The sequence below is a fragment of the Peribacillus deserti genome, assembly GCF_002863585.1.
GTDB lineage: Bacteria > Bacillota > Bacilli > Bacillales > DSM-1321 > Paraperibacillus > Paraperibacillus deserti_A.
Genome location: NZ_PGUY01000002.1, coordinates 115,343 through 173,013 on the forward strand (window position 1 = coordinate 115,343; position 57,671 = coordinate 173,013).

General features: G+C 38.4%; 38 protein-coding genes and 3 pseudogenes (2 of these 41 running past the window's edge). 31 read left to right on the top strand and 10 right to left on the bottom strand.

The window, feature by feature from the left end; translation table 11 throughout:
* From CUU66_RS00870 to CUU66_RS00885, 4 genes are all read left to right on the top strand, one after another.
* A protein-coding gene (locus tag CUU66_RS00870) for an ABC transporter ATP-binding protein (RefSeq protein ID WP_101639796.1) crosses the window boundary here: on the top strand, nucleotides 1-427 show its 3' portion. 1,214 nt of this gene lie to the left of the window's left edge; 427 of the gene's 1,641 nt are visible here — the last part of the coding sequence; its start codon lies beyond the left edge, outside the window; its stop codon occupies nucleotides 425-427.
* Between the two features lie 717 nt (nucleotides 428-1,144).
* Nucleotides 1,145-2,335, top strand: a complete 1,191-nt coding sequence (locus CUU66_RS00875) for a glycosyltransferase (protein ID WP_180955102.1) — start codon at nucleotides 1,145-1,147, stop codon at nucleotides 2,333-2,335.
* Complete coding sequence (locus CUU66_RS00880; protein ID WP_180955103.1) at nucleotides 2,310-4,979, top strand: bifunctional glycosyltransferase/CDP-glycerol:glycerophosphate glycerophosphotransferase; 2,670 nt, start codon at nucleotides 2,310-2,312, stop codon at nucleotides 4,977-4,979. Before CUU66_RS00875 ends, CUU66_RS00880 begins: the two co-directional genes overlap by 26 nt.
* 68 nt (nucleotides 4,980-5,047) lie before the next feature.
* Entirely contained in the window at nucleotides 5,048-6,592 is a 1,545-nt protein-coding gene (locus CUU66_RS00885) for a glycosyltransferase family 2 protein (RefSeq protein WP_101639799.1), read from the top strand.
* Between the two features lie 337 nt (nucleotides 6,593-6,929).
* On the opposite strand, the gene CUU66_RS00890 is transcribed toward CUU66_RS00885, so the two are convergent.
* Nucleotides 6,930-7,610 carry an EcsC family protein gene (locus tag CUU66_RS00890; protein ID WP_101639800.1) on the bottom strand — a complete coding sequence of 227 codons (681 nt, stop codon included), beginning with the start codon at nucleotides 7,608-7,610 and terminating at the stop codon, nucleotides 6,930-6,932.
* 324 nt (nucleotides 7,611-7,934) lie between these two features.
* Here CUU66_RS00890 and CUU66_RS00895 point away from each other — a divergent pair, with 324 nt between their 5' ends.
* Nucleotides 7,935-8,303 carry a hypothetical protein gene (locus CUU66_RS00895; RefSeq protein ID WP_101639801.1) on the top strand — a complete coding sequence of 123 codons (369 nt, stop codon included), beginning with the start codon at nucleotides 7,935-7,937 and terminating at the stop codon, nucleotides 8,301-8,303.
* Between the two features lie 75 nt (nucleotides 8,304-8,378).
* Here the strand turns inward: CUU66_RS00895 and CUU66_RS23865 are convergent, their stop codons facing one another.
* Nucleotides 8,379-8,540 carry a hypothetical protein gene (locus CUU66_RS23865; protein ID WP_180955104.1) on the bottom strand — a complete coding sequence of 54 codons (162 nt, stop codon included), beginning with the start codon at nucleotides 8,538-8,540 and terminating at the stop codon, nucleotides 8,379-8,381.
* 222 nt (nucleotides 8,541-8,762) lie between these two features.
* Here CUU66_RS23865 and CUU66_RS00900 point away from each other — a divergent pair, with 222 nt between their 5' ends.
* The gene (locus CUU66_RS00900) at nucleotides 8,763-9,062 is read left to right on the top strand and encodes a hypothetical protein (RefSeq protein ID WP_101639802.1); all 300 of its coding nucleotides are present in this window, start codon (nucleotides 8,763-8,765) and stop codon (nucleotides 9,060-9,062) included.
* A 46-nt stretch (nucleotides 9,063-9,108) separates the two neighbouring features.
* Nucleotides 9,109-9,633, top strand: a complete 525-nt coding sequence (locus CUU66_RS00905) for an AAA family ATPase (protein ID WP_101639803.1) — start codon at nucleotides 9,109-9,111, stop codon at nucleotides 9,631-9,633.
* A 42-nt stretch (nucleotides 9,634-9,675) separates the two neighbouring features.
* Here CUU66_RS00905 and CUU66_RS00910 read toward each other — a convergent pair whose 3' ends face one another.
* The 4 genes from CUU66_RS00910 to CUU66_RS00925 form a co-directional block, all read right to left on the bottom strand.
* On the bottom strand, nucleotides 9,676-11,835 hold the full coding sequence (locus CUU66_RS00910; RefSeq protein ID WP_257967867.1) for an LTA synthase family protein: 2,160 nt from the start codon (nucleotides 11,833-11,835) through the stop codon (nucleotides 9,676-9,678).
* 209 nt (nucleotides 11,836-12,044) lie between these two features.
* Nucleotides 12,045-13,283: a serine hydrolase gene (locus CUU66_RS00915; protein WP_101639805.1), complete on the bottom strand. Its 1,239-nt coding sequence runs from the start codon at nucleotides 13,281-13,283 to the stop codon at nucleotides 12,045-12,047.
* A gap of 89 nt (nucleotides 13,284-13,372) precedes the next feature.
* Nucleotides 13,373-15,055 carry a transglycosylase SLT domain-containing protein gene (locus CUU66_RS00920; protein ID WP_101639806.1) on the bottom strand — a complete coding sequence of 561 codons (1,683 nt, stop codon included), beginning with the start codon at nucleotides 15,053-15,055 and terminating at the stop codon, nucleotides 13,373-13,375.
* A 154-nt stretch (nucleotides 15,056-15,209) separates the two neighbouring features.
* Entirely contained in the window at nucleotides 15,210-16,910 is a 1,701-nt protein-coding gene (locus tag CUU66_RS00925) for a M14 family zinc carboxypeptidase (RefSeq protein WP_180955105.1), read from the bottom strand.
* Nucleotides 16,911-17,076: 166 nt separating this feature from the next.
* Between CUU66_RS00925 and CUU66_RS00930 the strand changes: the two genes are divergently transcribed.
* From CUU66_RS00930 to CUU66_RS00940, 3 genes and pseudogenes are all read left to right on the top strand, one after another.
* Nucleotides 17,077-19,080: a penicillin-binding transpeptidase domain-containing protein gene (locus tag CUU66_RS00930; RefSeq protein WP_101639807.1), complete on the top strand. Its 2,004-nt coding sequence runs from the start codon at nucleotides 17,077-17,079 to the stop codon at nucleotides 19,078-19,080.
* 529 nt (nucleotides 19,081-19,609) lie between these two features.
* Nucleotides 19,610-22,444, top strand: a complete 2,835-nt coding sequence (locus tag CUU66_RS00935) for a hypothetical protein (RefSeq protein WP_101639808.1) — start codon at nucleotides 19,610-19,612, stop codon at nucleotides 22,442-22,444.
* Nucleotides 22,445-22,705: 261 nt separating this feature from the next.
* Nucleotides 22,706-23,214 (top strand): annotated as a pseudogene (locus CUU66_RS00940) (transposase); the annotation flags it as partial.
* Here CUU66_RS00940 and CUU66_RS00945 read toward each other — a convergent pair.
* Nucleotides 23,212-23,769: pseudogene (locus CUU66_RS00945) on the bottom strand (transposase); the annotation flags it as partial. The pseudogenes CUU66_RS00940 and CUU66_RS00945 overlap by 3 nt on opposite strands.
* A 99-nt stretch (nucleotides 23,770-23,868) precedes the next feature.
* Here CUU66_RS00945 and CUU66_RS00950 point away from each other — a divergent pair.
* The 3 genes from CUU66_RS00950 (at nucleotide 23,869) to CUU66_RS00960 (ending at nucleotide 32,224) form a co-directional block, all read left to right on the top strand.
* Nucleotides 23,869-24,192: a hypothetical protein gene (locus CUU66_RS00950; protein ID WP_101639809.1), complete on the top strand. Its 324-nt coding sequence runs from the start codon at nucleotides 23,869-23,871 to the stop codon at nucleotides 24,190-24,192.
* Nucleotides 24,193-24,454: 262 nt separating this feature from the next.
* The gene (locus CUU66_RS00955; protein WP_101639810.1) at nucleotides 24,455-28,531 is read left to right on the top strand and encodes a choice-of-anchor L domain-containing protein; all 4,077 of its coding nucleotides are present in this window, start codon (nucleotides 24,455-24,457) and stop codon (nucleotides 28,529-28,531) included.
* Between the two features lie 141 nt (nucleotides 28,532-28,672).
* Nucleotides 28,673-32,224 carry an S-layer homology domain-containing protein gene (locus CUU66_RS00960; protein ID WP_374702956.1) on the top strand — a complete coding sequence of 1,184 codons (3,552 nt, stop codon included), beginning with the start codon at nucleotides 28,673-28,675 and terminating at the stop codon, nucleotides 32,222-32,224.
* A gap of 192 nt (nucleotides 32,225-32,416) precedes the next feature.
* Here the strand turns inward: CUU66_RS00960 and CUU66_RS00965 are convergent, their stop codons facing one another.
* Nucleotides 32,417-32,686 (bottom strand): DUF7669 domain-containing protein, encoded by a 270-nt coding sequence (locus CUU66_RS00965; protein WP_101639812.1) that lies wholly within the window; start codon nucleotides 32,684-32,686, stop codon nucleotides 32,417-32,419.
* A gap of 408 nt (nucleotides 32,687-33,094) precedes the next feature.
* Between CUU66_RS00965 and CUU66_RS00970 the strand changes: the two genes are divergently transcribed.
* The 9 genes and pseudogenes from CUU66_RS00970 (at nucleotide 33,095) to CUU66_RS23870 (ending at nucleotide 46,888) form a co-directional block, all read left to right on the top strand.
* Nucleotides 33,095-36,949, top strand: coding sequence for a fibronectin type III domain-containing protein (locus CUU66_RS00970; RefSeq protein ID WP_101639813.1), 3,855 nt, complete (start codon nucleotides 33,095-33,097; stop codon nucleotides 36,947-36,949).
* Between the two features lie 365 nt (nucleotides 36,950-37,314).
* On the top strand, nucleotides 37,315-39,729 hold the full coding sequence (locus CUU66_RS00975; RefSeq protein WP_101639814.1) for a hypothetical protein: 2,415 nt from the start codon (nucleotides 37,315-37,317) through the stop codon (nucleotides 39,727-39,729).
* A gap of 557 nt (nucleotides 39,730-40,286) precedes the next feature.
* Nucleotides 40,287-40,439 (top strand): LytR family transcriptional regulator, encoded by a 153-nt coding sequence (locus CUU66_RS00980; protein WP_101639815.1) that lies wholly within the window; start codon nucleotides 40,287-40,289, stop codon nucleotides 40,437-40,439.
* A gap of 395 nt (nucleotides 40,440-40,834) precedes the next feature.
* Nucleotides 40,835-41,506 carry an EAL domain-containing protein gene (locus tag CUU66_RS00985; RefSeq protein WP_101639816.1) on the top strand — a complete coding sequence of 224 codons (672 nt, stop codon included), beginning with the start codon at nucleotides 40,835-40,837 and terminating at the stop codon, nucleotides 41,504-41,506.
* A 157-nt stretch (nucleotides 41,507-41,663) separates the two neighbouring features.
* Complete coding sequence (locus CUU66_RS00990) at nucleotides 41,664-42,443, top strand: hypothetical protein (protein WP_101639817.1); 780 nt, start codon at nucleotides 41,664-41,666, stop codon at nucleotides 42,441-42,443.
* Nucleotides 42,440-43,597, top strand: a complete 1,158-nt coding sequence (locus CUU66_RS00995) for a PEP/pyruvate-binding domain-containing protein (RefSeq protein ID WP_101639818.1) — start codon at nucleotides 42,440-42,442, stop codon at nucleotides 43,595-43,597. Before CUU66_RS00990 ends, CUU66_RS00995 begins: the two co-directional genes overlap by 4 nt.
* Nucleotides 43,590-44,708, top strand: coding sequence for an RtcB family protein (locus CUU66_RS01000; protein ID WP_180955106.1), 1,119 nt, complete (start codon nucleotides 43,590-43,592; stop codon nucleotides 44,706-44,708). Before CUU66_RS00995 ends, CUU66_RS01000 begins: the two co-directional genes overlap by 8 nt.
* Before the next feature lie 470 nt (nucleotides 44,709-45,178).
* Nucleotides 45,179-46,531, top strand: a pseudogene (locus tag CUU66_RS01005) (IS1182 family transposase).
* Nucleotides 46,532-46,714: 183 nt separating this feature from the next.
* Nucleotides 46,715-46,888, top strand: a complete 174-nt coding sequence (locus tag CUU66_RS23870; protein WP_180955107.1) for a hypothetical protein — start codon at nucleotides 46,715-46,717, stop codon at nucleotides 46,886-46,888.
* Nucleotides 46,889-47,007: 119 nt separating this feature from the next.
* Here CUU66_RS23870 and CUU66_RS23875 read toward each other — a convergent pair whose 3' ends face one another.
* A complete protein-coding gene (locus tag CUU66_RS23875) occupies nucleotides 47,008-47,145 on the bottom strand; it encodes a hypothetical protein (protein ID WP_180955108.1) in 138 nt (45 codons plus the stop codon).
* A gap of 920 nt (nucleotides 47,146-48,065) precedes the next feature.
* Here CUU66_RS23875 and CUU66_RS01020 point away from each other — a divergent pair.
* Nucleotides 48,066-48,836, top strand: coding sequence for a tyrosine-protein phosphatase (locus CUU66_RS01020; RefSeq protein ID WP_101639822.1), 771 nt, complete (start codon nucleotides 48,066-48,068; stop codon nucleotides 48,834-48,836).
* Nucleotides 48,837-48,856: 20 nt separating this feature from the next.
* Here the strand turns inward: CUU66_RS01020 and CUU66_RS01025 are convergent, their stop codons facing one another.
* Nucleotides 48,857-49,621: an SGNH/GDSL hydrolase family protein gene (locus CUU66_RS01025; protein WP_101639823.1), complete on the bottom strand. Its 765-nt coding sequence runs from the start codon at nucleotides 49,619-49,621 to the stop codon at nucleotides 48,857-48,859.
* Between the two features lie 230 nt (nucleotides 49,622-49,851).
* On the opposite strand from CUU66_RS01025, the gene CUU66_RS01030 reads away from it, so the two are divergent.
* From CUU66_RS01030 to CUU66_RS01065, 8 genes are all read left to right on the top strand, one after another.
* Nucleotides 49,852-50,583, top strand: a complete 732-nt coding sequence (locus tag CUU66_RS01030; RefSeq protein ID WP_101639824.1) for a YveK family protein — start codon at nucleotides 49,852-49,854, stop codon at nucleotides 50,581-50,583.
* Entirely contained in the window at nucleotides 50,573-51,271 is a 699-nt protein-coding gene (locus CUU66_RS01035) for a CpsD/CapB family tyrosine-protein kinase (RefSeq protein ID WP_101639825.1), read from the top strand. The genes CUU66_RS01030 and CUU66_RS01035 overlap by 11 nt, the downstream gene beginning before the upstream one ends.
* 81 nt (nucleotides 51,272-51,352) lie before the next feature.
* Nucleotides 51,353-52,123 carry a tyrosine-protein phosphatase gene (locus tag CUU66_RS01040; protein ID WP_101639826.1) on the top strand — a complete coding sequence of 257 codons (771 nt, stop codon included), beginning with the start codon at nucleotides 51,353-51,355 and terminating at the stop codon, nucleotides 52,121-52,123.
* A 256-nt stretch (nucleotides 52,124-52,379) separates the two neighbouring features.
* Nucleotides 52,380-54,200, top strand: coding sequence for a polysaccharide biosynthesis protein (locus tag CUU66_RS01045; RefSeq protein WP_101639827.1), 1,821 nt, complete (start codon nucleotides 52,380-52,382; stop codon nucleotides 54,198-54,200).
* A 15-nt stretch (nucleotides 54,201-54,215) separates the two neighbouring features.
* Nucleotides 54,216-55,103 carry a UTP--glucose-1-phosphate uridylyltransferase GalU gene (galU, locus tag CUU66_RS01050; RefSeq protein ID WP_101639828.1) on the top strand — a complete coding sequence of 296 codons (888 nt, stop codon included), beginning with the start codon at nucleotides 54,216-54,218 and terminating at the stop codon, nucleotides 55,101-55,103.
* 880 nt (nucleotides 55,104-55,983) lie between these two features.
* A complete protein-coding gene (locus tag CUU66_RS01055; RefSeq protein ID WP_101639829.1) occupies nucleotides 55,984-56,619 on the top strand; it encodes a sugar transferase in 636 nt (211 codons plus the stop codon).
* Complete coding sequence (locus tag CUU66_RS01060; RefSeq protein WP_101639830.1) at nucleotides 56,616-57,473, top strand: NAD-dependent epimerase/dehydratase family protein; 858 nt, start codon at nucleotides 56,616-56,618, stop codon at nucleotides 57,471-57,473. Before CUU66_RS01055 ends, CUU66_RS01060 begins: the two co-directional genes overlap by 4 nt.
* 18 nt (nucleotides 57,474-57,491) lie before the next feature.
* Nucleotides 57,492-57,671, top strand: partial view of a glycosyltransferase family 4 protein gene (locus tag CUU66_RS01065; RefSeq protein ID WP_101639831.1) — the beginning only. The gene runs 1,065 nt beyond the window's last position; 180 of the gene's 1,245 nt are visible here — the first part of the coding sequence; the start codon lies at nucleotides 57,492-57,494; its stop codon lies off the right edge, out of view.

The following is a 57,671-nucleotide window of genomic DNA, read 5'->3' on the forward strand; positions in this document are numbered from 1 at the left end:
GTTTAAAGACAGCTCTCTTCATATGGAAGGCGTAGCTTTTGTGAGAGGATATGAAGTGCCCGCTCCAGAAACAGCGACTGTCCAATTACATTTGATAAACCTCGGGACCTTTGAAGAAAGAATCTACCCTGCAGCTGTTGAATGGACAGACGAAATTACAGAGAATCCCTCTTTCAATCCACAGGGGAAAAACTACAATTACTCTCAATTTTCCGCAGTGATTCAGTTAGCTGACCTTGAAAATGGCGAGTATGAATACCGGTTGACATACAAAATGAATTCTCAGCCCCATCATGAATTAAACACACTGGTATGGGCTTCTAAAAGTAAAGAGTACCCTGCAGAGCCTCATGTAATGGGGAACCGTGCTGCGGTTGTTCATACAGAAACAAAATATCTCCGTATGGAAATAAAGGCTCTTTTCTAAAAAATGTTATTTTTTAATAAGTTCTGTGAACCTATTCTATTGTTAAACAGGTTGATTGGAACGTAAGGTGCGAGACTCTTTGATCCAGCTGCAAGCTGAGACCCTCGAGTCATAAGCCAATCCGTCTATGGGGAGAAAAGCACACCCCACAGCCTGCTCGTCTTATGCTTGGCTGACGCATAAGTGCGACTAAGCTTCTGTCTTCACTGTCGTTCGCCAATCAGCAAGTCTTCTTTATCGGGTCTCTGCCTGCTACTTTGTTTCCCATTTTATATCTATTGGGATTAACACCAAGCTTTAATATTTATATGGTGGGCAGGCACCGCTTTCCGCTTTTCTGGGCGGGAGCAGCGGGACAGGTGAGACCCCACAGGCGAAGCCGAGGAGGCTCAGCGCCCGCCCCGCGGAAAGCGAGCATCCTGAAGTGGAAATCACCCCCCCTTGTGCAATAACAACAAAGTTTACGAAAACAGCCGTATTAAAAGACGTTTAATCGCGTTTTTTACTCTGTTTTGTGAAAAACAGCATGAACGAGAAAGCGACAAACTAATGAAAAAGTTCGATTTGTGATTTGCCAGGAAAATCGGGGTATATTAAGCAGAGAATGAAGTGGATCAAGATTTTCCCTTTCCTATCGGTCTCTAAGCGGACTTAAGAGGTCCGGATCCAGCTGGATGTTTAAAGGGATCTCTAAATACGATAATGAGGAGTATAGGTATGCCAAAGAAAAACATCGTTTTTATGTTAAATGAATACAATGGCCACGGTGGTGCACAGCGGGTAGCCTCCATTTTAGCGGATGAGTTTATACAGGATGGACATTCTGTGGCAATTTTAAGTATAAATGAACAGCCCAATGAGCCGAGTTATTTTTCCAGTGATATTCCGGTACATGTGGTACACCAGAATGGATATCGAGCCACGCTTCCTAAAGCCATCTCAACGAATTTAAAAGCACTCAGATTTAAAACAGTCAATGCGGAATTAAAAAGGCGCCGGCAGCTTGTCAAAAGACGTAAGGAAGTGGAAGCATTCTTTGACGCCTACGGAAATGAAGAAGTCTTTGTCATAGCTGTACAGGTCTGGGGAATGCAGTGGATCGAGCCGCTTATGTATAGACCGAATATCAAAATAATCGGCCAGAGCCATGAAAGCTATCTTGCTTCCAAAGATTCTCATCGCTATAAGAGGATCCTCAAATATTATCGTCAAGTAGCGAAGTTTTTACTCCTTACACAAAAAGATGCGGCTCATTTTGAAAGCCAGGGCTTCTCAAACGCTGCTGTGATGTATAACCCAACACCATTCCGAAAACAAATCGAGCCGCAGGAGCTATATAGTCACAAGACGATTGTTTCTACGGGCAGACTTGTAGACGGAAAAGCATTCGATGTTCTGATCGAAGCCTTTGCACATGCCTCAAAGGAGCTTCCTGACTGGAAACTCCATATCTACGGAGATGGACCGGAAAAAAAGTCTCTTCAAACACTGATTAAGATTCTCGGAATGGAAGACCGGATCTCTCTTAAAGGACAGACCAAAGATATTCAAGGTGCTCTATCCGCATCCAGCTTCTTTGTTCTTTCATCAAAAGCGGAAGGGCTGCCAATGTCTCTGATTGAAGCCCAATCGTGCGGACTTCCATGTATCTCAACAGATTGTGCTCCTGGAATCCGTGAAATCGTAAGTGACTATAATAATGGGTATGTCACACCTGTTGATGATGTGCCGCTGCTATCACGCCAAATCAAGCGGCTGGCGCAGGATCAAGAAACATTCCTAAAATTCAGCGAGCATTCATTTGAAAGCAGTGCGAGATTCGATAAAGAATATATTAAATCTCAATGGTATGACTTATTCGAAGAACTGGGAGGACAGAAAAATGAACAACAACACCATGAAGCATGATCTACCTTCACCTAAACTCTCAGTGGTCGTCATTGCCTTTAATAATGAATTGTACGTCGAAGAAGCGCTGGAATCCTTACATGAACAGACCTTTGATGATATGGAGGTTGTGGTCGTCAATGATAAATCTACCGACAGAACAGGTGAGCTGATCGACAGATTTATAGCGGACAAACCAAAGTTCAAGGCGGTTCATCTCGAGGTAAACAGCGGTGGCTGCAGTACGCCCCGTAATACTGGTATTGCCCACACTACAGGGCAATATGTGATGTTCCTTGACGGGGATGACTGGTACACTATCGATGCCTGTGAAAAAATGGTGGCTGCCATTGAAAGAACCGATTCTGACTTTGTCGGCGGCCAGGTAATCCGGACTAATAATTATGAAATCTGGTACCATAGACAAATTTATAATACAGAACGGACAAATATTAATATCCGTGAATTCAGCATGATGCTGTTTGACAGCTTATCGGTCAATAAGATTTATAAGCGCTCATTCTTGGATAAAAATAAACTGCGTTTCCCGGAAGGTATTCATTATGAGGATGTCGTGTTTACCGGGAAGGCCTATTTCCTGGCTGATTCGTTCAGTATCATTCCAGAACCAGTGTATTATTGGCGTGTTGTTGAAAATGCAGACGTTAAATCGATCACAAACCGAAGACATGAATTCGATAATTTTAAAAATAGGATCGTGGCTCACCGTCTCTTTGACCAATTCCTTCGCGACAATGGAGACATTCTTTATCAGGCAAATAAAAACAATAAGTTTTTACGTCACGATTTAAAGCTGTATACAAATGATTATCTGGAATTTGATGAAGAATATAAAAGCAAGTTCCATGCCCTAATCTATGAATATATGCATGAAGTGATGGATGCGTACGCCTTTATCAGGCTCCCGGAAAAAGAGCGGATCATGTATTATCTGCTGTATATCGGGGACAAAGAAGGCTTCCAGGATTATATCTCTTATAAGAATGGTCTCCCGACAAGCGTGCCAAGAATATATGCTGAAGGCGGTTCGTACTATTTTAAGACCTTCATGGAAGGGAATCTTCATGAGAAATTCCTTCGTGTCGAGGATCTTGAATTTACCATTTCCATTCATGACCTCGAACTGACGAATGATACGTTCTCTTTCAATGGACAATCCAGCATGGAATCAATTGAGAATTCAGAGGTTTATTATTTTTGGACCCTGAAAAACAGGCAGACCAAAGCCCTAGTTTACTCGAAAGCGGGTGCTGATGGCCGTACAGTATTTTCGCTGCGGGATGTAACACCTGGTAATTACTATTTATTCCTTCATGTCAGCCATCAAGGAACACTGCACCGGATTCTTGTTAAAAAGCCGGTCATCGAGCATCTGCCTAATATCCGAGTGAAGGACAGCAGCCTGTCTAAACAGTTCTTTGTAAATAACAAGAACTCATTTGCTATCAAAGTATTGCCGCTTCGGAAAAAGGATCAAGCGAGGTGGCTGCTGCATCGCGGGAAAATTGCTGACCCTAATAATCCGGGAATTCTTGAAAAAACATTCAGCGGCTATGCAAAAAAATTCTTTAAGAAGCTGTCCCTGCGTCCTAACTGGGTGCTCTTTGAAAGTCATATGGGGAAGCAGTACAGTGATAGTCCGAAATATATATATGAAGAAATGCTGAAGACTCATCCGAATTATAAATTCATCTGGTCCTTTGAAAATCCAGACGCCGTAGAACTGCCGGGCAAGGCGATAAAGGTAAAGAGAAAGTCATTAAAGCACTTCTATTATCTAATCCGTTCTAAATTCTGGGTGGACAATCAAGGAATCGCCCATCTGGTGCGCAAGAAAAAAGACCAGGTATATGTACAGACATGGCACGGAACACCGCTGAAAAGGATGGGCTATGACCAGAAGAAACTGCCTTCTGCAGAAGAGCTGGCTAAGCTGAAGGTTCAGACGAATGCCTGGAATTACTTTGTATCACCTAACCCATACAGCACAGAGATTTTTAGAAGAGCCTTTAGATATGTGGGCGAAATCATCGAATCCGGATATCCAAGGAATGATATTTTGATTACTCAGCCGCAGGATGTAGTCAAGAAAGTGAGAAATCACTTCCGTATTCCTGAGGGTAAAAAAGTAACTCTGTTTGCGCCGACATTCCGTGATTGGGATCCAAATTCATTCCAAAAGACGCTGAGGGATATTCAGACCCTAAGCAAATCGGTTAATGAGAATTCAGTGGTATTATTGCGTCTTCACTATTTATTGTCATCGAGAATATCGAATCAGGACCTGCCGCCAAATATCATTAATGCATCGACGTATCAGGATATCTCTGAACTATATTTAATCTCTGACAACCTAGTGACGGACTATTCGTCTGTTATGTTTGATTATGCTCTATTGAAACGTCCTATTATTCTGTATACGTACGACCTTGAGGAGTATCTTTCTCGCAGGGGAACATATTTTGACCTTGTCAAAAAAGCACCAGGACCGGTATGCGGTGACATTGAGGAAGTCGTATTCTACCTGAACAATTCTCAAAGCTTGAACGAATATAATGAGGCTTTGAATCGGTTCTCCTCAGAGTTCGGCAGCATAGAGGATGGACAGGCTTCACGGAAGGTCATTTCAAGAGTTTTCGACTGATAATGAAAAAAAGAGCCTGCACTATGCTGCTCTTTTTTCATTTACCATAAGAATGCGAGGTGAGAAGGATGGCGGCACTGGTTTCCATCGTGATCCCAGTTTACAATGCAGCTCCATATCTGGAGGCCTGTTTGAAGTCGGTTCTTAGGCAAACGTATCAATCATTAGAGGTCCTAATCATAAACGATGGATCAACAGATGAAAGTGAAGAAATTGTAAAACGGTTTACAACGGCCGATTCAAGGTTAAGCCTATATTCACAGGAAAACCATGGATTGGGTTATACGCGAAACAGAGGTATCAGCTTATGCAGCGGAGCCTATGTCTTCTTTTTAGATAGTGATGACCTAATACCGGAGAAGGCTATTGAATCTCTGGTAATTCCAGCAGAAACGCATCAGGCAGACTATGCGGTTGGGAAGGTCATGCGCTTAACGGAGGAACGCCGCTATATCCCTAAACGGCATGCCGACTTCGGCTTATACAATAAAGACGAGTCTGTTACGATTCATGAAAGGCCTGAAATGCTGCAGGACAGCATTGCCTGTAACAAGCTTTGGAAAAGGGAGTTCTTAGTCCAACAGAACTTGCTGTTTACTGAAGGAAAGTACTATGAAGATTTGAATATGACGATGAGAGCGGCTGTTTTGGCAAAAAAGATCGCTGTGACCCGGGAAGTAGTCTACCTCTGGAGGGTGAGGGAGGATGAAAATAAACCTTCCATCACCCAGCAGCAGATGAAACTGCAAAATACACAGGACCGCTTGCGGGCGCTGCTATTGAATAGAAAGTGGCTGGTTCAATCCGCTATTGAACCGCGGATTATTTCCGAACATGATTTGAAAAGTCTGCTGGACGTGGTCCGGCTTCACGTCATCAAGTATTCACTCGTTCAGCCGGCAGAGCGGGAAGAATGGCAGAGAGAGATTTCTTCCTTTTTACAGCAGATTCCAGAGGATGCGGCTGTTAAACTGCCCCGTAAGGAAAGAACTCTCTATGCTTTGCTGAAGGAAAAGAATTATGGAGATCTCCTGCTTTTTTCAGAAATGTATACAAACACTGAAACCCGTCCTATTGTGAAGCAGAATGGGGCAAGGTTTGAGCTTCAGGGTGAAAATAATGTGTATGATGTAACCCCGGATCTTAAACCGAAAATTGTAGTAAACGAAATAACAAGAAGTGAGATGAATTGGGAGCTGCGTGGGAGCGTTATAGTTCCTAAGGCCTCATTGCCAGTCGATGCAGCTTTTTATGGTGTGGGGAGAGCTGGGTCTGGTTCAAGTGTGAGCCAGCCTATCAGTTTGGAACAGGCCGATGTAAGTGGACTCTATCCATACGAGACACAATCGTTTACGGTCAATCTGAATCCTAAATTGTATAGGGAAGAAGCAGTATATGATTTTTATTTCAGCCTAATCGGCAATGATGCGGACGAGCACCAAGAAGCAAGGGTAAGAATCCACCCATCTGCTATCAAGGACCGGCATATCCTAAAATTGCAGAACAGCGTACTAACCCTATACCGAACCAAGCAGGGAAACCTAAGCTTGCGAAGCCAAAAGAACACACTCAAACAAAAAGTCAAAACCCTTATAAAGAAAATCCTGAAATAACCCGGGGGACTGTCCCCATTTCCCGTTATTTCCCGAAACACAAAACAACCGTTATCCCTTGCAGGATAACGGTTTTCCTTTTGGGAAATCGGGGACAGTCCCCAATTTCCCAAATAAATAACCCTGCAGCGGGCAGAAGCGGCTGCGGGGTCACAAAAATTGGGTGTCATTAGATTAGACGAGGCGGGTGTTATTTTGGTTTCATTATATTAAAATATTTTAGAGATATGGGAGGCTACTATCAGCGAGAAAAAAGTTAATAGGTTTTATAACAGCCCAACAGAGAGTATGCAAAGGCAGACTCTCTTGTTACTTTAGGCATTTTTTTGATTATAAATTATTTCATATCAATAATAACTCGTTCGTTATTTTTTTCGTACTGATTTTCAGCAAACACAGACTTTGCTATATTACCAATTGTATTAGTCGAGACAGCATCTAGTGTTCCTCCAAGTACTCCACCAGCTAGAGGGACCATTTTACCAAGGTTGATGATTCCCTTTTGTCCAAACTTAGTTACTAAGCGGAATCCAACAGCTTGATTAATTTTTTTTATAATTTCAAAAGGGATTTTTTTAATTCCATTCATTGCAAGCTTTTTTCCTATTTGGATACCTGCATTTTTAAGTATATCTTTTGCACCATTCCCTGCTAAACAAACATAAACAAACGTTTTAACTTGATCATCCCGAACGTCATACCCTTTCATATGGGCAATAGCTGCAACCATTCTTACTTGGACTAATAAGATACTCGTTAAATTAGCGGGAATGGCAACAGGTAATGTTACAATTCCACCCAGTCCCGTAAGAAAACCAGCAGTTGCACTTTTAGTATTCTGCCATCTTATTAGACTATTAATTTGATTCTCTAAGGAACCACTTTTACTTAAATAATTTTCCGCAAGTTCAATGGAAGTATCCATTCCAGGTATACCTCCATTGATTGCTTTATCGTAGGACCAATCTAATGCCTTCATAATTGCATCTTGTGTAATGGACTTTTTTGCTTCAGTCATTTTTTCACCTTTACCCTCTTTTGTAAAATTCTGTAGGACATACCATAAATTATAAAAGAAAAAACAATTTTTTCCACAACTTTTTTATAATTTAAGGATAATGGTTTGAAAAATAGTTGCCCGGGAATCAAATATTGTGGTTGATAGTCAGTCCGCTGAAAAAAATGTGATCTAATACTAGGAAGTGCTTTCCTAGATGAAGAGATTTTACAAAAAGTAAATCAACACCTTAGTAAAACGGATGACAATAGCAAAGAAGGATATTCCCGTATCCAAAGTAAACTGGCTGATGGGGGAATTAATATTCCAATATGGGTCGAGATTATGAAACTTTTGGTTCAAAATACAAATCCTCATGAAAGTATTAGTAAACTGGATATGGAGTTTCATACTTCTTTTCTAAGGTTTAGAGGTATTGCTAAAAAGTTTTTAATGGAGATAAAGTTTGAAATTGATTTGTTGCCGCTTAGGGGAGAAAATAGAGCCTTATATTTTAAAGTGGCCAAAATGAAGCCGCTTAATGAGGATTGGATCAAGACTAAAATTTTAAATAGTCCACCTCTACTGTCATATATAAAAGGCAATATGATTATTAATCTCAATAAATTTGACGTAGTAAGGAAAGTCCCTTTGGAAAACATAAAACATTTTGAACTTAAGGACGACAAACTCTGGGTGAGACTGGGCTTATAAACACATGTTACTAACACTCGAGACTTTATTAATGGGAATTGCTCCTTTAACTCATCACAAGTCAAATGAGCCCTTCTACTCAGAAGGGCCGTTTTTGCGGATGGAATAGAATTCGGGATCATTATGATCCAAGATTCCTAACGTTTCGGTATCCACATCATCTAAATCCGAACCAAGTTCATAGTCGAATTGGTCATTTTTAAATATATTTTCATACATTTTTTTGAATGGATTCATATAAGCACCTCATGATAGAAAGACTCTTCTAAGTATGCCCAAAAATAAACTCCATCATAATGAAAATTAACTGCACAAAACAATTTTGCTGCACCAATAAAATTTTACTTATAAGATGAGTGTCACGGGTTTAGTATATTTTAATCCCGTTAAACACTTTGGTTTACTGAAATGGCTTATAATTTCTATATATAAAACTTTTTCAGGAAATTGGAGCGATATATGAGAAAAGGGATTTTATTGACATGTACCTTGTTAATAATACTGTTTATAACCGGCTGCAGGCAGGAGGGTGAAAAGAGTAAGAAAGAAATGAAAGAACTTGCTTCACAGGTAGCGATTGAATATTTAAAAGTGCGTGAGGGAAAAGATTTTATAGTCGATGAAGTGGAATTTTCCGACGGGACTGGCTTAACAGATGTATTTGTATATGGCCACCTAAGAGGGAAAAAAGACGAAAAGATGTCTGTACTAATGGACTATGAAAACGATTTCAAAGTAGCCAGTATTCAGAAATACTGAATAGAATCAAGGGAGCCAGAAGTTTAGAGAATAAGAGGAGTTATTTATGTTTTTTCTACAAATGGCAGGTTTTCCGGGGTCAGGAAAATCAACTCTTTCCAAAGAAATTTCAAAACGTACAGGTGCAATCATCGTAGATCACGATGTTGTTAAATCCGCACTGTTAACCTCAATTGGGGACAATCGAATTGATAATAGGGCTGTTGGAGCTATTTCCTATACTATTGAATGGGCGCTGATAGATTCTCATCTATCCACCGGGCATAGCGTTATACTCGACAGTCCCTGTTTCTATCCAGAAATGGTTGAAAAGGGTGTGAAATTGTCTGAAAAGCACAAGGCAAAATATAAGTATGTTGAATGTTATTTAAATGATATAAACGTTGTACAACAAAGATTAAAAAACCGTGAACGCGTGAAAAGCCAGATACAGCAAGTGGAATCAGAGGCTGCTTTTTTTCACTGGGTGGAAAATAGCAAAAGACCAGACACTCATGAATATCTTGTGATCGATTCAAGAAAACCATTAGACAGTTACATAAATGACGTAATTACATATATTCACACATGAATAAGAGCTGGGAGATCTTTCTCCCAGCTCTTTTTGCAACTCTTATTCAGTTTCTTTAAGCTTAAAATACTTTGATGTACGCAGAACATTATCAAGGTTGTCATAAACAGCAAATCGATAGCTTTCTTTTGCTTCCATATCATTCTTGTTCACAGTAAAGGAAGCTGTGTCATCTGCTCCGTCTTTCCAGACAGCTTTAACTTCCTTTCCGTCCTTGCTCATAATCTTGGCATACTTAGGCGCACCTTTTACAAAGATTTCATAATGATCGGCTGTAAAAGTCGTTTTTTGAATCTTAATTGTAGGATATAGACCAAGATGATAATCCTTGGTTGGCTCATCGATCAGGCCGGGAATAGAATCTCCTGCATATCTCTTTCCGTGAAGCAGATCGTATTGCAGAACATGCAGGTCTTCCATTTCCTTCGTCTGCTTGCCCATTTGTTTCTGCCACTTCGTATAAGGAACCACAGCATCACCTTGTGCACGCATTTTATCAAGGATAGCTGTTACTGTATTCCCTTTTACACCTGCCATCTCCAATGAAATGGCGCCGAATTGGTTTGGTGAAAGATCAAGTTTTTTCGATTTGTTCCCTTCAGAGCTCCAGATGAAATATGGAACATCATGTGTTTTAATGAAGTCTTCATAATCATTAAGCATATTATTCGCAATTTGAGTTCCCTGTGCTCCAAATACTTGATTGTTGTTTCCGAAGGTTGGATAATGGTCACCCCAGAATACAAGAATCGTAGGTTCATCTCTCTTTTTAAGTTCTTCAATCAGGCGGCCGAGCTCCTGGTCGACACTGTGCATTTTTTCTGTGTATTTATTTAAATACTGTCTTGTAATATCAGGCAGAGTGCCTTTTTTTAAGAACTTAGAATCCGGCTGCGGTTTATACGGCTGATGTGCCTCAGCAGAAACAGCATGGATGAAGTCTTTGCCCTTCGTATGATCTAGGGCTTCTAATGTAGAATTCGTGATCGAGTTATCTTTAGGGAAGCCCCAGCCGGATCCATTCGCATGATCGAGATCCATGAATTCCCCTGATATGAACTGATTAAAGCCGAGAAGGCGATAGACGGACTGACGCTGATAATACCAGCCGTAATAAGAGTGAATAGCTGTTGTATCGTAGCCAGCATCACGGAAAGCATAAGCAACGGATGGAAGCGGCTTTTTAACATACAGCTGATAAGCCACATAGTTATCCGGCATGAACTGTCTGCTTAATCCTGTCAAAGCCTCAAACTCCACATTGGCTGTTCCTCCGCCAAACTCAGGGGAGTACATCGTTCCATGAAGAGATTCGTTATAGAGCTTGTGGAAATTTGGAATTGGATCCTGGGTAAAGTGCTGCTTACCAAAATGATAAGGATCCGTAAAGGCCTCACTCATCAGGAAAATCACATTCGGTTTTTCACCGGATTTTCCGGCAGCCGGTTTATACTCTTTCCCGAAGGATTCGACTGTTTTCTTGGAATAACCCGCTGGTGGTGCTATTTGAGTCTGCTTAGCCAGCATAGCGAAGTTTCCGAACAAACCATTCCGCATCGTACCGACTTCCTGCTGCCACCAGGTATTTTGAAATTGTACCTTTTCCATAGGAGAAACAGGATAGTCTGTCCAGACAACTGCCAAAAAGCCGCCTGATAAAACGAAAATGGCTGCTTTGAAAATCCAGTTTTCTTTAAACTTAGGAATTAGTAAGAAGATAACCACCACTACAGCAATAACTCCGACGATAACACCAATGATAAGTGGTATATTAAGGTCGACTGGGTTATCCAGCCCTTTCAGCTCATTTAATAGAGCGAAATCACCCACAGCTATGGGTGAATTACGAATTTCAATTTTAATTTTATTCGCTACCGCAAAAAAGATTAAAATCCCGCTTAATAGGAAGCTCGTAAACATATACCATTTGCGGGGGAGGATATACAGGACATTAAACAAGGCAACAAGGAGAAGGATGTTTAAGGCAAACCTCTTTGTAAATTCCGTCGTCCAATCTCCAAAGGGCATGGTGAGTGCTTCCCGCACAATGATTTCACTCACAACAAGAGTGAGAATCGGAAGGCCTATCATAAAAAATAATGTTAACAGCTGGACAGCCATCTTTTTATAAAGTACCCGTGAACGGGGTTCTCTTTTCCTCTGTGGCTGTATATCTTGATTCATGTTAGGAGAAGGGTCCATTGACAAAACTTATTCCCTCATTTCTATTGATAGCATTATAAAAAAACTATTTACTATTATAACATTTTCTAACCTTAATTTTTTCTTAAAATTTTTGCAGATTTTACATTAAATTAATATATTTTCCTATGGAAGTGACAAGAAGTGAAGGCAATTCAAACCCAAACTTGCGTTGTCTCCCAAATAAAAAAGCCAGCATTTCTGCTGACTTATAATGCCTTGGGCTTCGTAAAAGGTATATACCCGTAGGTCCCGCTAAAGTTGATAAGGTATCCTAGCTGTTCATCTACGGATATATAAGAAAGGGTCTGACCTTTACCTAATGTTCCAATTCTGACTGACTTCCCAGACACTAAGGCGGTAACTTGTGTTTCTGCCAATGTAACAACTTTTCCTATTGTTGGCTTACCGGCTACTGGCACAGTAGAAGGGGGAGTTCTAAATGTTAGATTCAGCTTTTTTATATAGGATTTTGCACCGGCAGTCTGCACTTCGAAGTAATATGGATTAAAGCTTTTGACATAGGAAAAAATTCCGCCTTTTTTTAAATCACCGGTTTTAACAAAAGAGCCTTTAACACTTTTATATAGTGTTATATCTTTAGCAGCTGTGAAAATGGTACTGGAATTACTCTTCGTATGGTATTTGTGAACGATCGCTGAAATGTCCGCAATCACTTTTTGTGATTTTTCGTAGCTGAATTGTTTAGTCATGATGGATAGAGTGTACGGTACCGAATGGTAGACGACCCCCGTATCGTTATAAATGTTTAAATTTGGGATCATTCCGACTTTGTGTGCAACAGGGACTTTAGGAATTCCCTTTGGGATAGTTGTGTTATAGTCTGTTTTCTTCAGCCATTCAACAACCTCTCCAGCAAGACTGCTGGTTTCTGCTAGCTTGTAAAGGCGTGTAGTATAGATGGCTAAGTCATCTGCTGAAGTAATATTTTCTCCTTTCGGATATGCGTACTTGCCGCCAATGCTTTTCATATAATTTATGAAATTCTGCTTTCCAACCTTTTCCCGCAGCATAACAAAGGCGATGTTATCACTGTGAACCATAGCTTTCTGTAATAAGTCTTTAATTGTGTAGCGGGTACCTGTTTTGCTGTATTGGATCACGCCGCTGCCGCCATTATAGTGATAGCTCTTATATGTCAGCTTTTCTGATAAATTAAGTTTTTTCTTGTCAGCCAGCTCTATCACATAAAGGGCAAGGGGAAGCTTAATCGTACTGGCGGCTCTCGAAGTCTTAGAGCTGGACATAACCACTTTATCGCCACTTACCAGATTTGTATATTTAAGAGTCACAAGGGGGCTGTTTTTTCCTAAGTATTTTTGAATATCTTTGGTCATGCTGCTTTGAAGAGACTCAGCCGCCAGCTGTTGAGAGGGGCTGATTAAAAGAACGACACACATTAGAACTAAAGCAAATATTTTTTTCACTCGCAATATCTCCTTATCTAAGGTAATTAAGCTATTAATATGAATAACTAAGAAAAAAAGACTGCTGAATCAGCAGTCCTGGATTAAATTTAATTAAAGTTCTGTGATGCGACGTACCAATATCCTTTAATTCCCTGTATCTGAACCCGATACCAGTTAAATAAATTGGTATCGTTATAAGTATCTTCTACACCGGCTTTATCAATGGTAACGATTGTATCTTTGGTCAATGCTGAACCAGTATCGCCCGTTTTTGAAGGTATAACTCTATACTTGACTCCCTTTTTAAGGGTGAAGGTATCTTTCGCCTTATACAGCTGAGTGGATTTGGTCTGTCTGCTGGTTGTATAAGACTTGGAAGCATCTAAGTACCATCCAAGGGTCTGGGAGTTTTGAATGAAAGCAACGTTCTTTTTATCCAAAATCTCGGCCGGAACGTCGGCCGACCCTATGATGTAATTGTAAATATCGACCTGGTACGGCTTAGTGCCTGAACGGTTCGGGTCATTGGTGTAAGATATTCCGTTATAAGCGAGGACTGCAAAGTACCAATCCTCAAGAATCATTTTATTATGGGTGTTGATTGTTGGAATGTGTATTCCTGTGTAGTTCCATTTTTCTAAAAGAATTTGAATTCCTAATTCAATATTTTTATCAATGTTATATCTCGCTTGGTCAAGTGCAGCGTCGGAAATACCAGTGCCTTTCGTTACTTGCATGATGCCGAATCCGCCATCATTATGGGATGAATTCATAAAAGGTTTACCTGTAGTATCAAATTGCTTAAATCCGCTCTCTTTTAAAGCAACAGCTTTAACAATTTCCGGTGGAACACCATGTTTGATAGCTGCTGACGTTAATTTTTGCTTAATCTGCGCGGGTGATAGTTCGAACATTGAATTCACTCGTTTATTTAGCAGAGCCTTCTCAGATGTGGTATATAAACTACTATCTGAAATGGTTTTTATAAGATCGGGTACTCCCTTTGCTGAAACTCCTGGATTAACCAGTCGATCGAGCAGAATCATTTGCTTTTCAAGTTCATAGTATGTTGCCAGCTTTCCCGTTTTTTTCTTGGTTGCAAGATCACTGTACAATTTGTTAAATTCAGCATTCAATGCCGTTTTGTAAGCTGCTTGAGGCACCTCATGACGGTTAACCATCACGTATTTAAAGTGAGGAGCTACACTATCCGATGACAGCTTTATTTTTTTGTTAGCTTCTAAGATTGCCTTTTTAACAGTGATACCTTTTGAATAATCGCTTTGAGTTTTTTTAGCTTTAACAGAGTATAAACTCTCAATCTTCTTTTTGATTGTAGAGGGCGATACTTTGCTTAGATTGCGTGACTGGTCATCAAGCGCTGAACTAAAGGTTAAAAGGAGATTAGTATCGGCTTTGCCGGCCTTTGTATTAACCTCAATTTGATTCCTGTATTTATCGAGATTTTTACCACCTAGTACAGCAGCAATATAATTGTCGCCGCGTACAATTGATTCATTAATCGTTTTAATTGTGGATGCGTATGTTTTTTTTTGAGCTGCAGTGAGCTTTTTAAGAGCGTAATCTCGTTTTGTTTTGGCGTTTTTAAGTTCCGTTGAAGGAATATTCGATCCTGTGGCTCCTTTTCCGCTAGTATAAATGTCTAGCTTTGTAGCAGCAGAGCTTGCATCTTTCAGAACAGTGGGGGCAGCTGCCTGGGCCCGCTCAGGCAAAAACACAAACGCGGCAATCAAAAGGCTTAATAATATGTACAAATGGTTCTTCTTCAATTTCCAGTATCCTCCTAGTTTTCGTATTCTCTCATTATACGAGAAACTATGCACAAAGTATCATATAAAATCTAAAACTATTGAAAATTAGGAGTAGAGAACTAGCCGGGAAATAGGGGACAGTCCCCGCAAAAAACAAGCAAAAACCGCGATCCTATAAGGATTGCGGTTCTGGGAAATGGGGGACTGTCCCCAAACGTTTCTCTGCCAATATTTTTTCGATAGCCGGATATTGTTTGTATCTGCTTGATTGCTGCTGCAGTTTGTCGTAGGCCTCGAGTTTCTCCTGGGCCGCCGCCTGGTTTCCTGCAGTAATTTGTTTTTCTGCTTCTGTTAGTAATGCAAGACGGTCTAACGCGTATTTGCTCGCAGCAGAAATGGCAGCAACAGGTTTTAGGTATTTCTGGTCAAATAATTGTTTTACATGATTCCCATAAAGTACAGGCTGGGCTTTTTGAGCCTTCATGACAGCTGAAGCAAGCTGCTTATGCAAAGCTGCATCTATGGTTCCGGCTTGCAGTTTACTTTCCAGCAGTTTACCTTGAGAAACTGCTTTGTCTCCATGGTCGATTGCTGTAATAAAGCTCGTTGACCTGGTAATGTAGAGATTAATTTCCTTAACGAGCGGTGCGAGTGCATTTTGGTTCTTCACTGGCAGCGGTTTAAGAGATTTTTGAATTGCAGCTAAGTCGCTCTTCGTTTTCGCGTATAACTGCATAAACGCCTTATCTTTTCGCAAATCAGCACGTGTTTTCACATTTGTATAATAGTAGCTTTGCAGCTTCTTAGCGGAGTTCCTGACAGAAGTCAGCTTCGTTTTAAGTGTCGCTGCTTTAGCATCCATTCGAACACCATACATCTTTGCACTTTCAGCTCCGGCAAAAAGTCCGGCAGCCTGGTTTTCGCTCCATGCCCCCTTAAACTCTGAGACAGGAGGGTTCGTTTCATTATAATAAGGAGAAATCTCGATCGTGAAAGCTGTACGCTGTTTCATGCGTGAAAACCATTCGCTGAATCCAGCAGCATTTTTGAAAATTGAAGGTGTATACATTCGATAGCCGGTCATACTGCTTAATTTTTTCCCAAGGTTCTTATCTCTAGTAAGACGCGACCCACTTTGTTCATAATTCCAAAACAAAATTTTACCTGTAGTATGGTAAGATAAGGCCATATCCGCATCTATAGAATTGACAAGGCTCAGCACTGCCTTTACTTCGGAAGCCGTATGCGGGGCTGTTCCTTTATAATCCCGGTAGCTAGGAGACTTAGGACTATCCGTCCCGGCCCACTTAGCATCATATTGACGGTTCAAATCCACGCCTTTCGCATTTGACTTCCATCGTTTGAAATTCTTACTCCCATTGTTCATCTTGATTAAGCCGGCATGATAGGAAGCCGGAAAAGCCTTAAGTCCCGACTGCTGAAGAGTTACTCCATCCGGGTTGACCATTGGCACAAACCATAAAGTAGACGAGTTTAACACGGTTCTTACATTATAGCCCTTAACGCTGGAGCCGTTTTTGTAGGCTGCGGCATAGCGGTCGATCATGTACATATTAAAATTCGTGGTCAGCCACTCCCGGGCGTGATGGGATCCGTTAATGAACGCAGTGGCTTTTCCTTTTCCGAGCCCGACTGCATAAATGTTCCGGCCAAACTCCGATTTCCCGATAATCTTCACCTGAATTAAATCAGGATATATTTTTTTCAATTTTGCAATGTCCGCTGCCATATGGGAGTAGGTATAGGTTTTATTTGGGTTCACTATGGCAGAGGCTGCAGAGACAGGTTGATAGCTTATAAGTCCTGTCAATAAGAATACAACGGCTAATAATACGACCTTCAATTTTTGCAATACAGGTCCTCCTTGTTGGTAAAATATTCTGATTCTATTAAACTATAAATTAAAGGAAATCACATCCAACTAATGTATAGTGTTTTGGTATCAGGGAATAGGTTGGAAAACTTAGTAATAGGAAGAAGATTCCAAGGATACAAATCTAAATTCATAGGAGGCTACTATGAGATACATAAAATATGTTCTTTGTTTATCATTTTTATTGCTGCTAGCTGCATGCAGCAATGAGCCGCAGCCGGAAGACCGAATGGAAAAGTATGTGCAATCGTGGAACAAGCAGGATTATGCAAAAATGTATGATTACTTATCTACATCAGCTAAAAAGGAAATTTCCAAAAAGGAATTTACTGAGCGCTATAAAAATATCTATGAAGGCGTCGAGGCAAAGAATCTAAAAGTCACATACACAAAGCCTAAGGAAGAGAAAGACCATAAAGATGACAAAAAGGTCTCACTTCCATTCAATGTAAAAATGGATACAATGGCTGGACCGATTTCCTTCAAACAAAATGCGTCACTGGTTAAAGAAGAAAAAGAAAAAGAAAGCAACTGGTATGTAAACTGGAAACCAGGTTTTATATTCGCTGATCTAAAGAAGGGAGAAAAAGTTTCTGTTCAGGATATCCCGGCAGTACGCGGTGAAATCGTCGATCGAAACGGTAAGGGACTGGCGCTGAACAGCGAGGTATATGAAATCAGCATGGTACCTCAAGAAATGGAAGACGAAGAAGCCATCTTGGACAGAGCTTCTCAATTGATGAAGCTGTCTAAAGAAGAGATTCGGGCCAAACTCAATCAGTCATGGGTTAAGCCGGGCTATGCCGTACCGATTATCAGCATTCCGGCAGATCAGATGAATCTTGCCCAGGAACTCGATTCCATCCCTTCTGTGTATGTAAATGAAAAAACTGCACGCGTATATCCATATAAAGAGGCTGCGGCTCATTTAATTGGATACATCGGTTCGGTTACGGCAGAAGACCTTGAGCGGTTGAAGGATAAAGGATATACAGAAAGTGATGTCATCGGCAAGCGCGGTCTTGAAGAGTTGTTCCAGGAAAAGCTGAAGGGTGAATCCGGCGCCAGAATCGTCATTCAGGATAAGAACAAGGAAGAAAGAGTGTTAAAGGAAAAGCCAGCTAAAGAAGGAGAAAAAATCCAGCTTACAATAGATGCGGAGCTTCAAAAGAAGATTTTTGCAACGTATAAAGGAGATAGGGGTTCTGCAGCTGCTATCCAGCCTAAGACAGGTGAAACATTGGCACTCGTCAGCAGTCCATCCTTTGACCCGAATAAGTTTATTCTCGGGATGTCTAAAAAAGACCGGGATGCTTTAGACAACAATAAAAATAACCCAACACTGAATCGATTCAGCTCACTATATGCACCAGGTTCGACAATGAAGCCATTAACAGCAGCAGTAGCTCTCCAATCGGGCATTGATCCGGACAAAACCATGAACGTCAGCGGCCTTAAGTGGCAAAAGTCCAAAAGCTGGGGTAATTACTACGTGACAAGAGTTCATGATTATGGCAAGCCGGTTAATATGAAGGAAGCCATGGTTTACTCTGACAACATTTATTTTGCCCAGCAGGCACTGAACGTTGGAAAGGACAAGTTCACCGAAGGACTGAAGAAGTTCGGCTTTGAAGAAAAGCTTCCTTATGACTATCCGATACCAGGATCAAAGATCGGGGCATTGGATAATGAAATCCAGCTTGCTGACAGCGGATACGGACAGGCGCAGATTCAAATGTCTACACTTCACCTTGCAGCTGCTTATACACCGTTCGTTAACGAAGGGAATTTAATGAAACCAAGCCTTCTTTTAAATGATCCTGATAAAGGAAGTGTGTGGAAGGAAAAAGCGGTAGACCCTGCTCAGGCAGCTGCTGTACTGGATAAAATGAAAGCAGTGATACAAGAACCTAAGGGCACAGGACACTCTGCTGCTGAATTGAAGATTCCATTAGCTGGGAAGACGGGAACAGCTGAGATTAAACAAAAACAGGGAGAAAAAGGTACTGAGAATGGCTGGTTTGTTGTAACGAATCCAGAAAAACCAGAATGGATCCTATCCATGGTTGTAGAAAGTGTAGAGAAAAAGCAGGGAAGCATGCATGTGGTGGATAAAGTGAAGTCAATTGTAAAAGCCATGAATAAGTAATGAGTAGGACTGCAGTTCAGACTGCAGTCCTATTTTTATTAAGTGGAAGCTTATAGGAGGCTTTGAAAAATCTGGTTACGTAAGGTCTGCGCAATGTTGTTGTAACGCGAATGCAATAAACATGGAAGGTATTGCAAATGAATGAGACTACAGAATTAAACCTTTTTATCTATAAAAATGAATGTTTTTCCATTAATAACATATATTCGTAAAGTGATTTAAAAACAGGAGGTTTACAAAGATAAGAAAAATTGGTAAGATTTACTATGATTAAAAGTTGAAAAAATGCAAAAAAAGCTAGAAATTGTTAAAAATATGTATTATTATAGGTTTACAGGAACGGTTTGGAAGAAAATCTGGATGGTTCTTGAAAATTTGTAAGATTTAGATTGGTAGAATGATATCGAAGGGATTCTAGCAACTAGGTCCAAAGACGTGTGTTTTGTAAGTCATTGAGGTTTTGTATTTTTACCAAATACATAATTCCAATGCACTACTTTTTCATATTCGAAGGGAGAAAACTTACCAAATGAGTAAAAAGAAAGCTATTAAACTTGCAACAGCTACAGCGATCGCTGCATCAGCATTCGCAGCAGTAGCACCAGTTCAATCAGAAGCTGCTACAAAGAAATTAACACTAAACGACGTGGTTTTCGGAGCAGAGTCAACTATTGTTGCTCCGTACAAAGAAATGGTTAAAACAAAACCAGGATACGTTGCATCAGGTGCAAAAGTTGCTGACCTTTACAAAAAAAGTATTGCGAAATACAACGAAGCAGTAGCATGGGTTAACAAGAACGCTTCTGCTAAATACAAGCCAGGTGCACTAGCAAAACTTAAATCTTACAAAGCATATGCAGACCGCACTGTGAACTACCCAGCTGCTATTAAAGCAACTCAAGATTTCCAACGCGGTATCTCAGCTGCTATCAAAAACCCAACGGACGATGGACTTGAAAAAGCTCTTGCTGATTTAAAAGATCCTAAAAATTCAGGTCATTTAGCAATTGCAAAAGTATATGGAACAACTGTTCGTGCTGGTTTGACTCAAGGTTTCGGTAACGGAAATACTAAGTTAACTGCACAAGTTGAAGCTGCTATTGCAAACCTTCCAGCTAAAGTTAGATCTGTAAGTGCGATTAACGGTAAACAATTAGTAGTTAAATTCAACAAACCTGTAGATGAAACTACTGCTGAACTTATTGGTAACTATAGCTTCTCTGATGGAAACTCAGTTGTTGCAAACGGAGCTGAACTTCAAGAAGACGGAAAATCTGTAAAATTAACTTTAACTTCTGCTTATGACAACACTAAGACTCACTCAGTTGCTGTAACAGTTGAAGATGTTAAGGTTGATGGTACAGTAGATACTACTTTCCCGATTTTCACAAGTGTCGTATCTATCAGCGATACAGCTAAAGCAGAAGTTTCTGGAGTAACAGCTGTTACAAACACTAATAGTGTAACTTCAGTAACGGTTGATTTCTCTGAGCCAATTGCTTCAGGTGCTGCCTTCAAGGTAAATGGTTCAAGCGTTAATGCAGTTTACAACGCTGGCGATACTTCAGCTACTCTTTCTGTACCAGCTGGATTAGCAGTGGGTTCTACACACAAAGTTGAAGTAGTTAACCTAACTGACCTATCTGGTAACGTAAATGCTGTTGCTTCAAAAGATTTCACAGTAACAAAAGACGTTAACCTTCCAGTTGTTTCTTCAATCGTAGCTCAAGGTGATAACCAGTTATTAGTAACTTTCAGCAAGAACATGAAAAATGATGCAGCTGCACAAGCTAACCTTGCTACTAACCTTAAAGTTAAAAACGATGTTTACGGTGATGTACGTGTAACTTCTGTAACTCCAGTGAACCGAACTTCAAAAACTCAATTTGTAGTTCAATTGAACACTACAGATGCTGCTTCTTTATACAGCACAACAAAAACATCTCATAACCTAACTGCTTTGTTTGTGGATAACACAATTGAAGACTACTTAGGAAATAAGTTAGCTGGAACTACAAGAACTCTAACAATTTCAAAAGATTCTGTATCTCCAGAAGTTACAGGTGTTTCTTACAAGAAGAACTCAGCTGGTAAAGTAACTTCAGTAGTTGTTAATTTCAGTGAAGGTGTTAAAGCAAATGCAGCTCTTGCTTTCCCTGCTACATTAGTTAATGAAAACGGAGTAATCGTAAATACAAGCGATGTTCTTTCAACTATCGGAACAGCAAACGTTGCTAAAGGTGACAAGTCTGCTGAGTTTACGCTTTCAACTCCGCAAACAGTTTCTGGCAAATACTCTGTAGGATTTGCAACTGCGTGGGTTGAGGATAATTCTTTAGCTGAAAATGATTCAAAAGCTTACACAACTACTGTAGACTTTGGTGCTTCTCAAGCTGCTGGAGATTACACAATTGCTGCTGGAAGTGTTACAAACAGTGGTACTAACGTAATCCGAGTTGTATTCCCAGAAGCTGTTAAAGGAGGAGCGGTAGCTGGTTCAGCAACTGATGCTTCTCGTTACACTATTAACGGAAGAGCTTTACCTGCTGGAACAACTATTACATTGAATGCTGCTTCTCAAAATGCAGCTGCTCAAACTATTGCTACAATCACATTACCAGCACAAAGTGTTGAAACTTCTGATAATGCTGCAATCTTCACAATTAACGGAGTTCAAACTTTAACTGGTAAGACAAATAAATCTTTCACAAAAGCACTTGTTATCACTGATAACGTAAGCCCAGTTCTTCAAAATGCACGTGTACTTGATAACAAAACTATTGAATTAACTTACAGCGAAGCTCTTGATGCTTTAAATGCTGCAAGTGTTGGTTCTGAGTTCACTATCTACCAAGGTACAACTGCTCTTACTCTTACTGATGCTGAATTAACAGCTAGCAGCGTAAGTGGCTTTGGTACAAAAGTACGCCTGACTGTATCTAAAGATACTCCAGTTGCTGCTGTTCCTGCTACTGCAACAAAAAGTGGTGCAGCTGCTGCAAAAGTAACTGTAACTGATGGAGATAAAGCTACTAAAGCTGCAGTATACAACTACACAATTGCTAATGGTACTGGTACCAACGACGGTAAATTGGTTGTTAAAACAGGTACTACAGAAGTTGTTGCTTTAGATGCTAATGGCGATGCTACTTTCACTGTTGATGGTGTAACTGTTGCAGTTGATGGAGCTGTTCTAAATGACGCATTCACATTAACAACTACTGCTCCTGTAGCTGCAACGTCTACTGCTACTACACTGGACCTTTCAAAAGACCTAAGCATTGAAACAGGTACTGCTGTAGATGTTGATGACGTAGCTCACAACCTACAAAAAGCTAACGTAAAAGTTAACGTTTCTAAGTAATATGCTTCAAGAAAAGGGACCTCTTGTAGGTCCCTTTTTTAATACGAATTTATGGTTTTTTAACCATTAGTATTATAGAAAATAACCCCATGATTGCTACGATGCTCCCTTCATGCAAATGCATAATTGTGGGGTGTAAAAACAAATAGAGAGTTTTAAAACTCTCTCAGCTTGTAGACAAAGTCTATTAATTTTAGTCTTGTCTACAAGCTTTTTTTGTATAATGGAGGTAGAAAATCTTAGTTAGTGGGGGTTTTTTAGATGTTATCAAAGCGTTCAGAAGATAATCGTCTCCAAATTAAAAGGTTGCTCTTGATCAACTTGTTCCTGCGGACCATTTGGTCCGGATAATTGAAAGGGCTATCAATTTTGATTTCATTTATACGCTGGTTGAGGATAAATACAGTCACGATAACGGTCGGCCAAGTATAGATCCTGTAGTGCTTATTAAAATGGTGTTTATCCAATACCTTTTCGGTATTCGATCTATGCGTCAAACCATACGTGAAATTGAAACGAATGTTGCTTACCGCTGGTTCCTGGGGTACGGCTTCACAGAAAAGATTCCCCATTTCTCTACCTTTGGTAAAAACTATGTACGCCGGTTCCATGATTCGGATCTCTTTGAACAAATTTTCTATAAGATCCTTAAAGAAGCAATGGATAAAAAACTGGTAGACCCTTCTATTGCTTTCATCGATTCCACGCATGTAAAGGCAAGTGCCAATAAAAAGAAATTCAATAAGACAGTCGTCCAAGTGGAAACAAAGTACTGGACAATCTGCACATATCCGAGAATCTGAAACATACTGTTTATACCCTTCCCGAGTCGTAGTTTTATAGCTCAGTACCTGTCCTTCCGGACATAGGTAACAATCATAATGTTCATCATATACATATTCGTACTTCTTGAAGAACCCGTCCTTTGTCATTGGCCTTGTGTAAGGCATTACAGGCCTAATCTCATTGTCCATCATGAGTTTTGAAATGTACGGAGTTTTGTATCCAGCATCAACAGCTACCGCTTCGGGTTTCTGTACCTTTATCATCACTTCTTCAAGCAGCTTATCGAACATCCGACTGTCATGTACATTGGCTCCTGAAACTTTGGTTGCCAGAATAAACCCTCGCGAATCACAAGCTGTATGAAAGGAATAGGCAAACAGCTTTTCACGTTCATCCTTCACATAATAGCCGCTCTCGGGATCGGTGGTGCTGACCTTAATTTCCTTAGTTTCCTCTTTCGTTTGTGGGGGAAGAGACTTTTTTCCATGCATCTCACGATCGGAGTTAATTTCTTCGTCTAACTGATGTTGGTAACTCCTTATTCTTTTGTTTTGGAGAAGGTGTAAAAAATGCGAAATAAGAAACCGTAAGTTATTAAAAAATGTTTGTGGGGATATCAATATTCAGGGTGTTTTGACATGAAGGAAAAGCAAATTGCTATTGATACTACAGAAAATCAACTACAACAGATAATGGAAACTTGGAGCAAGCCATATTGTACCAAAAACAAACAGTCACGGCGAATCCGTGTTCTATTTCTATTACAAAATCAAGAGTGTTGGTTTAAAAGCCAGATAAAGTTGCTCGATATGCAAGCATTTAAAAAGAAACTGGCGGCTTTGAATCGTTCAATTACTTTTAATTTAGTACTTTTAAATTCTTCTTCAGACACTGTTACAGTCTCTGGTGCTTCTACTGGCGATGCATTAAACATAGATGGTCCTCTAACTAAACAGGTATAAACTCACTGTTAAGGAGGGAGACAAAATAACTGTTAATGATAGCTTTATCATTAATTCTGCTACATTATCAGAATCTACACCATTGAATGCTTTTTTATGTATATGGATTATTAGAAAACACGCTGAAATGAATCTTTGTGAAATAACAGATAACAAGTTGTCGACAAATTCTGAAAAATATAGAATACGCTCTCTTTAAATGGTAAATTATTCTAAGTGATAGGAATAATTATCTATTTGATAAAGGGGGGACACCAGTTAAATGGTCCATCAAAGCTGGTTGAAGAAATGTATTATGCTCGTGGTCATACTTTTATTAATTGCTGGGCAGTGGCCTTTACTTTCTTTAGCAGAAGATAACAAAAGCAGTAACGTCACAACGGAGGAAGTAGAATCTGAAGTACTTGCTATTGATGATCCGTCTTCTGATGAGGTCATTCCGGGAGGGCAGACTATTCAGGTGCAAACTATTGAGAATGGATTATCACCAGAAGAGCTAGTCCGAAATATTGTTGGTGAAGGTGTTAAGGTTCAAGGTGTGAAGTATACAGGGGCCGGCACGGCAGCTGGTACATTCACCGATTCCAAAGTGAACCTGGGACTTAATAAAGGGATTATATTGAGTACTGGGGAGGCTAATGGAATAGCTGTTACTGGAGACTTTCCGGGTTATGGAATATCTCATGAGCTTCCGGGAGACCGTGATCTTGAAGAATTAGTTAAGGATCAGAGTTTCCCATCTGACCCGGACAATCCCGAAAACGAGCCGGATACACCGGAACAACTGAACAATCCGATAGACGAGTCTGATATACCGGAGGATCCTGACAATCCAGGATTTGAAAATAAAACACATGACGCTTCTATACTTGAATTCGATTTTAAACCAAATAATAACAAAGTTTCCTTTCAGTATGTTATGGCTTCGGAAGAATATCCAGAGTATTTAAATTATAGCGACGTTTTTGGCTTTTTTGTTAACGGGAAGAATATTGCTCTTATTCCTCAAACCAATGAACCCGTGACCATAACGAATATCAACCATACAAAGAATAGTCAATATTACAAATCAAATGAAGAACATACGTTTAACACTCAAATGGATGGCATGACCACAGTTCTTTCAGCTGAGGCCGCAGTTACACCAAACGAGTGGAATCATATGAAATTAGCTATAGCTGATTTCTCGGATACCGCCTATGATTCTAATGTGCTAATTAAAGCGAATAGTTTAAACGACCGTCCAGCTCAGCCCGGTTCATTCCGGATTGGTGGAATCAAACATACATACAGCCAAGCTAATGCGCTCGTAAAGACATTAGCAGTGCTAGAAACTGTCACAGCTGAAGTGGAAATTTTTCGTGAGAACGGAACAGACGGTGATATTACACTGGCATGGAACACAGTAGATGCAATGGGGACACTTATAGATCAGGGAACTGTTATGTTCGCTGATGGCGAAAGTGCCAAAAAAGTACAAATTTCGTTTCCTAAGACACAGACAGGAATTTATTTTAAATTAATGAGTGCAACAGGTGGAGCGGAAGTTGATTCGTCGGCAGGAGAGCGCAACCTTACTATAAAAGGAATAGAGGTACAGCAGTCAGATTGGTTTCTTACTCCTGGTAATAAAGAATCCTTAAAAGTAAATGCGAAGCTGACAAGTGATGACTTGGAAGAAGTAACGGATAAAGCAGTCTATAAATCTTCCAAACAAAATGTGGTTTCCGTAGACCAGTCTGGTGAAATGACCGCAGCTGCCCCTGGGGAGGCAGTAGTCACGATTACCTATATGGGGTTAGAAATCCAAATTGAAGTATTAGTCATAAAAGAAGAATCATCTTTAGAGAGGATAGAATTATCACATGAATCACTAGTTTTGAAAACTGGCGGCGAAAAGCAGCTTCAAGTTATGGGAGTATATTCGGATAGCCAGACAATAAATTTAACAAATAAAGTGTCGTATAGCTCTAGTGATGAAGAGATTGTAATAGTCTCCTCCCAAGGTCAAATAACGGGCGGTAAAGAGGGTAGCGCTAGTATTAATGTAAGCTTTGGCGATCTGCCAGCAAAAGTAATACCTGTGGAAGTTATTCATGAGCCGGAGTTAAAAGACATTTCATTTAAAGAACAGGAATACAGCTTGGAGACCGGACAGACTGTAAAATTACTACTGTCCGCCTTATATGAAAATAGTAAATCGTCTGATATTACAACTGAGGCTGCTTATCAACTGGTCGAGGGTGATAGTGAGGCCGTAAAAATTGAAAACGGTTTTGTCACGATTTCTTCCCCTGGAGTATACAAGATAAAAGCCATATTTGAGTCAAAAGAAGCTGAAGTAACACTGAGAGTTAAAGAGCTGACGGAAATCTTATTTGATCAAATCTCCCTCAATTTGAAAGAAAATGAAACTGTTCCATTAAAAGTTAGAGCCCACTATTCCAATGGGAATTCAGTAGAAGTAACAAATAAAACAGCATTTAAATCCTCAAATGAACAAGTGGCTATCGTTGAAAATGGAAAGCTAAAAGCATTAAGTGAAGGAAGTACAACTATTCAGGCAATATTCAACGGAAAGGAAGCCACAGTACAAGTAACTGTAGAAAAAGCGAAAAAGCTAACTTCTATCACTTTTGATCAGAAAGAATATACCGTTACTCATGATCAGGAAGTGCCATTTAAAGTAACAGCTGTTTATGACAATGGTGAAAATGAAGATATTACCTTGAAAAACATTTTTTCATTATCAAATATCGATGCTATTAAGATTGCGGAGGGAAAGATATCAGGCTTAAAACCGGTAAAAGATAAGGTTTTCGTCAAAGCAGTATACGAAGGAAAAGAGGCGGAAGCAGAAGTCCTGGTTGCTCCGTATCTCAGTGAACTTCAAAGTGATGCCAATGCTATTGAAATAGAACAAGGGAAAACGAAGCAATTAACGATTAAGGCGATTTATTCTGACGAAAGTGAAAAAGATATAGCAGCAGAAGCCGTATATGAAGTAGAAAATCCCGGCATAGCGGCTGTATCAGCATCAGGAAACCTGCAAGCAATTTCTGAAGGTACAACGAAAGTTACTGGGAAGTATCAAGGAAAAGAGATTGCTTTCAACATTACAGTTAAAAAGCAGCCGGTCCCAGCTAAAACAGGATTTGAACTTGAGATCAAGGATAGTAAACAGGGTGTCATAAGTAATGCAAAGGTTATGGTGCAAAAAGCCGGAGAAACAGAAATGGAATCTGGGGAATCCGATGCAAAGGGCTTATTTGCCAAGGAAGCGGAACAAGGCGATTATGATGTGTATGTCTACAAAGATGGATATCTCCCAGTTTTTCAGCAAGTAACAGTCAAATCCGATGAACAGACTAAACTTAGTATACAGCTTCAGCAGTCAGAGTTGATTAAAGCCAACTTTAAGGCAGATCAAATGACTATTGAAGAGATGATGGCAGCGAGAATTGACGTGAAAGACCCTGATAACAGATGGTTTTATAAATTTGAAGCCCATCTAGCTTTTCAGGGGAAGCCAATTGATATTACGTATTACGGAGACAACACCGGAGAGATGTATAATGCACAGCCGTGGAACCTGGGCGGGGGGTATTATTTATATCCATATCTAATACCTGTTAACTATAAAGATTCCAGCGTTAAAGTTCCTATGATTGCCTATATGATCGTTCCTGGTGAAATAAGCTGGTTAAAAGAATTTTTTAGAGCTCAATTGGCCATTGAGAACTTGGCTCCTCCGCAATTTACCCTAGTAGACTCCAAAGTGGCACTAAAATTGCCTAAAGGACTCAGTCTGGCTAGTGTACGGGAAAATCAAACGCTGGAAGTCGACATAGGGGATATAAAAGGTGGCGGCACCATCTATCATGAATGGTATATACGAGGAGATGAAAAAGGGCAATACGATCTAGAGGCGGTTTTTACTAGTAAACTACAGCCTATGAATATTCCAGTGGAAGCAAAGTTTGTGACTCCTAAGCCCATAACGGTGTGGGGAGACGACGCACTGGAAATGCATATTAGGGCAGAAAAAACGGCGATTGCAGGAATGCCGTATAAAGTCCAGATGGGGATAAAAAATGTATCGGATGCTCCGATCTACTACTTGAACTTTGAGTTGAAGGAAGATGGAAAATTTAATTATTTTTATTCTCCGAAAACGAGGATTTCAAACTCAATTGAGGAAATTAAGCCAAACGAAACGGTTTTCTTTAAATATTTATTGATTCCTAGAATCAGCGGAACATTAGATGTGTCGAAATCATTCGTGCTGCGAACTGGCGGCAATGCAAACATCAAAACCATTATTTCGTATTTGGAATGAGTTCAGTAGGAGAAAAGGCTGTTGCTTACAGCCTTCTCTTTTGCATATTGCAGAGGAAAAGAGGAGTAGGAAGTGAAAAAAAACAAGCAGCTTTTATCCGTATTATTAATTTTTGTATTTATCTTTTCGCTGCTGTCTCCCGTGAGCCAGGCGAAAGCAGCTTCCCAGATTAGTAAATTTAAAGATACACAGAAACATCCGGCTAAGCAGGCTATAGACCGGCTTGTCAGCTTAGGAGTAATTAAAGGGTACAAAGACGGAACTTTCCGCCCGGAAAATAAGGTAAAACGTGTAGAATTCATAGATATGATAACAAAAATGATGAATTATCCAAGAAGCAGCAAGGCTAGTATAGCATTGCCTTTTAAAGATATTAAACCTGGTTATTCGGCATATCCAGCTATTGAGGCCGCAGTCAAACAGGGAATACTTTCAAAAAATGACTTTGGTGACAAATTCAACCCAAACCAATTAATCAACCGTAATGAAATGGCTGTGATCACTGCTAAAGCCTTACAGTTAAAACAGGAAAATACCAAATACCTAACATTTAGAGATAAAAAAGATATAAAAAAACAAGTGGGTCTTGTTAGTGCTGTAGTCAAGAGAGGACTTGTTTCCGGATACAGCGATAAAACATTTAAACCGGCTAAGGGTTTAACGCGGGCGGAGGCATCTGTTTACTTAGTACGGATGTACGATTATCTTAATGGGGTCTTCTTCACCGATATTGAAAATCATGCATCCAGAAGTGCGATTCAAAGTTTAGTGGGACTGGGGATCCTGAGTGGATATAAAGATGGCAAATTTTATCCGGAAAAAACGGTGACCCGTGCGGACTTTGTCACTTTCTTAATTCGCACAATGGGATATAAACCGGAAAAGGCAAAACCGACATTTGAGGATGTAAAGCCTTCCAGCGCAGCTTATTCATCCATACAAGCCGCGGGTCAACAGGGGATTATAAAGCCGAGCGAGTATGGCCGGAAATTTTCTCCCAATAAATTGATTACCCGTCAGGAAATGGCTGTTTTCTTAGCGAGAACCTTAAAATTAAAACCGGAAAACCCCTCTATTCTTAAATTCAAAGATAAAAAAAGTATTACAGTAAAAGACCAAGCTGCAGTTGCATCTGTAGTCAAGGCAGGGCTGATGTCCAGCTATAAAGATAACCAATTCAGTCCAAAAACAGCAGTTACAAGAGCCCAGGCCAGTGTGAGTCTAAAAAAATTATATGACTATAGCATAAATACGCCAAACCCTGATATTCCAACTGCCTCACCGGATCGTACATCTAAGGACGAAATAAAGGTCCAGAGTTATGTGAAGGAAATACCAAAACAGGCCTTAGGGTCTCTGGAGAGCGTGACAGACGGTGATTCAACTTTTATATTTAAAGGAACACCTGCAAATGTCACCACCTTAAAAAAAGGTGATATCTTTACTCTGCCGTCTACAGACAAGTTCCCAGGCGGATTTGCAGAGAAAGTTATTAGTGTAGTAATCCAGAACGGAAAAACGATTGTAAAGACTGTAAACCCTGAATTTACAGAAGTGTTTAATAAGCTTGACGTTCAAGAAGATAAGGACATATCTATTCAAGATTTAGTTCCTATTAGTATTCCAGAAGGTGTAACGGTTGACGGTCTAGAAGAGGGTGATCCCTCATCGATTAAGTCATATAGTTCCGGTTTCTCTGAAAAAGAAGAAAAAGAGAAGGGCAAAGGATTTAAAATCAATTTAAGGGAATTTAAATTGGAAGCTAATAACGTAACTATGAAAATAAATGGGGCTGTAGATTTCAAGAATGCAAAGCTGGAAACAGATGTGGATTACTCGTTTTTTAAATTAAAAACTTTTGAGACCAGATTTGTTTCTGATCCCAGCCTTTCTTTAAAGGGTGAGATTACTAAGGAGATCGCTTCTGGGGAGGCAGGCGGAAAGGGAACATACTCTAAGGTTTATAAGGGAATTGATTTTGGCACGAAAGCGAATGTACCTTCGTGGATGAGCGGTAAGGAATCCACTGGTCCATTTGAAAAGCAAAAATCAATTGGTAAATTCTATTTACCAGTTTATGGTCCAGTCGGTGCAAACCTTGAAGCCTTTTTGGTAATTAAAGCTGATCTAACGGTGGGTATTCATTTGGAGTTTATTCAAGATGTACATATGGATGCAGGTATAAAGGCTAAAGAGGGAAAAGTAGAATATAAGCCACAAAAAGCTGAATTTGAAGAGCCAGTATTCCTTATTAAAGGAAATGGTGGAGCACAATTAAAAGCAGGGCCAGGAATAGGAGTGAAATTAGCAGTATTTAAACTGTCAGTGGGTGGATTAGAAGGTAAATTAGGTTTAACGGGAGAGATTTATGGCCAAGCAACAGGTGGGTATGGAGATCAACCAGATCCTAACGAAGAACAAAACGCAAGGGGGTTGAAATTTTGCTTTAGGGCAGGGGCTGGAGCTTTTGCAGAAGTCACAGCAACCCTTGATCTTTTAGAAAAGCTTTATATTATAAAAAACGCTGAAGTGACCCTCCTAAAAAAGAATTGGAAATTCGGTGAATATACAAACTGTAAAGATGGCATGCTCGCAGCTAATCCTAAATTCTTAATATTAGCTCCAGGAGAAAGCAAAGAAATAGACCTCGGTTTATTTGAATTTGATAAAACAGAGCTAAAGTTATCAAGGCAGGAAGATAAATTAAAAAACACCACCCTTTCCCATTCTCTTAGCGGCGATAAGGTTTTAGCAATCAACTCAACAGAAAATAAAAACGGTTATAAGTACACAGTAAAGGTTGATGAAAAGGCGCTTCCTGGTGACATAGCTGAAGTCGAATTTACTTATCAAGGAGAAAAAGACAGCAAGAAAATAGAAGATTCGATTACGGTTTTTGTATTAAACCCCGAAAAGATAGAAGCTGAGCCTTCGCAAGTTACATTAAAACCTGGGGGTAAAAAACAACTGACAGTAAACGCAGTCTTTGAAGAACCGACAGGAAAATATCTTGATAAGCTAAAAGAAGAAGGAATTAGTCTTAAAGACCTGGTTAACGTAGATGTCACTTCCGCAGAGGGGATTATGTACAAGAGCAAAAATCCAGCAGTAGCCGAAGTTGATAGCAAAGGCAATATTACCGCTAATAGTCAAAATGAATCATCAACCGAAATAGAAATTTCTTATAAAGGCAAAATAGACACAGTACTTGTTAATGTGGAACAACCACCAGCCAATGGCGGCGGAAGCGGTCAGCCAGCTATACTTTCCGAAGAACAAATTAAAAGTATTATTTTAGAGGCTGAAAAGAAAGCGGACGGTATCTTCCGGCCTGAAGCTGAATCAGAAGATCCAGATGAGTTTAATGCGGTTAAGGGTAAATTATTAGATTATTATTCTGATAACTATTTAGATGGGTACTGGAAAAAAATTTATGAAGTTAATATAGCCTGGTTTACGGACCCGCATCTTTTATATCCTCTATCAGAGGCTATTTCATCTGGAACAGCGGGAACATTTAAAGTTAGCTCCCAATCAGTAGATTCTGTTAAAGCCAGTGTAGAAGTTCCCTTACGTGATAACGAGATCAAAGGTGATGCATTCGAGTACCAATACAGTATCAAAAAAATAAACGGCAAATGGCTTCTGGATGACATTGACGGGATAGACAATGAAAGACCTCAAGATGATTAATAATCTATAATACGAGAGGAGTTTCTTACAAGGAAGCTCCTCTTTATGTGTACTAACCTTATATATAGGTCCCGCTCAAATACTTAAATTCTGACAAATGGATCCACCATTCTACACAAGAACATTAAATTCTTGCATTCCGCAGTTGATCACACTCCTTGCGCTATTACGACTTATGCTCAGTTAAGGAATTTAAATGTTTAATAATCTGTATACTCCTGCCCTGATCCGCTCAAAGTCCGAGTATGTCACAGCATGGTGGTTCGGAGAGTTGATACAACACCTTGAACTAATATGAGTACTAATAGTAGAACTTGAAAAGGTTGTATCATTTTTCTTCATATATGAAAGCACTTCACCAATGCTGAACTCGTTAAGCTGTTTTTCTTTTACAATCGATTTAGCAGTATTCAATATTTCCTCTCTGCATGTTTCTTTTCTTTTAGGAGTTACAGTATTCAACCTAATCTCCACCTTCTTTTTATAAGATAGTTTTATTTCGTATAATAATATTTTAAAATAAAGGTAAAAATAGGTAAATATAAATATTGATATACGGGGGTTAAAGGTGGACGAAGAGAAGTTGGTACGACTATTAAATTCAGTAGGCAGAAATTGTTCGTTGAGTATTATAAAGTTTTAAGAAATCAGAAAAAATAAGGAGGTTGCCTAAGAATTATAAAGCTTCTGGGTCGAGGACGAGAGTGACCTGAGCAAACCGCATTTTCAAGAAGGGCTGGAGGCGCGAGCACTTCAGTTGTTTCTTCAAGAGCTGATAGTGAGACTAGAAAAAAAGCGAAAGAACTATTGTATACAACAGACTAATAAAATTATACAGAAGGTCCCGGGTCTATAACTGGGACCTTTTTCGTGCGAATTACTTTACCTGAGCAAAAAGTCATGGAATTTATAGTTAAAATGTATCATAAAATTAAAAAATGTGGTATCAATAAAATATGGATTTATTTTCCTTTGGGAGAGGGGTTTGGTGTATTAATGTCTTTAAAAAGAAAAAGGTTTAAAACTAGTAAAATGATCTTATTAACAACAGCAGCTGTAACCGGAGTGGTTGCTACCATCCAGCCGGTCTCGGGTGAAGCCGCTTTGACGTCTCGAGCCAATGAGCTGACAAAGAAGGCAGAAACATTAGCTAAATCACTGAAAAACGAAATTACATATAGTAATAGAGCAAAAAAGTATCCAAAATCTGTATTTGATTATCCAAATAGCAAGCTTTTGAAAGATACGGAAATAGCTTTGAAAAATGCTAAAAAGGCGGCTGCTTCTAGTAAGGGGAAAGAACGGCAAGTTTTAGAAGCCCGTTTAAATCAAAATGTCAAAGCGGTATACGATCGAGCCATAAAATACAGAGATGCTGTCAAATCGGGTAAGACTATAGAAATTAAAACTAAGGCTGTTAAGTATCAATTAGACAAAGGGGTAGTTGATAACTCCCTTTCTATAAAAAATAAAGTGTTAACCGACGATTTAAAAAAATATTCTTCTGCTTTTACCAAGGTTTCTGAAAAAGCAATGAGAGACGGCCTAATCAAGTTCTATCAAAATCCGGCTAAATCTATAAAAGATACGGCTGATCTAGCGTTGCTGATTTCCAAAGAACAAACAACTTTCGCTGCAGTTCTAAAAGCAAAAAATATAGATAAATCTATGTACTATTTTAATAGAGTCGGCCAATTATTAGCGGATGGAAAGAAAACTCACAAATTAAAAGATGGAACTAAGCTTTATACCAACCTTAATAAAAAATATAGCGATCTAAAAGCTACATATAATACATTTATTCTGCAGGCGGCCTCTAGTACAAAAGGAAAACCTACACTATACGGCGGTTCGGTTAACAAAGTTAAAACATACGACACACTGGTTATCATAGCTGGTAAAAATAAGTTTGTTAGATTATCTAATGCAGTAGTAAATGGAAACATTGTGATCAAAGGAGATAAAACAGGATCCGGTACGGTTTATCTGGAAAATGTGAAGGTTAACAAAGTGAAGGGAACAGGCGGTTCAATCATTGTTGAAGATGTGGCTGAGCATAGTTTATACCAAAACAAAGTTACTGCAGAAGAATTAAGAATTACCGATACGAATGGAGCGAACATCGTTTCAGGAAGCGGTACAACAATTAACTCTGTCATCGTTACAGAAAAAGCTGGCTCTACGGGTTCAATCAATCTAGAGGCTCAGGATAAAGGAAATTACGGGGAAATAGAGATAGCGTCAACGGGATCTCAAAAGTCTGAGGGAACCATATTGAAAGGGAACTTCTCTGAAACTACCGTATCAATTACTGGAAACGGTACAGAAGTAACTTTTGCTTCAAATTCAGAGGTGAAAGAAGTAAATGTTACTTCAGCTGCAACTCTTTCAGCGCAATTAGGTGCTTCTGTTCAAACGGTTAATTTAGCAGCAAAAACAAAAGGACAGGACATTTCTTTAAATGGGGATCTCGATGATACTCTTGTAAAAATTGCAAATCCTAATGCTAAGATTCACGTTGGTAAAAATACCGAAATTAAAAAAGTAGAAAAGGATGAAAATATTACTGATTCCATAGTGATTGAAAACCAGGGGAATATCAAGGTAGCTGATGGAGTGCAGGTTATAGGAAATCCGGTGCAGCCGACTATACCTTCAACAACCGATGGTGTATTTACACCTCCTGTTATAGATAATATTGCTCCAATAGCTTACGTAGTTAATGATCATCCACAAAAAATTTTTAACTTCGGAGAGAATGTAATAGGACAAAGTAATGAATTGGGAATTCTTTATGTGGTAGACAGTACAGAGTCTCCTAATAATAAAGCAGCTTTAGATGAACTAGTTCTTAGCGGGAGAGCAAGGAAAGCGCCAGTTACTGCTGCAAACACGGACGTAGAGATAGATGTTTCTGGTTTGCCTGTAAAAACTTATAAATTGTATTCCGTGGATCTAACCGGTAACATATCGATTCCTAGTGAAGAATTAACGATTGGACCACTAGAGCCCACAAATCTTCATATTGATAGTATAGATACAAATTATAGCACGGAAGGATCTGTTAAAAATATTATTAATTGGACAGCAAGTGTAACCCCAGGAGTGATTCGATATTCAATTCATAGAAACACAACGAATTCAATTGAAAATTCTACTCATATAGGAACAACTGATTTTTCTCATAACTCCTTCGAGGATACTTCTGCTGTCCCTGGAACAACTTATTATTACTTTGTTTTTGCTGATTCAGGATATTCAGGAAAAGCGAACCCTATAGGTACCAGGATTGATACGGCCGAAGATCTATCCATCTCAAATATTTTATTAGAATCGGGATCTATAGGGGAAGCCGGAAATAAAAAAATAACAGGATTAACTAGTGGTAGGAAGTATGCAGTTACAACAGACGGGAAAACATATGGCGTACAATCTAATGGAACATTAGGAGAAGCAAACTCTGCTGCTGAAGAGTTAAGTGGTACTGAGATAACAGGTTTGCTAAATGGAAGAACATATTTTGTAAGTGAAGAGCAGCAATCTTCAGACGGGAATCCGCCAATTATTAATATGGATCATTTTGGTGTCACGAATATTACGGACTCTTCACTAGACTTTAAAGTAAAAGTAAATGAGAATGCAATTGTATATTATGTGCTTGTCCCGGACTCTGAGGTAGTTCCACCTCCACACTTTGTAAAGGACGGGAAAAACGCTTTAAATGTCACAGCGTATAAACATGGAAGTTTTCCGCTTAGTGCAAACACACAAAACACAAGTACCATTAATGGATTAACGGCAGGGACTAAATATAAGTTAGTTTTGCTTGTTGAAGATTTATTTGGAAATTCTACTACTTTACATGTTTTTAGTCCTACCACTTTAGGTAATCAGAATGCGCCGTCAATTGTTAGACTAGCAGGGGGCTCCCTTGGAATAGCTGGGAATCAAAAGATAAGTGGATTAACTGTAGGGAAAAAATATAAGATTGAAGTTAATGGTACTACCTATGGTGTACAATCAGATGGGTACCTAGGTGCTCCAAATTCTGAACCGCAAACAATGGGTGGAGATGAAATTAAAGGATTAATTAATGGTGTAGAATATCGTGTTACAGAAGAGGTAAATGTACCAACTCCGTCAACAGCCCCCACTCCAAGTGATATTGAAATAACTAATTATACAACTTTAAATAACCCTTACGACTGGATGGATATTTACGAAGTGCCTTCTGGGGCAACGGTTAAAGTTTATGATTCTGCTGAAAATGGCAAGCTATTAGCAACCGGTACAAATAACGAGGATTATAGTTCAACGATCCAATTGAAAATTCAACCTGAATTAAACTCAAGCAATACCCATATATACGTATCCATTACAGAAGCAAATAAACTAGAGAGTGAACGAATAAGGAAAATGGTACCTGTAGGATTTTTGGGAGCAATTGTTTCAAAAGGATCCGTAGCAGGATCAACTAGAGTGATAGCGGATGTTGCAGAAGGTAATAGGTTAATGGTTAAAGTATCTTCAAGCAGAATTGAACTTCCTGTCCCAGGCGACAGTGTACCAGACGATGCTATCCCTTATACATCTGGGGATAACATTTTAGGAGTAGACCCGGAGAACAACCATGTATTGGGTTATTATGAAGTAGACGAAAATAACAAAGTAGTAAATTTTGGGTGGTATATGTTAGGTACATTCGAAATTAATAATGAGGGTTAAAACTCTGTAAATAACTAAAAAATACTCGGTAATGAAGAATATAATAGTTCGTTCACATGTTGATGTAAAAGAATCTTGTATTCATACCTAAAAGGTGTGTAAACAGAGTATAGTCAAAACCGGGTCAGTAATGACCGGGTTACTATTCATAAGGTCAATTGTAAATGCAATAAGACTGTATTAACAGGGACGGAGATTGCCAGATTAGGGGCGATCTCCGTCCTTTTATAATTATCCAAGGAGATAAGCAAATATAATCCAAAAGTCATTTTTTACCGCTATCACCGAAAATGGAAGGACAAATTTTTTTGTACCTAGAATCCTATAGGGTGAACGTGGAGATTCACGGAAAGGAGCCGTCTAACATGAAAGAAAAAGAGGGGAAGAAAATGGGGAAGAGAGTAATATTTCTTGTAATGATGGTTGTTCTGTTCAGTGGTGTTTTTGGAAGCAGGTTTGGGCAGGCGCAGGCAAAGCCTCGGCAAGAGACATCAACGGAAGTGACGGTTAAGGAAGGAAGCAATAAATTAAGAAATACAATGCTTTTGATTAAGTCAAAAGAAAAGAATTCGAAAATGAAAGTGGTAGTGACGGACGCTAAAGGTGCTTTTAAAGAAAGACTATCTGACGGTTCCTACAGTGTGAAGGCCATAAAGCCGGAACATAACGGTGCCTGGTATACATCTTCAAGCACCTTCTCTGTAAAAGGAGGAAAGGTGTCTGGGTTTAATAATAATGATGTGCACGTTAGCAAAGGCAGCAAAATAGAGTCAGCTCCCAAGAACTCTGATATAACGCTTAACGGAGTGTTAATGGACGGCCGGGGATTGAAAGGAGATTTGGTAATTGCAAGGTACACCGATGAATATGAGGAAGAGCCGTTTATTGTTTCCGCCAGCAATAAGGGTGAATTTTCCGCATCGCTCTCTGATGGAACGTACTATATTTTCGGCGTACAATTTGCTGATGGGTTTTATCGGTATGATATGAATTTTAGTATTGAAGGCAAGGAGCTGTATGTTAATGGAGAAAAGAAATCTTCATTAAATGTGACGCTTCCTGAAAATAGTTACACATTAAGTGTACATGATACTTCAAACCCTCTAGCAAATGCTGAGTTAGTCCTGGAGAAAGTAGTAGATGAAGCAGAAGGGTATACCGAGTTTATTCAGTACGTGACCACCACTAAAAAGGGAGAAGCTTCGCTGCGGAAGCTGCAGGATGGATTGTATTCCCTGGGGGTTTATCATCAAACCTTTTCTTCATGGCAAGCTTTGACTTTTGAAGTTTTAGACGGAAAACTGGTGGTGGATGGCAAACGGGTCTCTATTCTTGATATTGCAGTCCCTGATATTAATTTGACAGGAATAGTTACTTCGGAATCAAAATCGGTTGGCAATGCCGGATTGGAAATCCTGGCTTTTAATGAGAACGGGGAAGCTGCGGACTGGTACTATGTCGCTGCAGATGATAAAGGACGCCTCCAATTCAGACTTGCTGATGGCTCATACCAGGTGATTTCTGTTTATGAAAACAACCGAAATTCACATACAGACATCAAGTTTGAAATTGAAAATGGCAGACTGCTTCAGGATGGGGCCGTTCAAACTTCTTTAAAGGTTGATCTTCCCCCAGTTACTTTCAGTGGAAAGCTCCTGGAAGGGGGACGGGTACTTGAAGGAAGTGCAGAAATAGAGACAGTTTCAGAAGATGGTAAGTACGCCTGGTACAGTGCTTCGACGGATGAGAATGGAATCCTTTCTCTTCGATTGCTGGATGGCCAATATCGAGTGAATTATATAAATCTTTACGAAGACGGAGAGTCGATGCCTTATTCGGCAGAATTTGAAATCCGGGATGGAAAACTGTATGTGGATGGAGTGCAGAAAGAATCGCTTGATTTGCAGGTGCCCCCGGTTACCTTGAATGGAATGGTCTTTGACGGAGATGTCCCATTAGCAGGTGGGGAAGCAGCAGTTCACTCCACTGATCCGGAGTACTATAATTGGAAACCGATCAATCCAGATGGATCCTTTACTATGCGCCTTCCGGACGGTGATTATGTCCTTGAACAAGTATACGCAAATGACAGGACAATGGCTTTAGTAAAAAAGGAATTCACAATCCTGGAAGGAAAGCTTTATATAGACGGAGTTTTATCTGAAAGGCTGGAAATCAAGCTTCCGCCTGTCAATGTTACTGGTGTATTAAACGAAAATGGCAGCCAGGTTGATGGAGATGTGAATATAAGGACAGTAAGTGAAACGGGAGAGACAACCCATTTATGGGCAACGACTTATGAAGACGGGCAGTTTAACTTCCGCTTGCCTGATGGTAAATATGAAGTGTTTTATATTTATTTATATGATGGTACAACAGACCAGACGGTAAGAAGTTTTACCATTGAATCCGGCCAGCTGTTTGTTAATGGGGAAAGAGCGGACACCCTTTCTATAGATATTGCACCTGTTACAGTTACCGGTACAGTCCGGAATGGGGAAGATTTGATAACGGAAGGATATGTATCGGTCACGGCACTTGGAGAAAATGCAGAACAAAAATGGTATAGCAGTGAAATCTTTCATGACGGCACCTACAAATTCCGTCTAGCAGACGGCAATTATGAATTACGCTTTGTTGATACGTATACAGCCTCATATTCGTTTAACAAGCCGTTCACCATCGAGTCGGAAAAAATCGTGGTTGATGGAGAGGAAGTACAGTTCTTGGATATCAATCTTGAGGATGCTGGCCAAGGGGGAGTAGAAGGAGAAGCTTAAAATTATCCTAAGAAACAGCCTGAATCTTGGAGGAGGCAGGCTGTTTTTTTATGATCTTCTTATTACTGACTAGCATTGATTCTATACAATAACTAACGTAAACAGGTACTATTAACAATAGAAGAAATACGAATAAACCCGGCGGTTAAAAGTCCGGGCTTTTTTGTCTGAATGCTGTTAATTATGTATATGTACTGTGGTTTAATCAAATCTGGCTCGCAAGAATTGTTACTAAGGCACTTAACACCATAGTAAAAAGAAAGCTATAAAAATACATAAGTTTTCTGTTACGATCCTTCTTGAGCTGTATTTCCTCCGGTGTTACCCAATATTTGTCCGACATCCACATATCTCCTTTTATTTGAATCTGGCTAAACATTCTTTTCCCTGTTGGAAAAGTTTTCAATCTAGTCAAAAGGGTGGATTTTTTCTTTCTTTAGTAATTTTTCATTATCAATAGTAATAACCATTCCAATTGTACTAACACCTTTTTACACTATCTACCTATTCAAAATCAGCGGAATAATGTAGTAATATGCCAATAGGAGTTGAGATAATTGAAGCTTTTTGATAGTTTACCTAAATCGATTAAGAAGACATTAAGATATATTAATCAGGATTTGGATTCTCTTCATAAGTTAGAGGAGCTGCAGGCAACGCTGAATCATTATATTGAAAAGCGTAAACGGCAATTGAAAAAGGGGAGCTGACTATAAGCTGCATCCCAATTGTTAGACACAACTGACAATTGGGATGCAGTTTTTTTATGAGGAAGGATCCCTTAGAAACCAAATTAGAGGCTCTTATAACTACCTAAATGGTTGCGACTGCATCTCCCTACGGATCAAATCAACAATATATAATGAAGGAAAGGCTCGCTAAACAGTGAGCCTTTTTGATTTTTATAAATTGAACGTGGCCTTCTATTTATATGGGTAATTTGTCTTGTTTATTGCGGAATTTATGGTATTATTTGCCGGCTAGTTAAAATAACTAATAAAAAATATATTTTAAATAAAAAATCAGAATACCTCAATAAAGAATGAAATATATCTTATAAAGAACGTTTTTTTGAATTATATTAAACAAAAGCGAGGGCTTAATAATGAATGAAAAGAATCTTAAGCCAGTTTATCAACCAATTATACACCTTGAAACAAATAGAGTATTAGGGTTTGAAGCCAATATAATTGGTCTTGAAGAAGATGGAACAGAATTACGTTATCCAGACTTGTTAAAGAGGAATATAAAAAATTTAGATTTTATAGCCAGAGATAAAGCTATAACCCAATTCAAAATAAGGCAAAAAGGTTTTAAATTATTTGTAAATGCTGAGCCAGAGGAAATGGATATACCATTGTTCTATGAAGATGTCGATTTAACAAATGTCGTATTGGAAATTACCGAGAATTCCTCAATGAAAAATCCTACCAGAACAAATGAACGAATAACTTTTTTAAGACGAAAAGGTTTGGAAATTGCATTGGATGATTTTGGATCTAATAAGCAAAATTACGATAAATTATCAATTTCACCTGATTTTATAAAATTGGATAAATTATTTATAAAGGAAGAAGGGTTATTGAGAAAAATGGCATCTTTAACTGGTGACTATAAAGTAATATTGGAAGGTATTGAGGATACAAAGTTTGTAGATATTGGAAAAGAATTAGGAATAATGTTTGGACAAGGTTTTGCTCTTGGAAGGCCAATGCCATATGAGGAAGTAACAACAAAAATAATTAATGGAGATTATCAGGTAATGGAATATAACTAATGGAAAGACAAGCAAAATAAAAGTACTAAATCAATTTCATAAGAGAAAATTGCAAGTTTCAAGTGATATTAATTATTAGATACTTTAATGATAAAGACAGGTTCATCCTGTCTTTATTTTCATAAGAACGCCAAAAATATTGAAAGGGGATGAAGAGATGGGAATATTTATAAAAACCGAGGAGAAAGCTGTATTCGACTTTGAGCTTGTGTATGACACTGATAGTAAAATCCATGTTGATTGGTATGCGAATGGCCTTTTATGGGAGCAAAAAATTTTAGGAGGCCCCACTGCATTTTATAAGAAAAATTACGGGATAATTGTAGCAGATCTCAAAGAATATGAAGAGTATCAGAAATTTTTCTATGAAAAACTCTCGAATAAAACCTTTCTACAAGAAATAGTTCCCAAACTCGCTATTTCTATTATTGATGTACACCGAGCCTGCAGGAAATTTGAACTAGAAAGGACGCGTGAAAATGCGGAAATTCTCCATAGAAAAGTTTCCTATATGCTCGGATTTAAAAGAGTCAGCGACTACTGCCAGAATAATATTGATTTAAATAAGGAGAATGTACCTTCATATCTGCTTCGTATTGTACAAGGCTTACAAAGACTAAAAGAACATCCGAGCATCGAGAATAAGAAAATATTTATAAAAAGATATGGGTATCTTCATACGTTTAAAATTGCACGAAATGAACTGGAAACATTGGAAGGTGTTCAAAAAAAAATTAACAAGATGTTTCCAGATACCGTTATCCGAAAAAGAAAGAATTGGGGCTTGGGCAGCCCCAGTTCTATAGGAAAATACATCCTTTGGTATGAAGAGCTTAGGCATGTTTATCAGTTGAGAGCTTTACGGAACTTCCGTAACTACTTCGAAGAAATTAACATTAATATACATGATGGATTGTTCGAAGGTGATGGAATATGAGTAAAGCAAGCAACCTTAAAACACTAAGAAAAGCCGGTTTCAACGTTCCTGTAAGTTACGTAGTAAACGATCAAGATGGAAGGAAAGAATTGGAAATAATATGGAACGAACTATCTGGAGAAGCACCACTTGTTGTTAGGTCTAGTATGGGTGATGAAGATTGTGTAGATGAAAGTTTAGCTGGAAAATATCTAAGTATTCTTGGTATCGAATCATTAGATGAATTGGAACAAGCTGTCTATAATGTTCTATCTTCTGGAAACGAAGAAGGCTATAGGGCTGCTCTCATACAGCCTCTAATTCATTCAGTTATTTCCGGTGTGCTTTTTACTTCCTCCCCCTTTTGCTCCCATCATATGGTTCTTGAATCATCCTATGGTAGTGGTGAACTAGTAGTTGGGGGAATCATTACTCCTGATTTGTTTCTTCTCAATAAACATTCAGGTAATGTAACATATGAGATTTCAACTGAGAAACGATATGGTAAGTTTTATTTAAAACATCCATTATCGAGTGGTGATGATTTGCCATTTCCGGACCTAGACGGGAGAGTATCCGCTGTAGCCGGGAACATGTATATTGCGAGTTTTTCTTACCAAACTAGAACAAAATCATCCCTACCGATGAACATAATAAAACAATTGTTCAAACTGGGTGCTGAGATAGAAAGTATTTTCGGGAGACCGCAAGATATCGAATGGACCTATGACTATGAAAAAGTGTGCATTTTACAAACAAGAGCTATAACACGAATAAATACAATTCCAAAGACAGCAAAAATGAATTATTCTTTACTGAATCCAATTAATTCTGAGACCAGTACGGATTCATCAGAGAAATTTTTGAAAGGAAATACAGCCTCAGTAGGAGTAGGGGTAGGTAAAATTGTATTATTAAGACCTGATACAGAAGTAGACCTACCGGATGAGGATTATATTGTAGTAGCTTTTGAAACCCAGCCGAAATACGCTTATGAAATGTGCCGGGCAAAAGCAATAATAACTGAAACTGGAGGTATATTAAGCCATGCTGCAATTGTAGCAAGAGAACTAGGAATTCCTTGCGTGGTCGGTGTTAACAATCTTATGGATACAGCTAAAAGGTATTCTTTTGCAGAAGTGGACGGGGCAAGCGGGGTGGTTCGGTTTGTTTAAAGCCGGGGATAAATGGGATTTATTTGTATCTTCGGGACGTGTGTCGGGGTTTTCAGATAATGTATGGAAGAAGATACTTTCCCTAGATTTGAATCCTTATGTCTCAAAGAAAATCATAGGTTTACCCGATTTCGGAGATGATGGAACCACATTAAATGGATTAGTGTTTAAGAGCGAAAATCGCGTTTTTCCTCTCGGAGCCGGGAAAGATATCGGTTGTGGATTCCGAGTACTGCATGTGCCAAGAAATAAGGTAGATATAGAAAAAATAGAAAGAGAGTACCAGTTTTTTGCAAAAAATATCACATCATACAAACCTGGGACTACCCTTTTAGATGAAGAAATAGAACAAATTTTTTATTCGAATAGTGATAGACCAAGTCTTATAAAACAAGAAGAAGTAAAATTGAGCTTCGGGAGAATAGGAAAAGGTAACCATTTTATCGAGTTTCGAACTATTGATATCAAAGATCAACTTGCCGCCAAAAAACTAGGTTTTGAAACAGGAGATATAATCATTCATATTCATAGTGGTAGCGGGCTTTTTCTAGAATATATGATTTTAAAATATGCTGCCCTTTTTAACAATAATAGAGGTTATCAAAATGCTTATGAGTTACACTTTCCCTTTGAAAATTGCCTAATACAACAGTTTTTAGCAGATGCAGAGCGATGCCTTCAAGTATCAATCGCAAACCGTAATGCATTAGAGAGATTAATAATTGAATGGATTGGATCGGCAATTCGAGTGTTAGATGTATCCCACGATGTTATTGAAGTGGAAGGGACAACTGTTCATTATCAAAAAGCGGTGCAGCGTTACAGTGAATATAAAGGTTTAGATATTGCGATCATTCCTACTACTATTGAAGAACAATCCTATTTGGTAAATAGAACTGGCCATTTTTCTTTTGTCAATCATGGATCTGGAGAAGGTGAAGAAGGAGATACACAGAATATAGGATCGGTAAAAACCAATTTTGATAAAACTTCTAGCAGAACTTTTTTCGGTATAAATGATTCGCTGGAAATAGCAACCAGAAACGCGTGGTATAAAATAATTTGTAATCTTAATCCTTGGATATGCATCAAAAATTTTAATGAGTGGTAGTTATATCTGTTAAGGAATCAGAATATAACTCAATGGAAAGGAGGGATACTATGGGAAATCACGGACCAAATATTCAACATTTAGAAACAATCCAAAGAATTATTAACGAGATGAAGTTAAAAGGAGAAAAAAAATCCAAATAAATTTAAAAGGGTGCGTTAGATTAAAAAGATTGGCTGCTTGCTCAGCCACTTTTTACTTTTGCGAGGTTTTAGCAAAAGAAGATAGTGACCATGTAATCTATGATGGATTAGCAGTAAAAAAGTGGTGATTAGTTGTTTAGTACTAATTTTTTTAAAAAATAGAATTTTTGAGGGCTTTCTGAATTAGTATTCGCATGCGCCGAAAAGAAAAAAATCAACCGATTAATAGGTTTATTCAGACTGTCGACAAATCCTAAGCATTTGAGAGGTTTGTGGACAGTTTTTTTGTATAATTAAGTTACAGAGATTTCACATGAGGTGGTTGAAATGCTAATTAAAAATACACAGATGAATCGTGACCAAATAGAAATGATCGCTTTAGAACAATTTGTACCTGCGAATCATTTAGTTTGCAAGATCGAAGCTGCTATAGATTTTTCGTTTATATATTCTTTGGTTCAGGAAATGTATTCGCAGAACGAGGACCTATTGATCCTGTAGTATTGATAAAGATGGCTTTCATCCAATATACCTTCGGTATCCGCTCTATGCGTAAAACCATAGAAGAAATCGAAACCAATATGGCGTAACGTTGGTTTTTAGGCTTTGGTTTTTATTATAAGTGCCTCACTTTTCAACGTTTGGTAAGAACTATGAGCGACGCTTTAAGGGCACGGATTTATTTGAACAGAGTTTCTAACGTATTATAAAAGAAGCTTCAGAAAAGTAATTGATTAGTAGTGAGCACGTATTTATTGATTCTACACATGTTAAAGCAAGTGCAAATAAGCATAAATTTGAGAAAAAAGTAGTTCGAAAAGAATTGAAAGCTTATGAAGCACGTCTAAAAGATGAGATTAATAAAGATCGGGAAGATCACGGGAAAAAGCCATTCCCTCCAGATAAATTTGATAAAGAAGAATTAAAAGAAATAAAAGAAAGTACCACTGACCCAGAGAGTGGTTATTACGTTAAGGACGAACGAACTAAGCAGTTTGCATATTCATTTCATGCAGCTGCTGATCAAAATGGTTTCGTATTGGGTGCAATTGTAACGCCGGGGAATATCCATGATAGTCTCATATTCGAGCCATTAATGGAGAAGGTCGTAGAAAAGCACGGTAAACCTTAGCTGTGGCTGCTGATGCTGGATATAAAACACCTGCTATTGCTCAATACATATTTGAAAATGATATGACACCGGCTTTACCTTATACACGCCCTCGCACGAAGGACGGTTATATGAAAAAACATGAGTATGTCTATGATGAATACTACGATTGTTATATCTGTCCGCAAGGACAAATATTGAAATATGCAACGACAACGAAAAATGGAAAACGTCAATACTTCTCTAATCCGCTTGAGTGTCAAAACTGCCCGTTGCTTTCCGAATGCACACAGAGTAAAGAACATAAAAAATTGATTGAGCGGCATGTATGGGAACATTACATAGAAGAAGCAGATCATCTTCGTCACACAAAAGAGAATAAAAGCATATACGCAAGACGAAAGGAAACTATTGAACGTGTCTTTGCGGATGCTAAGGAAAAGCATGGTATGCGTTGGACAACTCTAAGAGGCCTAGAAAAATTGTCCATGCAGGCGATGCTTACTTTTGCTGCTATGAATTTGAAAAAGTTGGCTTGCTGGACATGGGAGAGTCCAGAAATAGCGTAATAGTATTGGTAGGAATCGTCTACACCCTGCTCTTACGAGCAAAAAAACAACGAAAAGGCACCCAAATGGACTCATTCGGATGCCTTTTGTCTACAATCTGAATCAACCGATTAACCGGTTAATTTTAATATCTTGTCTATTATTGGTTTCAGCTGGGCGTTACTTTGATAGCAGATGGCGATAATGAATCACGATTTATTAAATAAGTGTACAGCCCTATACTCGTTTAACAAACCATTCACCATCGACTCGGGTATGAAGGAGAAGCTAAAAATTTTCATCAATAAACAGCCTGAATCCTGGAGGAGACAGGCTGTTTTTGATCTTCTTATCACTGACCAGCATTTTCTACTATAAAATAACAAACATAAACAGTTACCAATAATAATAGAAGAAACATGAATAAACCCGGCAGTTAAAATCCCGGGCTTTTTTTGTCTGGATGTTGTTTATTATGTATATATACAATTGTTTGATCAGATCTGGCTCGCAAGGAATGTAACTAAGGCACTTAACACCATAGTAAAAAGAAAGCTATAGAAATACATATTTTTTTTGTTCCGCTCTTTTTTAATCTGTATTTCCTCCAGGGTGAACCAAGATTTCTTCGACATCCACATATCTCCTTTTTCTGGAATCTAGCTAAATGTCTTTTCCCCATGAACGAATATTTAATCTAGTAAAAAAGAACGAAGTTTCAGCGTACTATGATGAGAAATAACCTTTAACTTTTTACACTATCTACCTATTCAAAATGACCTGAATGATGTAGTAAGATTCCAATAGGAGTTGATAGTTTGAAGATTTTTGATAGTTTACCTAAGTCTATTAAGAAAACGTTAAGATACATAAACCAGGACGTAGATTCTCTTTATAAGTTAGAGGAGCTGCAAGCTACGCTTAATCATTATATTGAAAAGCGTAAGCGGCAATTGAAAAAAGGGAGCTGATGAACGTTGATCGGCTCTCTTTTTTTATGCAAAAAAAAGCACCTAAAAAGGTGCCCTGGATAATACTAAGTCATTCATTTTATTTTTGTGGTATTCTAATTTGCTAATTAGTTGGGCTTTCATTTGTTGATCTAAGCAGCCATTTAACAACATTTCTATGTAGATGATTCTGAACCTTCTCCAGTTGTATCTAGCTTTGTATGCAGCAGGTCTCCATTTGAGCACGAAAATCCCCCCATAACTAACTTTTAAAGGCACTTTCATCATAATACAGGTCCATTGTGAAGGGTGTCAGAATGAGTTGTCGATATAACGAATTCTATAAAACCCACCTTTTAGCCCAGGCTGTGATTATTTAATTCAAACTTTTTTGAAAATAAAACAATTTATAATTTCAATATAATAGTATAAATGGTATGATAATCCATTATAGAAGTCATAGTAATATTTTCACTGTTATTTTACTTAAAATGTAAGTTTATTAGACAAAACTTCTTAGTATTAGACATTTTACGTCTATTTACTCTCCAAAACATCGATGTTACGATTTAATAAACAATTTGGGAATATAAGGGGATTTGTTGATGATCGATATTCACTGCCATATCCTTCCCGGGGTGGATGATGGGCCGGAGAGTAATTATAAGAGTATTGATCTAGCGAGGTTGGCAGTCGAACAGGGAATTCATACGATCGTAGCCACGCCGCATCATATACCGGGAAGTTATTCAAACACGAGGGAAGAGATTCTTAGGAAAGTAGATAATTTTAATGAACAGCTTAAGAGTGAGAAAGTTCCCCTTACCGTGCTGCCTGGCCAGGAGACACGGATCAGCGGCACATTAATAGAAGAATTAGATCAAGGAGATATTTTAACTCTTAATGATAAGTTAAGCTCAATGCTTATTGAATTTCCAAAGGATCACGTTCCTAAGTATACAGAGAAACTGTTTTATGATCTGCAGCTAAAAGGGATTTCACCGATTATTGTTCATCCGGAGCAAAACCTAGAGATCCTCGAGGATCCGGAAGTGCTGTACCAGTTAATTAAAAAAGGTGCCTATGCACAGGTAGACGCCGAAAGTGTCGCTGGAAAGCTAGGTCGAACTGCAAAAAGATTCACCCATGATTTAATTAAGGCCAAGCAGGTTCAGTTTATCGGTTCGAATGCCCGCGATATGACGAAGCGTTCTTTCAAAATGAATCTGGCATTAAAGGAAATAAAAAAATCGTTCGGTAATGAAACCATCAATATGTTTATGGTCAATGCGGAAAAGGTCATAAAAGGGGAGCCTGTATTTAAGGAAGAGCCGGACAGGCTCAAAAAAGTCAAAAAATTCGTGTTATTCAAATAAAAAGACCCTGATCCACAGGGTCACTTGATAAATAAATCTAGAACGGTGTCAGCCCAAACTTTATGTCCTTTTTCGTTCGGGGCGGAGCGATCTTCATTCAAGTATTCTTTTATTTCTTCTGTTTTATAGTCTGGCCAGTTGGCCCAGTGATTTAGATAAAGATACCCGTTATCTTGTGCAAAACTATTCAGTTCCTCAACTTGGGAAGGATAAATCGTAGCGTTTGGAATAGGGTGAGTCGGCTGCAAGATAAACAGGGTATTTTTTTTGGATTCTTTCGCAGAATTTATCGTATCCTGAATGGTTTTCCGGGAATCTTCCGTCGAAACTTCGCCATTATTGTTTAAGGTAAAAGGCTCAAACAAAACAATGTCCGGCTGCTCTTTAATCAGGTCGGCTACTTTATCCTGCTGGACAAACTGTAAGGAAGTCATATCGTATTTTAGAGTCTTGAAAGCAACTTGATTATTAAACTCTTCCTTAAGTGTAGTGCCAACCATTTCTGGCCAGCTGTTAGTACCGCTGCCAAGTGCATTAGATCCTAGGAATACGATTTTAACAGTTTCTTCATTTTCAGCAGCTTGCTTAAACACCTTCTGAATTTCTTTATTTGGAATAGACTCAATCGCACTTGGCAGATTGCTGTCACTTTTAACTGCTTCGGAAGGTGAAACTTCCTTATTGTAGGCATCTGTTGATGTGACTGTCTGATTCCAATGGATGTTACCTAAAATTATGGCACCTAGCGTTAATATAATCAAAATAGGTATGAAAATCTGTTTCATATCCAACTATTCCCCCTGTTAAACTAGTAAGTAATTCCAATTAAGCATAAGTTACACATTTTGGTGGAAAATATATTAAAATCAATATAGCAAATTACACATTTATTAATTTTACTACAAAAAGAGAAATTATTTTACAAAATAGTAATTTTAATGACATAATTCTATTGGCAATTTTTGTGTTATAATTTTGAATAATATTGTTGTTTATACAAGTTCAGGAGGATGAAATGGAAGAAACCATTAGTTTAAAAGAGCTGTTTGGCGTGATCCGAAAGAGAATGGGATTAATCGTATTGATTACTCTTGCCGCAGTTCTTGTGAGTGCACTTATCAGCTACTTTGTTCTTACTCCCGTTTATCAGGCTTCGACACAGCTATTAGTGAATCAAAAAGAAAGCAAGCAAACTGTATATAATCCTAATGAAATACAAACCAATTTACAGCTTGTGAATACGTACAACGAAATTATTAAAAGCCCAGTCATTTTGGATAAGGTAAGGGAAGAATTAGATCTTTCCATCTCTACTGGAGTCTTGACTTCAAAAATTACTGTCAGCAATGCAAACGAATCTCAGGTATTAAACCTTTCCGTCCAGGATACAGATCCATACCAGGCGGCAGATATAGCTAACAAAACAGCAGAAGTTTTCCAGCGTGATATTAAAAGCATCATGAACGTGGATAACGTTACGATTCTATCAAAGGCTACTGTAGGGGATAAAGTTTCACCAATAAAGCCTAAGCCGTTATTAAATATAGCGATTGCCTTGGTCATAGGCTTAATGGCCGGAGTAGGATTAGCCTTCCTATTTGAATATCTGGATAACACGATCAAAAACGAGCAGGATATTGAAACCTTATTAGATCTTCCGGTTTTAGGATCGATCGCAAACATAGAAGAACCAAAAGAAAGTAAGGGTAAAGAAAAATCAGTGAGAGGTGAGTCACTTGGCGCTTAATAAAAAGAAACAACTGCTGCAAACCAAAAGAAAACTGGTTACTCAGATAAGTCCAAAATCACCGATTTCTGAGCAATATAAAACGATCAGAACCAATATTCAATTCTCTTCCATAGATGAAGAAATGCAAACGATCCTTGTAACATCACCTGGACCTGGGGAAGGTAAATCGACGACCGTATCGAATTTAGCGGTTGTATTTGCTCAGGCTGGAAAGAAAGTATTGCTAGTCGATTCAGACTTAAGGAAACCGACAGCACACTATACCTTCTCATTTACAAACACCTTTGGCCTAACAAATGTATTAACAAAGCAAATGTCGTTTGAAAAAGCAGTTAAGGGTTCAGATGTAGAAAACCTTGATATTCTAACAAGCGGCCCGATTCCGCCAAACCCAGCTGAACTTTTAGGTTCAAAAAGTATGGTAGAGCTAACAAAAAAATTAAAGGAGCTGTATGACATCATTCTTTATGATACTCCGCCTGTACTCGCCGTAACGGATGCGCAGGTTTTATCCAATATGTGTGATGGAGTAATCCTGGTAGTTTCGAGCGGCCGTACCGAAAAAGAAACAGCTATTAAAGCAAAAGAACTCCTGCTGGGTGTCCAAGCGAAAATTGCAGGTGTGGTTCTAAATAATAAAGACATAAAGGAATCCTCTTACTACTATTACTATGGAAAAAAATAAAGGCTAGACAAAATAATTACTTTCTATATAGAAGGTATATTATTTTGTCTAGACTCTGTAAATAATTGGGGGTTTATTAGGGTGATAGACCTACATAGTCATATATTGCCAGGTGTGGATGATGGAGCGAACAGCATAGAAGAAAGCTTAGAGTTAGCAAGACTTGCAGTTAAAGAAGGGATACAAACTCTATATGCAACACCGCATCACAAAAATGGCAGCTATGTTAATGAAAGAAAATCGATTCTAAAAGCTTCAGAATCCTTAAACAAAGTAATGCAGGATGAAAAGATACCTTTAAAGATCATGCCGGGCCAGGAAGTAAGAATATATGGGGAAATTGCAGAAGATGTGGAGAAGGCAGAACTTCTTCTTATTGGAACTCAACACGGGCAATACCTTCTTGTAGAACTTCCGTCCGGACATGTACCTAGATATACAGAAAGAGTACTGTTCGACATTCAGCTGCTGGGCATTACACCCATTATTGTGCATCCGGAACGAAACGCAGAAATCATCGAACGGCCGGATATACTATTTAATCTAGTTGATAAAGGTGCACTAACTCAGGTAACAGCATCTAGTGTAACCGGGTACTTCGGAAAAAAAATTAAAAAATTTTCGCATGATCTAATATCAGCAAATCTAACTCACTTTATTGCATCAGATGCACATAACACCAAAAGCCGCAGCTTTAACATGATACAGACTTACGACGAAATAGAAAAAGAATATGGCATCGACATGATCTACTTATTTAAGGAAAATGCTGAAGCCGTTTTACTAGGAGACTCGGTCTACAAAGAAATGCCTCAAAAGATTAAAACTAAAAAGTTCCTCGGAATCTTTTAGTTACAACTAGGTGATGCCTCCTTACCTCTATCAAAGGAGACACTCGGTCATACTGTGGGTATTTAATCCTTAGACGCTTGTCGTCGCTAGTATGGTGTGAGGCTGGGTTAGATGCCCATAATTTTATTTATTTGATAGATATCTAATGAGAGGGCGTGTCAGAGCAACATGTGTTTTCATTAGATATTTATTTTTGCCTGCTTCTTCAGCCAATTAAAGTATTAACTTAGTTTTTCACTAAAAGGGGGAATTTCGGTTGGCGTACCGAAAAAGATTAACGGTTTTAGCATTATTAGACTCTCTAATTGTATTATCGGCGATTTATGTAAGTTATTTAATTTTACACCCGTATTTAGACATCTTTAAATTACACACCCTGCTAATCAGCTCTGTAACATTGTTAATCAGCCATCATGTTTTTGCTTCAGTCTATAAGCTGTATAACAAAGCATGGGAATACGCCAGTGTTGGAGAGCTATTTTCCATTGTAAAAGCAGTGAGCTTTTCAATCCTAGTAACTGCAGTCGTTCAAATGCTAATCTTCCATAATATATATGTCAGGGCATTGGGTTTAACATGGATGCTGCATGTATTACTGATTGGTGGATCCCGCTTTTCATGGAGAATGTTCAGGGACCGCTACATAAGCAACCAGGGTGAAATGAAGAGAACCTTAATCATAGGTGCGGGCTCTGCTGGAAACATGGTCGCACGGCAGTTATTAAAAAATCATGAATCTGAATTAAAACCGGTAGCTTTCATTGATGATGATCCAAAGAAATACAAGCTTCACTATTATGATATTCCGGTTGTAGGAAACACAAAATCCATCGTGGATACAGTAGATAAATTGCAAATAGAAAATATAGTAATCGCTATCCCTTCACTCAGCAAAAAGGAGTTAAGAGCGATCTTCGAAGAATGCTCAAAAACCAGCGCAAAGACACAAATCATGCCGATGCTTGAAGATTTAATGATGGGCAAAGTCTCAGTAAATCAATTTAGAGATGTGCAGGTTGAGGACTTACTAGGCAGAGAACCAGTAGAGTTAGATATAGAAGGTATTTCAGATTATGTATCCAACAAAACAATACTTGTTACTGGCGCCGGCGGTTCTATCGGATCTGAGATTTGCAGGCAGATTTCGAAATTTTCTCCAAGCAAGCTAGTACTTGTAGGTCATGGTGAAAATAGTATTTACCATATCGAAATGGAATTAAGAAATAAATATAAAGACTTGATACAAATCATCCCCATCATAGGTGATGTGCAGGACCGGATAAGAATGTTTGAGGTATTTGAAGAATTTAAGCCAGATGTAGTGTATCATGCAGCGGCACATAAGCATGTTCCACTCATGGAATATAACCCAAAAGAGGCAGTTAAAAATAATGTTATTGGGACCAAGAATGTCGCGGAGGCAGCAGATACTTTTGGGGTTAATACTTTTGTGTTGGTTTCATCTGATAAAGCTGTAAATCCAACCAATGTAATGGGTTCAACGAAGCGTATCGCGGAAATGGTTATTCAGCAGTTAGATAAAGAAAGTAAGACTAATTTTGTTGCTGTACGGTTCGGTAATGTTCTTGGTAGCCGCGGCAGTGTAATTCCATTGTTTAAAAAGCAGATTCAAGCTGGTGGACCGGTTACGGTTACACATCCAGAAATGACGAGATATTTCATGACAATTCCTGAAGCATCAAGACTAGTTATTCAGGCGGGGTCATTAGCTCGAGGTGGAGAGATTTTTGTATTAGATATGGGTGAACCAGTAAAAATTGTTGACCTAGCGAAAAACCTTATCAGATTGTCTGGTTATTCTATAGAAGAGATCGGGATAAACTTCTCTGGTATAAGGCCGGGAGAGAAGATGTTTGAAGAGCTTTTAAATGAAAAAGAGGTCCATCCTAAGCCGATTTTTCCGAAAATTTTTATTGGAAAAGCAGTGTTGGAACAGGAAGCTGAGATTACTTATTTACTTGATCAGTTTGAGAACTTTTCAGGGAGTGATTTGAAAGAGTATGTCATTAACTTGGCAAATAGAAGAAAAAATAAGATGCTTTTACTAGCTAAATAAAAGGAGAAGTGTCAAATGAAAAAAGTACGCAAAGCGATTATCCCTGCGGCGGGGTTAGGTACCAGGTTCTTACCAGCAACAAAGGCTATGCCTAAAGAAATGCTACCAATTGTAGATAAACCTACCATTCAATATATAGTAGAAGAGGCAATAGAATCAGGAATTGAAGATATCATTATTGTTACTGGTAAAGGGAAAAGGGCAATTGAAGACCACTTTGATAATTCTTTTGAGCTTGAACAAAACCTTTTGGAAAAAGGTAAGTTCGAGTTATTAAACGAAGTTCAAAAGTCTTCAAAAATGGTGGATATACATTATATTCGCCAAAAGGAAGCAAAGGGATTGGGGCATGCTATATGGTGTGCAAGAAAATTTATTGGGAATGAACCGTTTGCAGTCTTGTTGGGGGATGATATTGTCCAAGCGGACAAACCTTGTTTAAAGCAGATGATCGACCAATATGATCGTTTTAGGGCTTCAATTATCGGAGTACAAAAGGTACCTGAAGAAGAGGTTTCTAGATATGGGGTTGTAGATGGTGAAGAAATTCATGAGAGGCTTTATAGTGTTACAGATTTAATTGAGAAGCCGAAGGTGGAAGATGCACCTTCGAATCTTGCAATTATGGGAAGATATATATTGAGCCCAAGAATTTTTGAAATCTTACAACACCAAAAACCTGGAGCTGGCGGAGAGATTCAGTTGACCGATGCAATTGCGGAGTTAAATAGATATGAGTCGGTTTATGCCTATAACTTCAACGGTAAGAGATACGATGTGGGCGAGAAGTTAGGGTTTATAAAAACGACGATTGAGATGGCGTTACAAAATAATGAATTGAGATCTGATTTGTTTACTTTTATCGAGCAAGTTATTAAGGAAAATAAAGTAGAAACTAAATAGGCCAAATTGTTATTAAGTATCTGATGATTTATTTAGATTGATACTTTTGTTTTGAAGCGATTTGTTATATGGAGATGATCTAAGTGAACGGGTTAGTAATACGCTATATGTCATAGTATATTTTAATTTGTTATGCAAGAAAGATAAAGAGTGAAAAATTCCTCACTTTCTTTTTATGAACATCCAAATGGCATTATTAGTATCTCAACCCTTATGCAAATCGCACACATACTTATGGTTCAAACATTGTATAAAATTAATATCAGTTTACGTTGTTATGACCATAATAAACACCTTTTGGCTTTGAGTATACGAAACCTCCCAGCTTAAAAGGTGTTTTAATATAATATTCAAATTATAAATATAGTTATGTTCAAAGACTAAGTAGTGATATTTCGAAAATACTGTGAGTACAGGGACTGTTGTCTTTCTGTATGATTGTACTTTCCGGTTCCGAAAGCTAAAAGAAAGAAATATATATAGACTTTTGTACCGTGCCGTTCCTTTTTTTAAAAGTATGTGAAATTTTTCTGTGCAGATACCTACACTTATACTGTCAAACAACGTGGCTTACAAAGGGCTAAACAGTCACAATAAAAAGCTTAAATATCATTCTATAATTGTATCAGAGATTGAATAGTTATTACGAGGTGAGTATTAGAATAAGATAACAAATAACAATATATAGTAATGAAATTGTGTTTTTAACGATGAAATATACTGCATGTTGACTTTTTTATCTATTTCTCATATTGAATATAATATGCGAGGTGGCTATCAGATACAGATTTGTTTAGTAGGTTAGTAGTTGGTTGGAAAGGCTGAAAAGTTCCAATTAAGTCCTAAATTACTAAATAACTTTTCAAGGAGTGTAACAGGCATGTATATGAAATTTAAAAGTCTGATAGATATTCTTCTTTCTTTAATTGGACTTATTGTTTTATCACCTATTTTCTTAATCCTCATTATTGCTATTAAGCTTGATTCTAGAGGTCCGGTTCTGTTCAAACAAAAGCGTGTTGGAATCAATAAGACACATTTCAATATATTGAAGTTCCGTACTATGAGAATAGATACGCCTAAGGACACTCCTACTCATTTGTTAGGAGACCCGGATCAATACATTACTAAAGTAGGTAAGTTCCTGAGAAAGACTTCACTTGATGAGTTACCGCAGATTTGGAATATCTTTGTTGGGCAGATGAGTATTATTGGGCCTAGACCAGCACTATGGAATCAATATGATCTGATTGCGGAACGAGATAAATATGGAGCTAATGATGTACCACCTGGGTTGACTGGTTGGGCACAGATTAATGGTAGAGATGAGCTTCCTATTGAGGTGAAGGCGAAGTTGGATGGGGAGTATGTTGATAAAATAAGCTTATTAATGGATATTAAGTGTTTCTTTGGCACTATCGTTAGTGTTGTGAAAAGTGATGGAGTTGTTGAAGGCGGGACTGGAGTAGCTGGTAAGAAGGAAATTGCTAGTACTAAGGAGAGCATTTCTAAATGAAAAAAATATTAATAACTGGGAAAAACAGCTATGTAGGTAGGAGCCTGGAGAATTGGCTAGGAAATTATCTAGATAGATATTTGGTAGAGACGATTAGTTTAAGGGATGATTCATGGAAGAATAAGGACTTCTCGGGATATGATGTTGTGTTTCATGTGGCTGGGATAGCACATGTATCATCAGATCCTAAAATGGAAGAAATGTATTATAAAGTGAATCGTGATTTAACTATTGAGACTGCTAAAAAAGCCAAATCAGAAGGTGTTAAGCAGTTTATTTTTATGAGCAGCATTATTGTATATGGTGATAGTAGTAGTGGAAAAAGAGTTATTGATGAAAATACAGTACCTACACCAAGTAATTTTTATGGCAATAGCAAACTACAGGCAGAAGAAGGGATTAAACCTTTAGAAAGTGATAGTTACAGAGTGGTTATTATTAGGCCGCCAATGATTTATGGGAAAGGTTCTAAAGGAAATTATCCCAAGTTGGCAAAAGCAGCACAGAGGCTTCCAATATTTCCTGATGTTGATAATCAACGAAGTATGCTTCATATTGATAATCTTTGTGAGTTCATTAGGCTCATTATTGATAACGAAGAGAGTAGTACCTTTTTTCCTCAAAATAGGGAGTACGTTAAGACAAGCGAGATGGTAAAGCTAATAGCTGATGTTTATGGAAAGAAAATTAAACTTACAAAATTGTTTAATCCGGTATTGTCGGTAATTGAGATGAAAATAGGATTAGTAAATAAGGTATTTGGTAATTTAGTTTATGATAAAAGTATGAGTAGTTATAAAGAAAATTACCAAATAAGAGATATCCAGAAAACAATTGAGTTAACGGAAAAATAGAGGGAGGGTGGAAGTGAATTGAAAAAACATATTTTAGTTATCGCACAATATTTCTACCCTGAACAATTTCGTTTTAATGATATTTGTGCTGAATGGGTTAAAAGGGGTTATAAAGTAACAGTTATAACTGGTATACCGAATTATCCACAAGGTAAATATTATGAAGGGTACGGACTTTTTAAAAAAAGAAAAGAAACA

Bases quoted from the DNA above. Each gene is read 5' to 3' on its own strand.
- CUU66_RS00875 (WP_180955102.1), top strand. From the start codon at position 1,145: ATGCCAAAGAAAAACATCGTTTTTATGTTAAATGAATACAATGGCCAC.
- CUU66_RS00880 (WP_180955103.1), top strand. From the start codon at position 2,310: ATGAACAACAACACCATGAAGCATGATCTACCTTCACCTAAACTCTCA.
- CUU66_RS00885 (WP_101639799.1), top strand. From the start codon at position 5,048: ATGGCGGCACTGGTTTCCATCGTGATCCCAGTTTACAATGCAGCTCCA.
- CUU66_RS00890 (WP_101639800.1), bottom strand. From the start codon at position 7,610: ATGACTGAAGCAAAAAAGTCCATTACACAAGATGCAATTATGAAGGCA.
- CUU66_RS00895 (WP_101639801.1), top strand. From the start codon at position 7,935: ATGAAACTTTTGGTTCAAAATACAAATCCTCATGAAAGTATTAGTAAA.
- CUU66_RS23865 (WP_180955104.1), bottom strand. From the start codon at position 8,540: ATGAATCCATTCAAAAAAATGTATGAAAATATATTTAAAAATGACCAA.
- CUU66_RS00900 (WP_101639802.1), top strand. From the start codon at position 8,763: ATGAGAAAAGGGATTTTATTGACATGTACCTTGTTAATAATACTGTTT.
- CUU66_RS00905 (WP_101639803.1), top strand. From the start codon at position 9,109: ATGTTTTTTCTACAAATGGCAGGTTTTCCGGGGTCAGGAAAATCAACT.
- CUU66_RS00910 (WP_257967867.1), bottom strand. From the start codon at position 11,835: ATGGACCCTTCTCCTAACATGAATCAAGATATACAGCCACAGAGGAAA.
- CUU66_RS00930 (WP_101639807.1), top strand. From the start codon at position 17,077: ATGAGATACATAAAATATGTTCTTTGTTTATCATTTTTATTGCTGCTA.
- CUU66_RS00935 (WP_101639808.1), top strand. From the start codon at position 19,610: ATGAGTAAAAAGAAAGCTATTAAACTTGCAACAGCTACAGCGATCGCT.
- CUU66_RS00950 (WP_101639809.1), top strand. From the start codon at position 23,869: ATGAAGGAAAAGCAAATTGCTATTGATACTACAGAAAATCAACTACAA.
- CUU66_RS00955 (WP_101639810.1), top strand. From the start codon at position 24,455: ATGGTCCATCAAAGCTGGTTGAAGAAATGTATTATGCTCGTGGTCATA.
- CUU66_RS00975 (WP_101639814.1), top strand. From the start codon at position 37,315: ATGAAAGAAAAAGAGGGGAAGAAAATGGGGAAGAGAGTAATATTTCTT.
- CUU66_RS00985 (WP_101639816.1), top strand. From the start codon at position 40,835: ATGAATGAAAAGAATCTTAAGCCAGTTTATCAACCAATTATACACCTT.
- CUU66_RS00990 (WP_101639817.1), top strand. From the start codon at position 41,664: ATGGGAATATTTATAAAAACCGAGGAGAAAGCTGTATTCGACTTTGAG.
- CUU66_RS00995 (WP_101639818.1), top strand. From the start codon at position 42,440: ATGAGTAAAGCAAGCAACCTTAAAACACTAAGAAAAGCCGGTTTCAAC.
- CUU66_RS23870 (WP_180955107.1), top strand. From the start codon at position 46,715: ATGAATCACGATTTATTAAATAAGTGTACAGCCCTATACTCGTTTAAC.
- CUU66_RS23875 (WP_180955108.1), bottom strand. From the start codon at position 47,145: ATGTCGAAGAAATCTTGGTTCACCCTGGAGGAAATACAGATTAAAAAA.
- CUU66_RS01020 (WP_101639822.1), top strand. From the start codon at position 48,066: ATGATCGATATTCACTGCCATATCCTTCCCGGGGTGGATGATGGGCCG.
- CUU66_RS01025 (WP_101639823.1), bottom strand. From the start codon at position 49,621: ATGAAACAGATTTTCATACCTATTTTGATTATATTAACGCTAGGTGCC.
- CUU66_RS01030 (WP_101639824.1), top strand. From the start codon at position 49,852: ATGGAAGAAACCATTAGTTTAAAAGAGCTGTTTGGCGTGATCCGAAAG.
- galU (WP_101639828.1), top strand. From the start codon at position 54,216: ATGAAAAAAGTACGCAAAGCGATTATCCCTGCGGCGGGGTTAGGTACC.
- CUU66_RS01055 (WP_101639829.1), top strand. From the start codon at position 55,984: ATGTATATGAAATTTAAAAGTCTGATAGATATTCTTCTTTCTTTAATT.
- CUU66_RS01060 (WP_101639830.1), top strand. From the start codon at position 56,616: ATGAAAAAAATATTAATAACTGGGAAAAACAGCTATGTAGGTAGGAGC.